Genomic DNA, 41,593 nt, shown 5'->3' on the forward strand with positions numbered 1-41,593 from the left:
GAGTACATCCACTACTACAACCATGACCGCATCAAGCTAAAGCTCAATGGCATGAGCCCTGTGAAATACAGGACTCATGCTGCTGAGGCTGCTAGCTGAAACTGTCCAACTTTTCGGGGGCAGTCCAAAATGTGGGAGCGGCGGTGCGACGATTCGACTTGCTCGCGAAGAGGCCCGAAAGACCACCACATTAATGCGCCGTTAACCCATTTTGCCTACCCTCCCGCTGCCTACTGCTAAATTTTCACCTCCTGTGTGTAAACTTGCGGCCATTGGCACAACCATCATTAGGCAAAGGGAAACGGGGATGATTGACGAAATGCGGTTAGGGCGTGAACGGCGCTTCCTGGTGTTGTTGGGGATCATCTGCCTGGCGCTGATCGGTGGCGCGCTCTATATGCAAATAGTGTTGGGCGAAGCGCCATGCCCACTGTGCATCCTGCAGCGCTATGCCTTGTTGCTGATTGCGCTCTTTGCCTTTATCGGCGCGGCGATGCGCACCCAACGCAGTGTCACGGTCTTTGAAGTGCTGGTGGTGCTCAGTGCCCTGGGGGGTGTCGCTGCCGCCGGGCACCATGTGTATACCCAGTTCTATCCGGCCATCAGTTGCGGTATCGACGTGTTGCAACCGATTGTCGATGACCTGCCCCTGGCGAAGATCTTCCCGCTGGGCTTCCAGGTCGACGGTTTCTGCAGCACGCCGTACCCGCCGGTCCTGGGCTTGTCCCTGGCTCAATGGGCGCTGGTGGCGTTCGTGTTGACGGTGATCCTGGTGCCCCTGGGCATTTACCGTAACCGCAAGCACAGCGCTTAAATCGTCCTACAAAACGCCCCGGCCCTGCTGATGCAGGCCGGGGCGTTTTTGTGTGCGGGCATTTTGTGAAAGGACCGTGACGCTGGACAAGAATGGCAGCGCGCAACGTGCGACACGTTGTCACACTGAAGGCGCCGCAGGACGTTTCCCACCCCGTGCCCCGATGCTTGATCAGCCGTTGACCAGGCGTTTTTGCCTGTCACTTTCCATCCAGGCCGACCCCGCGCACGGCGTGCGGTACAGAACTTCCAGTGAGCTGTGAATGCCTTGTTTTTAGCGGGCTTGCCTAGGGTTTACGGGGGGCAGGAGAGGGCGCTGAATGCGACAAAATGGGCAATAGCACGGCATTTTTTGTGGTTTTTGTTGAGAATCAAACGCGATACGATCCCGGACCTTTGCAACAATGGCGCAGGATTATTGCTGTAATCGATAAAAATAATTTCTTTATAAGTCATGGTTTATACATCGCTAGCTAACTACAATCGCCCGCACTGAATGTCCGGTGCTGCTCAACCCTGAGCAAATAGGGCGGTCGAGAGGCGAAAACATTGCTTCATGCGACCCCAGGTGCCGGCAGCCTTTCAACTATCCGCACCAAATGGAATTGGTCTGTAACAAGGCCTTTGACCAACGAAATCGAATAAGAATTCACCGCCAGACCTGGACGTGTCGATCAGCGCATGAAGCGCCGGGCAGGCCCTTATTCAATCGAAGAGAAATGCCAACCCTTGGCAGGGTGAAGTGTTGGCGATCAAAACCCAACTGCATTGCGCAAGCTGCTTTAGAGGTCGTGAGATGAGTAAAAACAGGTACACCCGATTACTAGGCATAGTGCCGCTTTTCGGCATGTTATTGCTGGGAGGCTGCAACTGGACGCTGCTCGACCCTGTGGGTCAGGTCGGCGTGGAGCAACGTAACCTGATCATCACCGCTACGCTGCTGATGCTGTTGGTCGTGGTGCCGGTGATCGTGATGACCTTCGCGTTCGCCTGGAAATACCGCGCGTCCAACACCAAGGCGACCTACGCGCCGAAGTGGTCGCACTCCACCAAGATCGAGATCGCGGTGTGGCTGGTACCTGTACTCATCATCATCGCCCTGGGTTACATCACCTATAAGTCGACCCACGAGCTGGACCCTTACCGTCCGCTGGAATCCGACGTGCCGCCAATCACTATCGAAGTGGTCGCGCTGGACTGGAAGTGGCTGTTCATCTATCCCGAGCAAGGGATCGCCACCGTCAACAAGATCGTGTTCCCGGCTAACACCCCGATCAACTTCAAAGTGACTTCTGACTCGGTGATGAATTCGTTCTTCATTCCGGGCCTGGGTGGCCAGATCTACGCAATGGCGGGCATGCAGACCAAGCTGCACCTGATTGCCAACCAGAACGCCGAGCTCGACGGTATCTCCGCCAACTACAGTGGCGCGGGCTTTACCGGTATGAAATTCAAAGCAATCGCCACCACTCAGGAAGATTTCAATGCCTGGGTACAAGAAGCCAAGAGCTCACCAAAACAGCTGGAAAAAGCTGAATACGAAGCCCTTGCCAAGCCAAGCCAGAACAACCCTGTAGAGCTGTACTCCTCGTACACGCCGGACCTGTTTGACAAAATCATCGATAAGTATGAAGCGATGAAGCCAGGCAAGCCGGTCAAGCACGAGAAGAAAGAAGTGGCTGCTGTGGAAGGGACGGACGCAAATTCGCATTCAGCTGCCGGGGCAGAGGAGTAAACGATGTTTGGTAAATTAAGTTGGGAAGCGGTGCCGTTCCACGAGCCGATCGTGATGGTGACCATCGCCATGATCGCGCTGGGTGGTCTGGGGCTGTTTGCGGCAATCACCTACTTCAAGAAGTGGACCTACCTGTGGACCGAGTGGTTGACGTCGGTCGACCACAAGAAAATCGGCGTGATGTACATCATCGTCGCCATGGTCATGCTGCTGCGTGGTTTTGCCGACGCCATCATGATGCGGACCCAGTTGGCCATGGCCACCGAGGGTTCGCCTGGCTACTTGCCGCCTGAACACTATGACCAGATCTTCACCGCCCACGGTGTGATCATGATCATCTTCATGGCGATGCCTTTCTTCACCGGCCTGATGAACCTGGCAGTGCCGCTGCAGATCGGTGCGCGTGACGTTGCGTTCCCGTTCCTCAACTCCCTGAGCTTCTGGCTGCTGGTTTCCGGCGTCGTGCTGATCAACCTGTCCCTGGGCGTCGGCGAATTCGCCAAGACCGGTTGGGTTGCCTATCCGCCGTTGTCGGGGCTGCAATACAGTCCGGGCGTGGGGATGGATTACTACATCTGGGCGCTACAGCTATCCGGGTTGGGTACGACACTGACGGGGGTCAACTTCCTGGCCACCGTGCTGAAAATGCGTACCCCAGGCATGAAACTGATGGACATGCCGATCTTCACCTGGACCTGCACCTGGGCCAACGTCCTGATCGTGGCTTCGTTCCCGATCCTGACCGCTACCCTGGCACTGCTGACGCTTGACCGTTACATGGATTTCCACATTTTCACCAATGAACTTGGTGGCAATCCAATGATGTACGTGAACCTGTTCTGGGCATGGGGTCACCCTGAGGTGTACATCCTGATCCTGCCAGCGTTCGGTATCTTCTCCGAAGTGATCTCGACCTTTACCGGCAAGCGCCTGTTCGGTCACCACTCGATGGTCTACGCATCGGGCGCGATCTCTGTACTGGGCTTCATGGTCTGGCTGCACCACTTCTTCACCATGGGTTCGGGGGCCAGCGTCAACGCCTTCTTCGGCCTGGCGACGATGCTGATTTCGATCCCGACGGGGGTGAAGCTATTCAACTGGCTGTTCACCATCTACCACGGCCGTCTGCGCTTCACCAGCCAGGTTCTGTGGACCCTGGGCTTTATGGTGACCTTCGCTATCGGCGGCATGACCGGCGTACTGCTGGCCATCCCGGGTGCTGACTTCGTACTGCACAACAGCCTGTTCGTGATCGCTCACTTCCACAACGTGATCATCGGCGGTGCGGTATTCGGCTACATCGCAGGTTTCAGCTTCTACTTCCCGAAAGCGTTCGGCTTCAAGCTGCACGAAGGCTGGGGCAAGGCTGCATTCTGGTTCTGGATCACCGGCTTCTTCGTCGCGTTCATGCCGCTCTATGCACTGGGCTTCATGGGCATGACCCGTCGTCTGAACGCCAGCACCAACCCTGAGTGGGTGCCGTACCTGTACGTCGCCATGTTCGGTGCGGTGATGATCGCTGTGGGTATCGCCTGCCAGTTGATCCAGCTGTACGTGAGTATCCGTGACCGCAAGCAGAACGCCTGCGACTCCGGCGACCCATGGAATGCACACACCCTGGAATGGTCGACCTCGTCGCCACCGCCGTTCTACAACTTTGCCGTGCTGCCTAAGGCCGAGACGATCGATCCGTTCACCGAAGCCAAGGAAAACGGTACTGCGTACCAGCGACCTGTGCGCTACTCGCCGATCCACATGCCGAACAACACCGCCACTGGCGTGGTGATGGGCGCGCTGTTGACGGTATTCGGTTTCGCGATGATCTGGCACATCTGGTGGCTGGCCATCGCTAGCCTGGCTGGCACCGTGATCTATTTCGTGATCCACGCGGCTCGTGATGATCAAGGCTACATGGTGCCGGTCGACGTGATCGAACGCATCGAAGCCGAGCAGCACGCTCGCCTGGTTGCCGAGAAGAAGATTCCGGCCAACCGTGTTGAAACCTCGTTGGAACAGGCTTAAACCATGTCGAACTTAGTGACCAATGCTGGACACGCCCATGTCGATGACCATGGGCACGATGACCACCACGACGCGGGCGAGATGACCGTCTACGGTTTCTGGCTCTACCTGATGACCGACTGCATCCTGTTTGCGTCGATCTTCGCGGTGTACGCGGTACTGGTAAACAACGTTGCGGGTGGCCCGTCGGGCCACGACATCTTCGAGTTGAATTACGTACTGGGCGAAACCGCCTTGCTGCTGTTCAGTTCGATCACCTACGGCTTCGCCATGCTGGCGTTCTTCCGTGGCAACAAGGCAGGCGTGCTGAAGTGGCTGGGCCTGACCTTCCTGCTCGGCCTCGGCTTTATCGCCATGGAGATCAACGAGTTCCACCTGCTGATCTCCGAAGGCTACGGCCCTAGCCGCAGCGGCTTCCTGTCGGCGTTCTTCACCCTGGTCGGTACCCACGGTCTGCACGTAACCGCCGGTCTGATCTGGATGGCGATCATGATGTACCAGGTCAACAAGCATGGCCTGACGTCGACCAACAAGACCCGCCTGAGCTGCCTGAGCCTGTTCTGGCACTTCCTGGACGTGGTCTGGATCTGCGTCTTCACCGTTGTCTACTTGATGGGGACTCTGTAATGGCTAACGCACACTCCCATGACAGCCATGATGCGAGCCACGGCAGCGTAAAGTCGTACGCCATTGGCTTCATCCTGTCGGTGATCCTGACTGTCATCCCGTTCGGCCTGGTGATGTACCCAACCTTGCCGAAGGCCACGACACTGGCCATCGTGCTGTTGTTCGCGGTGATCCAGGTGGTTGTTCACCTGTATTACTTCCTGCACCTGGATCGCTCCCAGGCCCAGCGCAACAACGTGGTTGCGTTTGTGTTCACGGCCATTGTGATCGTGCTGCTGGTTGGCCTGTCGTTGTGGATCATGTTCAGCATCCACACCTACATGATGGCGAAGTGAGGTAAGACCCGATGTCGCTTAAGCACTTTATCCAAATCACCAAACCGGGGATCATTTTCGGTAACGTGCTTTCTGTGGCAGGCGGTTTCTTCCTGGCCTCCAAGGGGCATGTCGATCTGGCCATCTTCCTGGCGGCAATGATCGGCACTTCCCTTGTTGTGGCGTCCGGTTGCGTGTTCAACAACTGCATTGACCGTGACATCGATATCAAGATGGAGCGCACCAAGAATCGCGTGCTGGTCCAGGGCCTCATCTCCCTGAAACTGGCACTGATTTTCGCGACCGTCCTCGGTGTTGCCGGCGTTGCGTTGCTGTACACGGTGGCCAACCCGCTGGCGGCGTTGTTTGCCGTGATCGGTTTTGTCATCTACGTCGGCCTCTACAGCCTGTACCTCAAGCGCAAGTCGGTTCACGGCACGCTGGTGGGCAGTCTGTCGGGGGCGATGCCGCCGGTGATTGGTTATGTGGCTGTGACCAATAGCTTCGACATGGCTGCGCTGGTGCTACTGGTGATGTTCAGCCTGTGGCAGATGCCGCACTCTTACGCCATTGCGATCTTCCGTTTCAACGACTACCTGGCGGCTTCGATTCCGGTACTGCCGGTCAAGCGTGGCATCCAGGTGGCGAAGAAACACATCCTGCTCTACATCCTGGCCTTCCTTGTGGCGACCTTGATGTTGACCTTCAGTGGCTACGCCGGCATGAGCTACCTCGCCGTGGCCGCAGCCATGGGCATGTACTGGTTGTACATGGCCTGGACTGGCTACAAGGCGGTGGATGACACCGTCTGGGCGCGCAAGTTGTTCGTCTTCTCGATCTTCACCATCACCGCCTTGAGCGTGATGATGTCCCTGGATTTCCAGGTGCCGAAAGAGTTGCTGCTGACTTACGCCCACTGAGTTGGGATGCAATGAAAAGCCCCGCCTTCGAGAGAAGAGCGGGGCTTTTTTGTGGGGTGTTGGGGATGGTTTGGTATGAGTACATATCCATTTTTGCGGTCACGGCGGCTATTGGTTCCGCTCTTACAGCGGGTCACTTTTGGAGGGACCCAAAAGTAACCAAAAGGTCCTCGCCCCACCACTCGGTGCCTCGCCTAGGCTCGGCATGCCCACAGTCAGGCATTGCTCCGTGGGCCCGCCGCGATCGGCCATCCATGGCCGTGTCGCGGCTACCCCGGCATCCATGCCGGGGTGCCCACTGCGCAATACCTGCCTGCGGCCATCGTGGTTTAACGGGGCGCCTAAGATCAAAGGCAAGATCAAGATCAAGATCAAAAGCAGAGCAACAGCAAAACCAGAGCGCGGAGCTGCTTACCTGTGGGAGCGGGCTTGCTCGCGAAAGCGGTGTATCAATCAGCAAATAAAGTGACTGACACTGCGCATTCGCGAGCAAGCCCGCTCCCACATTTAGAGGTGGGGTAGGGCTTATTGCTGGGCGATGCTGTAACCGTCAAACGCCGTCTGCTGCTGCAACGCGGTAACGATGCTCTTGCGCGTCAACGGCTGCTCGGCACCGGCGTTATCCACAAAGGTCTCGCTCTCAAGCTCGGCCTCATCGCCTTCACCCACAAAGCTGAAACCGAGGAATTCCAGCGCCTCGCGGTCAACATTGAGTTTGGAGCGCGGTGTGCGCAAGGGCAGGGTGACGCTGATGCCATCCTTGCTGATCACAAACACTTCCACTTCCTTCTTCGCCCGTGCAGCCTTGCCTTTGCCGGCGCTCGGATTGCTGATGGCCTGGTGGGTCTGGTTCAGCACCTTGAGGGCCAGGCCGTAGACCAGTTCCTGGAACTCTGGGTCGTCCTTGAAGCTGGAAAGGATGCGGCTGATCGAGAACTTGCTGCTCAAGTCTTCGAGGGCGGCGTTGTCGGCGGCTTCGGCGTCCTTGAGCTGCTTGAGCTGGCCCATCAGGTCGTAGGCCTGGTCATCGTCAAAGGCGTCGTGGGCCTGGCGGATGGCGATGCGCAATTCGCGGATCTGGTCGCTTTCCTTGGAGGTATGGAAGGCGTCCAGCACCATTTCACTGATGTTCTTGGCCGCTGGCACATGCTGTGAAAGATTGATGGCGTTTTCGTATTCAGCTTTGGATTGCAAGGTGACTACGGATTCTTCGGTGCGGGAATCGGACATTGAAATTTCACTACTTCTGTAAGCGGGGAGACGAAAAAAGCGTCGGGCATTTTCAAGGGCCAGGGTAGCAAGGTCAAGGCGGCACTCTGCCTTCATCGTCATCCGCGTCTACAGGCCCTGCATCTCCTGCAGTTGCGCTTCCAGCGCTGCCCGCAAGCCACTGCCGCGTCGGGCGATAAACACCAGTTGCGCCGAGTTCTGCGCATGTTCGCCGCTGGCCAGGGTGAACTGGCTGCGATTGCCCACGTGTTGTAGCCAGAACGGTTGCTCGTTGCCCTGCAAATGCACCAGGCCTTTTAGGCGGAACACGTCCTTGGGCAGTTGCCCCAGCCAATCGCGCAGGGTCTTGGCCGGTAGGGCCTGGGTGCCTTGCCAGGTCCAGCTTTCAAACAATTCATGGTGCGGCGCGGGCACGGGAGTGAAGCCGTTGCGCGGGCTGCGTTCGCCCAGCAGCAGGGTGTCGGGGATCTGCGCCTGAACGGTGCTGATCACCCGCGTGCGCGCGCCGATAGTTGCACGCAGGCTTTGCAGTTCGGCGGCGCTGACCAGATCGGCCTTGTTCAGCAGCACCAGGTCGGCGCAGGCCACCTGGGCGCGGGACAGCCGGGCGAACTCGCCTTCCAGGTGGCTATAACCGCTGGCGTCCACCAGGGTGATCACGGTATCCAGGTGCAGGTGCGCCTTGAGCTGTGGATAACCCAGGGTCTGCACAATGCGCTGCGGGTCGGAGACACCGCTGCATTCGATCACGATGCGATCCAGGCGTGGGTGCAGCTGGCTCAGGCTCACCAGTTGCGCCAGCAGATCCTCCTGCACCGTGCAGCAGATGCAGCCGTTCTGCAGGCTGAATACCGCATCGGTGACTTCGGCGATGATTGCCGCATCGATATTCAGCTCGCCAAAGTCATTGACGATCACCGCCATCCGTCCGTGTTGCGGCTGCTGCGCGATGCGGTTGAGCAGGGTGGTCTTGCCTGCGCCGAGAAAGCCCGAGACCAGCGTGACGGCAATGCTGTCGTTATTCATTCGATCACCGGCGGCAGGCCTTGCCACACGGCTTGCAACGCCGTATCTGCAAACGCGTTGAGACGGTCGTAGACCGGACGGCCATCGACAAAGGTCAGCAGCACCTGGGTCTGGTGGATGTAGTTGCGCGCCGGCTGGGCGAACAGGTCGCGGTCGATCACGATCAGGTCGGCGCACTTGCCCACTTCCAGGCTGCCGGTGGAATGCTCCAGGCCCATGGCGTGGGCGCCGTTGAGGGTCGCCACTTGCAGTGCCTGCTCCAGGGTGATCGGTTCGCCGAAGCAGTCCGGTTCCTGGTTCCACGGGTTCTGCCGGGTGACCATGGTTTCCAGGGCCAGCCATGGGTCAATCGAGGCCACCGGCCAATCGGTGCCCATCACCGCCAGGCCGCCTTCGGCCAGTACGCCTTTGAAATCATAGATGCGCTTGAGGCGCTCGGCGCCATAACCGGAACGGGCGCCGCTGGCAAACGGTGTCGGGTACCAGGCCGCCGGGGAAAACTCGGCGATCACATTCAGCGCCTTGAAGCGCTTGAGGTTGCCCGGATGCAGCAGCGTGCTGTGGGCGCACTGGTGCCGGATGCCGCTGTCGCCATTGACCCGCCGCGCCTCGGCCACCGCATCGAGGAATACATCGGAGGCGCCGTCGCCGGTGCAGTGGGCGATCACCCGCAGGCCGCGACGGTCCATGTCTACCACCATGTCGGTGATGTGTTCCGGGGTCAGGTTGAGCTTGCCGCGCCAGGTGGAATCCGCTGCCCATGGGGTCATCAGGTACGAAGACTTGGGCTCCACGGTGCCGTCGAAGTGGAATTTCACCGCGTTGGCATTCAGCCGCGCGCTGCGATAGTAGTGACGTTCGCCGCCGAGCAGTTCCCAGCGCCGGCGCACTGGGAAGATATCGTCCTGCCAACTGATCGCCGCTTCTACACGTACGCTCAATTCGCCGGCGTCGTCCAGTTCCTTGAGGGCGTCCAGGCGCCGTTCGCAGACGTGTACGTACTTGGTCGCGGTGACACCGCGCGAACTCTGGAAATGCACGCCGTCGCGATAGGCCCGGCGCAGCACTGCCACCGGGGTCGGCGGCATGGCTGCATGGATCAGTGCGTAGGCGCCGTCGATCAGCAGGCCGTTGGGCTCGCCGCTGAGTTCGTCGCGCTCCATATAGCCGTTGCGCGGGTCGGCGGTGTGGCGGTCGATGCCGGCCAGTTGCAGGGCCTTGGAGTTGACCATCATGGTGCCCCACATCCGGTCCAGCAGCGCCACCGGGCGGTCGGGCATGATGCTGTCGAGCCATTCGCGACCTGGGGTCAGGCCATCTTCGCGGAAGGTGTAGCGCACCCAATATTGGCCGTAGATCCAGCCATCACCGGGGTGGGCGTCGGCATAGGCGTGGATCGCCGCCGCCAGTTGTTCGGGGGTGGGGTCTTCGATACCCACATCCAGGTCATCGCTGTAGCGCGGGGCCAGGGCGAGGTCGGGGTGGGTGTGCATGTCGTGCAGGCCGGGCATGCAAAATGCACCTTGCAGATCATGTTGGCGGGTCTGCGGGCCGATCAGGTGTTGCAGGTCGGCGAACGTGCCCACCGCGATAAAACGTCCCCCGCGAATCGCCACCGCTTCGGCCCACGGCTGGGCCGGGTCGAGGGTGTAGAGGCGGCCGTTGTGCAGCACCAGGTCAGCGTGCTCGCCGACAACGGAGTGGGTGGAAGTGAATTGGTCGGAAGCGGTCACGGGGGAAACCTCAATATTCAAGACGAACAAAGATCAAATGTGGGAGCAGGCAAGCCAGCTCCCACATCAATCCCAGTGTTCACATAATCAGCGGTTGGCTCTCAGGCCCTCGACAAACCCGGCAATGCGCTGGCAGGCGTCTTTGAGGGTGTCGTCGGCGACGGTAAAGGAGATGCGCACAAAGCCCTCGGCACTGGCGCCAAACGCCTGGGCATCGAGTACCGAGACGCCGGTGGCACGGAACAGTTGCCAGGCAAAGTCCATGCTCGACAGCCCCGTGCGGCGCACGTCTACCAGCATGAACATCCCGGCTTGCGGCACCCGGCAATCGAGGTCGGTAATACCACCGAGGCCCGCTACCACCAGGTCACGCCGACGGCGATACACCGTGCGCGCATCGCTGACCACTTCGTCATCCAGTTCCAGGGCCTTGACCGCCGCTTCCTGGATAAACCCGGGCAAGCCATAGAGCATGCACAGCAGCAGGTTATCCAGGTGGCCCACCAATGCGGTTGGCGCTACTACCCAACCCACGCGCCAGCCGGTCATGGCGTGGGTTTTCGATAGGCTGTTGAGCACCACGGTACGCTCGGCCATGCCCGGCAGCGAGGCGATGCTCAGGTGTGGCTGGTCGTACGTGATTTGCCCGTAGACCTCATCGGAAATCACCCACAGGTCATGCTCACGGGCGACTTCGGCCACCAGCTCCAGCTCTTCGCGGCTGTAGACATTGCCGGTGGGGTTACACGGCGTGGCCAGGGCAATGCCCCGGGTCTTGGCGGTAATGGCTTTTTCCAGCGCCGCGCGGGTCAGGCGAAAACCGTTGGCCGCCGGTTGCTCGATGGTTGCGATGCGTGCACCGGAAGCGTGGATGCACGCTTCGTACGTCAGGTACATCGGTTCCGGCACCAGCACTTCGTCGCCCTGGCTGAACAGGCACAGCGAGGTGGCGAACAGGCCGTTTTGCGCGCCGGCCACCAGGGCCACGTTATTGGCGTGTACGGCAATCCCTTGCAGGCGGCTTTGCTTGGCGGCAATCGCTTCGCGCAGGGCCGGTCGGCCGAGGACGTGGGTGTAGTGAGTGTCGCCGGCGCGCAGGGCGTCGACGGCGGTTTCGCAAATGGCGCTGGCGGTGGCGAAGTCTGGATCGCCCACGCTCAACACAATCACATCTTCGCCACGACCACGGGCTTCGACGGCCGCGTAGTGAATATCCCAGGCGCTGACGGACTCGCCACTAATGCGCTCGACAAACGGTGAATAACGCATCCTTGTTCTCCTAAAATTGATTCAAGCCTGGCGCTGCGGGACTTTGCCCCAGCGCGAGAAGACGTGTTCGATCACGAACGCCAGGACAATGTAGATCACCGCCACGGCCAGCAGGGGTTCGTACACCCGCAGCGTCTGCGCCCGCACCAGGTTGGCGGCGCCGAGCAAGTCGGTGACGGCCACGGTGGAGGCCAGCGCGGTGGCCTTGAGCAGCAACACGGTCTCGCCGACCAATGTCGGCTTCACCAGCTCCAGGGCCCGTGGCAGCCAGACCCGGCGCAGCACCATCAGGCGCTTCATGCCAAAGGCCCGCGCAGCTTCGAGTTCGCCCCGTGGCACGGCCCGCAGCGCGCCGCGCAGCACTTCGCCGACATAGGCGCCGACACACAGAATCAGGGCCAGGGCCACGTACCAGAAACCTTCACGCAGGTACGGCCAGAGAAAACTGCCGCGAATCAGCGGGTAACTGGCAAACACACTGCCCACGCCGTAGTACAGGATGTAGATCTGCACCAGTAGCGGCGTGCCCCGGAATACCGCGGTGTAGGCGCGCAGCGGCGCACTGATCAGTGGGTTGGACGACAAGCGCCCCAACGCCACCAGCACCGCCAGCAAGAAGCCGAACACCCCGGACAAGGCCAGCAACTTCAGGGTGATACCCAGGCCGTGCAGCAGCTCGTTGGCAAAACTGTTGATCCATGAAAAGTCCATCAGCTGCGCTCCTTAGTGCTGCGGCATCCAGCGGTTGATCCGGCGTTCGAACACCCGGAAGGCGCCGTTGGAAACCAGGGTGATGATGAAATACACCGCTGCCACTGCCAGGTAGAACACCAGGTAATGCTTGGTAGAGCCGGCAGCCTGCTTGCCCACCGAGAGCAACTCGCTGTAGCCGACGATGCTGATCAACGCGCTGTCCTTGACCAACACCAGCCACAGGTTCGACAGGCCGGCCATGGCAAACGGCAGCATGCACGGCAGCAGCACCCGGCGCACCAGCAGCCAGCGCTCGATGCCAAAGGCCCGCGCGGCTTCCAGTTGGCCGACGGGAATGGCCTGGATCGCGCCACGAATGATTTCCGCCGAATAGGCGCCCTGGACGATGCCCAACACCAGCACCGCAGCGATAAAGCCGTTGACGGTCACGCTGTCGCGGCCCATCGCCGCCATCGCCATGTTCAGCAGGTCGGTGCCGGCGTAATACAGCAGCAAAATCAGCAGCAACTCCGGCACCGCGCGGTACAGCGTGGTGTAGAGGTTGGCCAGGCGTACCAGCCAGCGCGGGCCCTTGAGTTTGATCATGGCCACCAGCAGGCCGATGCCCAGGCCCAGCACAAAAGCCCCGGCGGAGATCTGCAAGGTCACCACCGCCCCTTGGAGCAGGGCGTTGAGCCAGCCGTCGGCGACGAACAGCTGGGTGAGTTCGGACAAAGAAATCATGGCGCTTTCCGTTGGACGTTATTGCGCGGAAATATCGACGCTGAAATAGCGGCTGCGAATTTTGTCGTAGGTGCCATCGGCCTTGATTGCCGCCAGCGCCGTGTTGAGCTGCTCGCGCAACGGGGTGTCACCCTTGCGCACGGCGGCCCCGATGCCCGACCCGAACAGCGGGTCTTTCGGCGCCAGGCCCTTGTCGGCCAGGCCGCTGCCGGCGGCGGACTTGAAGATCGGTTCGATGGTCAGGGCGTCGGCCAGCATCACGTCGATCCGCCCGCTTTGCAGGTCGGCGGTCATGTCGTCCTGGGTGTTGTAGTAGCGCAAGGTCGAACCCTTGGCGTAGTAGGCCTTGAGGTAGGTGGCGTTGGAGGTCGAGCCCTGCACGCCGATCAGCTTGCCTTTGAGGCCCTCGGGCGTGGTGACCAGCTCCAGGCTCTTGTCGGCGACCCACATGGCCGGGGTCTGGTAGTAAGGCGCGGTGAAGTCGATGACCTTTTCGCGCTCCTCGGTGATGCTCAGGGAGTTGAGGATCACGTCGATCTGGCTCGATTGCAGGGCGGGAATCAAGCCGTCCCAGGACACTTCCTTGAGCGGGCATTGGGCCTGCATGCGCTCGCACAGGGCCTTGATCAGGTCCGGCTCGAAACCGCTCCAGGCGCCATTGCCGGCTTTTTCGGAGAATGGCGGGTAGGGTTCCAGGGCGATGCCGAAGACGATTTTGTCGGCGGCAACGGCACTGTGGGACAGCACGGCGAGCACGCAGCCGGCGGCGAGGGATTTCAGAGAGTTGTGCATGGCTTGACCCTTTCGAAGTTATTGTTTTGAAGGATGGAAGCGGCAGTTCAAACGCGATTGTCCTGGGCCATGACGAACTGGCGGCAACGCTCGCTGGTGGGGTTCTGGAAGACTTGCTGTGGCGTGCCTTCTTCTTCAACCAATCCTTGGTGTAGAAACATGACTTTGCTCGATACGTCGCGGGCAAACGCCATTTCGTGGGTGACGAGGATCATGGTGCGGCCTTCTTCGGCGATGCCCTGGATCACCTTCAGTACTTCGCCGACCAGTTCCGGGTCGAGGGCCGAGGTGGGCTCATCCATCAGCAAGACGCGCGGGCGCATGGCCAGGGCGCGGGCGATGGCCACGCGCTGTTGCTGGCCGCCGGACAGGAAGGCGGGGAAGGCATCGCGCTTGCTGGCCAGGCCGACTTTTTCCAGCAGGTGTTCGGCGTGGGCGATGGCGTCCTTGCGGTCTTCACCCAGCACATAGACCGGTGCTTCGATGACATTTTCCAGCACGGTGCGGTGGGGCCACAGGTTGAAGCTCTGGAACACCATGCCCAGTTGCGTGCGCAGACGAGCGACTTGATCCGGGTCGGCAATCAGCGGGTTGCCGGCGCGGTCCTTTTTCAGGCGCACTTCTTCGCCGTTGATGCGCAGGCTGCCGCTGCACGGGATTTCCAACAGGTTGATGCAACGCAGCAGGGTGCTTTTGCCCGAGCCGCTGGAACCGATCAACGACACCACATCGCCTTCGTTGGCGCGCAGGGAAATGCCTTTGAGAACATGGTGCGCGGCGTAGCTCTTGTGCAGAGCATCAATGGCGACCACCGGGGTGACTGGGTTCAAGGGTTATCCCTCTTTATTTTTGTAAATTGATCAACCTGGACACCGCCCCCTGTAGGAGCTGGCTTGCCAGCGAAAAACGCAAGAACACCACGTTTATCCAGCGTGCCCACGTCATCGTTGACTACCCGCGCCGGCAAGTTTGGGAGTGCCGTGCTGAAGATCGAGAATAGCCACTGGCCATTTGAGGTCAATCGAGCATTTTTCCGTCGATCTTGAAATTTAATTCAACTGTCCGCTTTACGAGTGGCTATGTCTGACGGTCGATTACGGCTATGGTGCGGGTAACTTTGAGCAGGTGAACACCCATGCGTTACCCCTCCATGACCGCCTTGCGGGCGCTGGACGCGGTGGCCCGGCTGGGCAGCGTGTCCGAGGCTGCCACCGAGCTGAACCTCACCCCCAGTGCCATCAGCCACCAGATCAAGAGCCTGGAGCAGACCCTGGGTTTTGCCCTGACCGAGCGCACCGGGCGCAATATCCGCATCACCTGGCAGGGCGAGCGCTATGCCCGTGATATCCATGGGCTGCTGGCCAATATCCTTGAGGCCGGGCAGCGGTTCGATGGCCAGCAGGTCAGCGGGCGCCTGTGTATCAGCAGCCCGGCGGGGTTTGCCACTTATTGGTTGTGTACCCATATCGCCGACTTCCAGGCGCTTTATCCACAGGTCGAATTGCACCTGATTTCACCGCGCACGCCAGATGACACCAGCGACCACGGCGCCGACCTGTTTATTGCCTACGGTATGGGCGACTGGCCCAACCAGCATGTGCAGAAGATCGTTTCGCTGCGTTATTTTCCGGTGTGCAGCCCGCGCCTGGTCAACACCATGGGCGGCCTGAAGACCCCGGAACACCTGGCGGGCGCGCCGTTGCTGCACATGATCGACTACTCCGACTGGCGCGTGTGGCTGGCCGCCGCCGGGGCGCCGAATGTCGATGTGCAGCGCGGCATCGTGTTTGCCGATGCGCATTTTGTGCAGTCGGCGTGCATCGCCAGCCAAGGCATCGCCATGGGCGACAACTTGATCAGTGGCGAGGCCCTGGCCAGGGGCTTGCTGGTGCGGCCGTTCGAAACCGAGATCGAATCCAATCGCGGTTATTACCTGGTGGCCGATCATCAGAAAGTCGAGCGCCCGGTGGTGCAGGCGTTTGGTGAGTGGGTGAAGTCGCAGTTGGGCGGCGGGCTTTAGTTTCAGGCAATCCGTGAATTTTTTTTGCCAATGGCCGGTAAAATTTTTGCTTGTCCGCCCTCGGAGTGCCGCCTAAGGTCTGGCCAATCGACACAGAACAATAAGAAGGAAATGAGCAATGACCACCTGCGCCCAGTCCCTGGTTCGCCTGCTGGAAGGTTATGGGGTAGATACCGTCTTCGGTATCCCCGGCGTGCATACCGTCGAGCTCTATCGCGGCCTGCATGGCAGCCGCCTGCGCCATATCAGCCCGCGCCATGAACAGGGCGCCGGCTTTATGGCCGACGGTTATGCCCGCGCCAGCGGCAAGCCGGGCGTCTGTTTCATCATTACCGGCCCGGGCATGACCAATATTCTTACCGCGATGGGCCAGGCTTATGCCGACTCGGTGCCGATGCTGGTGATTTCCACCACCAACCGCCGTGAGCATCTGCGCCTGGGCCACGGGCATTTGCACGAGTTGCCCGATCAGCGCGCGATGGTCGCGGGGGTGTGTGCGTTCAGCCACACGTTGCAATCGCCTGAGCAATTGCCCGAGCTGCTGGCCCGCGCTTTCGCCGTGTTCAAATGTGCGCGCCCGCGCCCGGTGCATCTGGAAATTCCTCTGGATGTGCTCGACATGCCGGCCATCGATCTCAACCTGATGCCCCGCAGCCTGCCAGGCGCACCGGCCCCGGCCCCGGCTTCGCTGGGGGCAGCGCTGAAGCTGCTCAATGAAGCACGGCGGCCGCTGATCCTCGCCGGTGGTGGTGCCCGCGATTGTGCCGAGGTGTTGCAGCAACTGGCCGAGCGCCTGCAAGCGCCGGTGGCCCTGACCACCAATGCCCGTGGCTTGTTGCCGATGGGGCACCCGTTGTTGCTGGACGGTGTGCAGTCGTCGCGCCATGGCCGCTCGTTGTTTGACGAAGCCGATGTGATCCTCGCCGTGGGTACGGAGCTGGGGGAAACCGACTACGACTTCTTCGGCCTCGGACCACTGAAATTCAAGGCGCCGCTGATTCGCCTGGACATCGACCCCATGCAAGTCATGGGCGTGCAGCGCGCCCATGTCGGGCTGGTGGGCGACGCCCGCGAAGGGTTGCAGGCGCTGCTGGATGCAGTCAACCCACCCGCTCCGAGCGGGCGTTGGGCACTGGACAGCGTACAGCGGGTCAACCGTCTGGAGCGCGAGAGCTGGACTGCCAAGCAACAAGGTCTGCAAGGTCTGCTGGACCTGCTGCGCGACAGCCTGGTCGCCCCGCTGATCGTCGGTGACTCGACCCAGCCGGTGTACCAGGGCGCGGTGGGTTACCAGGCGCCGGCGGCCAACAGTTGGTTCAACGCCGGCACTGGCTACGGCACCCTCGGCTACGGGTTGCCGGCCGCTATCGGCTCCAAGCTGGCCAAGCCCGAGCGACCGGTGGTGGCGCTGGTCGGCGATGGCGGCTTGCAGTTTGCCAGCAACGAATTGATCGCGGCCCGTGAGGCAGGCGTCGGCGTGATCCTGGTGGTGTGGAACAACCAGTGCTACGGCGAGATCCGTGACTATATGCAGGCCCGTGAAATCGCCCCGCTGGGCGTGGATATCATGACCCCGGATTTTGCCGCCATGGCCCGCAGTTTCCATGTCGCCCACCATCGGGTCGACACACCGCGGGACTTGCACGCCTTGCTGCACACCCTGGGTGACATTCGCCAACCGGTGATGATTGAACTCGACGCCGCGCAATACCTGCAAAACGCCTGAACCTCCCCCGGCCCTGATCCATATCAACGGGCCACCTCTGAAAATCCGCTACAACAAAACCGGGGCTTACAAAGCCCCGGTTATCCGCCTGATGACCTCATAAAAACGTAAATAAACCTGTACCCAGGGGCCAACCCCCAGGCCAGGTGATTAAAGGAATAATGCGATGGCCCTTTCTCTGTCACGTCTGGCCTTGATGGGGGCGACGCTGTGTCTGGCGCTTCCCCTGCACGCCAACGAACCCGTCAAACCGGATACCGAACTGATCGCCCAGGGCAAATACGTGGCCCAGCTCGGTGACTGCATCGCCTGCCACACCGCCAAGCAAGGCCCACAGATGGCCGGCGGCCTGGAACTGAGCACGCCCATGGGCACCATCTATTCCAGCAACATCACCCCGGACCGCGAGACCGGGATGGGTGCCTACACCTTTGAACAGTTCGACCGCGTGATGCGCGAAGGTGTCACGCCGGCCGGTATGAACCTTTACCCGGCCATGCCGTATCCGTCCTACGCGAAGATGAGCGAAGAGGACATGCGTGCCTTGTTCGCCTACCTGATGCATGAGGTCAAACCGGTCAGCCAGGCCAACCTCGAAGCCGACATGGGCTTCCCATTCAACCAGCGCTGGGGCCTGGCGTTGTGGAACTTCATGTTCCTCGACAAACAACCGTTCCAGGCCGACCCGGCCCGCGATGCAGTGCTCAACCGTGGCGCCTATCTGGTCCAGGGCCTCGGCCATTGCGGTTCGTGTCACACCCCGCGCGGGATCGCCTTCCAGGAAAAAGCCATGAGCGACGCCGGCAGTGGCGGCGAGCACTACCTGGGCGGGGAAACCGTCGAACACTGGCGTGCCTTGAGCCTGCGCAACCTATGGACGGTGCAAGACACCGTGCAACTGCTCAAGACCGGGCAGAACCGTTTTGCCACGGTGTCGGGCAACATGGTGGACGTGATCCGTCACAGTACCCAGCACTTCACGGATGCCGACCTGACGGCCATTGCGACGTATCTCAAATCCCTGCCACCGGGCAAGGACGACCTGCCAATGCCGGCTGTCGCCAAAGGTCCTGCCGAGTTGCCCAAGGACTTGTTCACCAGCCGTGGCGGCCTGGGTTATATGCAGTTCTGCAGCGATTGCCACCGCAGCGACGGCGCAGGTGTGAAAGGGCTGTTCCCGGCATTGGCCGGCAACGCCGGCGTGGTTGCCAGCAACCCGACCTCGTTGCTGCACATCACCCTTACCGGTTGGGAAACCGCCGAGACCGCAGCCCATCCACGGGTCTACACCATGCCGGGCTTTGCACGCCTGGGGAACAACGAAGTGGCGGAAATCCTCACCTTTGTGCGCACGCGCTGGGGCAACGAGGGCTCGCCGATTAGCACCGCCCAGGTGAAGAAAATGCGTGACCAGCTCAACCCGGTCAGCACTGATTCCTCGGCCTTCGAAACGCCGCGCCTGGCCAACCTGCTGGCGGCGTCGAATACCGATCAAGTGGTGCGCGGCATGCGCTTGCACCTGCAAACCAAGGAACTGCTGCCTGATAACGTCGGCAACTCGCTGAACTGCACCAGTTGCCATCTCAACGCCGGCACCGTGGCCGATGGCTCGCCGTTTGTGGGCGTCTCGGCGTTCTTCCCCAGCTACGCCCCGCGTGCTGGCAAGGTGGTGAGCCTGGAAGAGCGCATCAACGGTTGCTTCCGCCGTTCGATGAATGGCAAACCAGTGCCGCCACAATCGGCGGACATGCAGGCGATGGTGGCGTACTTCGACTGGATGAAAAACAACACCAAGCCCGAGGACAAAGTCCCCGGCCGTGGCGTCGGCAAGATCGACCCGGCCATCAAGCCGGACATGGCCAATGGCGAGCAGGTCTACGCCAAGCAATGCGCGGTGTGCCACGGCAATGATGGCGAGGGCCTGGCCCGTGCTGACGGCACCCTGGTGTACCCGCCGCTGTGGGGCGAACAGTCCTTCAACATCGGCGCCGGCATGGCCCGCACCTACACGGCTGCTGCGTTCGTCAAACGCAACATGCCGATCGGTTTCCACGAGAAGTTCCCGCTGGGCCAGGGCGGCTTGTCGGACCAGGAAGCGGTGGACGTTGCCGCCTACTTCTCGCAAAAACCACGCCCGGACTTCCCGGACAAGGTGAAGGACTGGCCGAACGGCGGTAAGCCGGTGGATGCACGCTACTGACCCCCGCCCTGTAGGAGCCGGCAAGCCGGTTCCTACAACGCCAGTCGGAACGCCCGGCTCATACGTTCCTGTTCTTGACGGGATATGCCCATGGCGTTGGCCAGTGTCGGCCATTGGCGAACTACACCCTTGAACGCCTCGATAAGCCTATCCGCCTCATTGAGAGGTACCCTGAAATAGCCCGCCACCGAACGTGCCAGTTCCAGTTCCAGGGCGTTGTCATGCTCACTGATGTTGAGCTTCAGGCCTTGCCCGTAGTGATCCGGGTTCATATCGTAGGCCGGGGAAAGATGCCAGCCGCGACCGGGTTCTAACAGGAAGCCATGGTTACGCAGGTGATCGTCGGTATTGGAAACCAACAGGTTGAATACGATTCTGCACCACAGTTCCCGTAGGTCAGCCTGGGTGCTGGCGCCCTGGTTGATCAGCACCCGGGCCAATTCCAGGTAGCTGACGCCAGTCGAGCCGTCCTCTCCGTCGGTATGGCCAGTCAACGTCATCGCGCTGGCAAAGTGAATGCGTTGCCCTTGAGCGGTTCGATCAAAGCGCTTGACCCTGAAGCAGTGATGTTCACTGGCGTAGCGTTCAGCTTCCATGGCGGCGACACGCAGTCCGCATCCTTCGGCGAGCGATCCGATGATGTACTCCCAGGCACCGACATTGTGTTCATCGCGAAGGCTGGGGAACTTGGCGATCCACAGGTGACCGTCGGGGTCGACCACGCTGGCTTTTGGACGTGCGCCGCCCAATGAACCGCCCGGAGCAATCAGCATGCGTAACCACTCGACGCCTTCGATGGCGGTATTGTCGTGATCGTTTTCCAGTGCCCGACTTGCAGCCTCCAGTTGACGCAGTTGCACCAGCGGGGGAGCCGCCAACCCTTCGCGTTCATCAAGGAACGGACCCAGGTCATCCCGCTTGAAGCGCAGGGCGCCCACACGAAAGGCATCGTGAACGCCCAGCAAGTAGTCCGATTCAAAGAGGCGGGTATGAGAGGGGACCCGTGCTGCTCGCTTGTCGCGATCCAGTCGACGGTTCATCAACATACGCCCCCATCGGTCCGGGCTGGAGTCGCTGAAAACACCGAAGGTATCCCGGCCTTGCGCGGGGTATTGAGGGCCGTCAAACAGACCTATACGAGGATCGATCGGAGCCAGGGCCAGCAGTGGGTCGGCCAGTGCCGCCTGCTCATACTCAAACTCAAACAGCTCGCCGGCACCTCCCCGGCGAGCATGCAAAAAGCCCAGGCGGCGTGCTGTGCCAAGTTGCGCCCAGTCGGCATACACAGCAATCCGGGTCATGGTTTGGAGCTCTTGTTGACGGGGTTGACGATTAACCCGGAAAGTTTGGAGGCCGCTGTCACTGGCTCATGAGGTTGGAGGTAGGGGGGCGCGTCAGGCGCGGCGACGATGCCGAAGGATGATTTGGGTGTTCTGCGTGTTTTGTTCAGTAGCTGCGAGTCTTGCAGATGCCGGCCCAATTTGTCGCTTTCGGCAATTAGGGCAATATCCTGTTCCAAGCCCAATACCTGCAGCACGGACAGGTAGGCGCCGATGGTGACACCGGCAGCGCCACGCTCCAGTGCCCGCAGGGTCATCTGCGACATGCCGGCCCGTTCCGCCACTTGTTTGGCAGTCAGCTTGCGTCGCAAGCGGGCCAGGCGCAGGCGCTCACCGAGATCCACCAGCAGTTGCTGGGTCATTGGAAGGAGCGGAGCAGTTTTGTTGGCCATGAGTGCAATTATTCCAGCGCTTTAATCTTAAAGATGAAGGAATACTAGCACTTCAATCTGAGTGCAATTATTTTAGTGTTTTAAATTGTTTTTTCGCCAGAATAATTGCACTTTATTGTTCTTGCCTGGCTTTTAGTCGAGTTGTGCCAGGCATGCTTCAAAAATATCCAACCCTTGCTCCAGCACCACCGGCTCGATGGTCAGCGGTGCCAACAGGCGGATGATGTGTCGGGCCTTGCCGCTGGGCATCAGTAGCAGGCCGGCATCGCGGGCCAGGTTCAATAGTTGGTTGAGTTGCGCGGTGGCTGGGGTGCCGTCGGGTTTTATCAGCTCGATTCCCCGCATGGCGCCGACCCCGGTCAGGCGGCCGAGGTAGGGCGAGCGTTTTTTCGCCTGCCAGGCGGCATGGCGCCTGGTGATTGCGGCCTCCTGTTGTTCGCCCCACGCTTGCAGGTTTACATCGCTCATTGCATCCAGGGTGGCCAGTGCGGCTGCGCAGGCAATGGGGTTGCCCGAGTAGGTGCCGCCCAGTCCGCCTTTGGGCAGGTTGTCCAGCAAGGCCTTGCGCCCGACCACGGCGCCCAGTGGCACGCCGCCAGCGATGCTTTTGCCCAGCAGGATCAGGTCGGGTTCGATGCCCAGGCGCGAGAAGGCGAAACGCTGGCCAGTGCGGCCAAAGCCGGATTGGATTTCGTCGGCGATCAGCAGGATGCCGTGTTCATCGCACAGGTGGCGCAGGGCTTTGGCAAATGGGGGGTCGAGGGCGAGGAACCCGGCTTCGCCCTGTACTGGCTCGATGATGAAACAGGCGACGTCGGCGATGTCGATTTCGACGCTGAACAAGCGCTCCATGGCCTTTAGCGCATCACCTGTGGTCACCCCATTGTCTGCGCTGGGGTAGGGCAGGTGGTAGACCGGGCCGGGCAGGATCCCGACTTTTTGCTTGTAGGGCGCCACCTTGCCATTGAGGTTGAGGGTGGCCAGGGTGCGCCCGTGGAAGCCGCCGTCAAAGGCAATCACTGCAGTACGGCCGGTGACGCCACGTGCGATTTTCAGCGCATTTTCGCAAGCTTCGGCGCCGCTGTTGGTCAGCATGCCGCTGACCGGGTAACTCACCGGGATAAAGGCGCTGAGCCGCTCCATCAACTCGATATAAGGCGCGTGCGGCGCGGCGTTGAACGCGTAATGGGTGAGTCGGGTGGCTTGTTCGCGAATGGCTTCCACCACGCCGGGGTGGCAATGGCCGAGGTTGAGCACACCAATGCCGCCGACAAAGTCTATATAGCGCTTGCCCGCGGTGTCCCAGACCTCGGCATTGCGCCCGTGGCTCAGGCAGATGGGGTGGACGATGGCAATCGACTGGCTGATGCTTGCGTGGCTCATGGATCACGGGCTCGGAAAGGGCGGTGTGCGCCTATCTAAGCTGCGTGCCCCATGGCCCCGCAAACGAAATAAAGTCGCCGGGTCATTCGCAAAAATCGGGATGTGCCAATGCATTGCAAGCCATGACACAGATCCAATGTGCGGGCTTGCACATTCAGGTCTTGGCGGTCTGCTGCGCCATGTACTCCACGATCCACTGCAAAAATGCCTTCACCTTGGGGATCTCCCCGGCATGTTCGGCATGGGCGATAAAGTGTGCGCCGCTGCTGGGCATCGCGTAGTCCCATGGCACCACCAGACTGCCCTGGGCCAGTTCGTCGGCCACCAGGTAGTGCGGCACCAATGCCACGCCGTAGCCGGATTGCGCTGCACGAATGCACATGTAGAACGTGTCGAAGCGCGGCCCGTGATAGCTGTTCTGTGAGTGCAGGCCCTGTCCCAGGAACCACTCGTGCCAGGCCTCGGGTCGTGAGGTGCATTGCAACAGGGTGTGGCTCGATGAAGCATCACTGCCCTGGGCGACAAATCCCGGCGCACACACCGGCACCACTGCTTCGCGAAACAGCTCGATGCAGGTGGCGCCCGGCCAGGAGCCCTGGCCGAAGAAGAAGGCGATGTCGGCCTTGGCCTGCAGCACGTCGAAGGGTTCCAGCTCGTTGCGGATATCCAGATGGATGTTCGGGTGGCGGGCAGCAAAGTCCTTGAGCTTGGGCACCAGCCAACGATCGCCGAAAGTCGGTTGAGTGGCGATGCGCAGCACTTCGGTCTCGCCGCCGTAGGTGAGGATGTAACGGCTGGAAATGTCCACCTGGGTCAGGATCTTGTGTACTTCCGCCAGGTACAACGAGCCCGCCGGCGACAGGTACAGACGCTGGCGCACCCGCTCGAACAGCTTGTGGCAGAGCATTTCCTCCAGTTGCGCCACTTGCTTGCTCACCGCACTTTGGGTCAGGTGCAGTTCCTCGGCGGCACGGGTGAAGCTCAGGTGACGGGCCGCAGCGTCGAAGCATTGCAGGGCTGTCATCGAAGGGGTCAAGCGTTTTGAAATCATGGGAGTTCATTCCAAACAGGAAGGAGCCTTTGCCTAAACGTCGTTTGTGACCCAGGTGTAAAGCCGTTGATACTGACCGGCGACACTATAAATAAACTGGCCCGGGTTTGCGGCGCCAAATAAGAACGACCGACACGGAGAGCCTTGCATGAAGCATCTTAAATCCACCCTGGCGGCACTCACCGCTGCTGCCGTCATGAGCTTGGCCGGCGTAGCTCATGCGGGCGCGACCCTGGACGCGATCCAGAAAAAGGGCTTTATCCAATGTGGCGTCAGCGATGGTTTGCCAGGCTTCGGCGTGCCGGACGCCCAGGGCAAGATGACCGGCATCGACGTTGATGTGTGCCACGCCGTCGCCGCAGCCGTGTTCGGCGATGCCTCGAAGGTGAAATTCACCCAACTGACTGCCAAGGAGCGTTTCACTGCGTTGCAGTCAGGGGAAATCGACCTGATATCGCGCAACACCACCTGGACCAGCTCCCGGGATTCCGGAATGGGGTTGGTGTTTACCGGCGTGACCTATTACGACGGCATCGGTTTTCTGGTGAACACCAAGCTGGGGGTGGCCCATGCCAAGGAACTGGATGGCGCGACCATCTGCATCCAGGCCGGCACCACCACCGAGCTGAACGTCTCTGATTACTTTCGCGCCAATGGCATGAAATACACCCCGATCACCTTCGACACCGCCGATGAAAGCGCCAAGGGCCTGGAAGCCGGACGCTGCGATGTGCTGACCACTGACCAGTCGGGCTTGTACGCCCAGCGGATCAAGATGGCGCATCCGGCTGAGTTTATCGTGCTGCCGGAAGTGATCTCCAAGGAACCCCTGGGCCCGTTGGTGCGCAAGGGCGACGATGACTGGTTCAGCATCGTCAAGTGGACGCTGTTTGCCATGCTCAATGCCGAAGAGATGGGCATCACTGCGCAAAACGTCGAAGAACAGGCCAAGACCACCAGAAACCCGGATATCGCCCGTCTGTTGGGTGCCGACGGTGAGTACGGCAAGGACTTGAAGTTGCGCAAGGACTGGGTGGTGCAGATCGTCAAGCAAGTGGGCAATTATGGCGAGGTGTTCGAGCGCAATATCGGCCAGGGCAGCGTGCTGAAGATCCCGCGCGGCCTCAACGCCCTGTGGAACAACGGTGGCATCCAGTACGCGCCACCGGTGCGCTAGCGGTCATGGTGACACCCGGTTCTTGCCCGCGGCCTTGGACCGGTACAGCGCCTGGTCTGCCCTGGCCATCAGGTTGGTGGGTGTCTCGTCATTGAGGCGCTGTACCACGCCCAGACTCAAGGTCACCTTGAACTCGCCCACGCTGGGTAAGTCGAGGATGGCCAGGCGGATGCGCTCGGCCAGGATCCTGGCGGTCTCCACCGTGCTTTTGGGCAGGATCACCATAAATTCATCGCCGCCCCAGCGCGCCAGGAGGTCGCCCTGGCGCACGCACTGTTCCAGGCGCTCGACTACCTGTAACAGGGTGCTGTCGCCTACGGCGTGTCCGTGCTGGTCGTTGATCGACTTGAAGTCATCGACATCCATGGCAATCACCGCCAATGGCAGGCGAAACCGCTGGGCGCGCTCACATTCTTCCAGTAGGGCTTTTTCCAGGCGGTAGCGGTTGGCGATACGGGTCAAGGTATCGCGCTCGGCCAGGGAGCGGTTTTCGTCCAGTTGCAACCGCAATTGTTGGTTGACCCGCGACAGTTCGCGAGTGCGTTCGGCCACCAGTGCTTCAAGGGATTGATTGCGCCGCTCAAGCTGTTCCATGGAACGTTTGCGCTCATGAATACTGCGGTGGGCGCCGACCATGCGCCACACCGAGCCGTCGGCATTGCGGGCGATCACGTAGCCACGGTCTTCGATCCACAGCCAGGTGCCGTTCTTCTTGCGGCAGCGGTATTCGGCTTGATAGTGGGTGGTGCGGCTGCAGATGTAGTCGTCGAAGACTTTCATCACATGGGGATAATCGTCGGGGTGGATCACGCTTTCCCAGGTGAAGACCGTGTTTTCCAGGGAGTGGTGGTCGTAGCCGAGCATCTCGTACCAGCCGGGGTTGCGATAGACGAACCCAGTGTTGGCATTCCAGTCCCAAACGCCATCGCTGACCAGTTCCATGATGGCATGGGCCAAGTCAGCATTGACGTCGAAAAGCTCATTCTTCAACGGATCCATATCGACCATCTGCGCGCTCCCTGCGAGGATGCTGGCTCATTCTGGCCAGTCAGGTGTTAACGCCGATACTCCGTGGCTGGACGTACTGTACAACGAGGTTTGGCCGCATAGAAAGAGCCTACAGGCTTGTGGCTAAAAGCCACTATTTCCGGGGGCTCAAGGCTATTGCGGCTCCATCATGCGGGTGGGTGGCAAGCCATTGGCATTGTGCTGGTAGATTGCCTCGGGCTGCCCTTGCTCGTTGAAGAATACCTGGCCGATGCCCGCACTGTTCCAGAGCCGTTCGCCGGCTTCGGCGTGTGCCGGGATATACGGCACCACTTGCATGCGGCGGCGCCGAGTCAGCCAGTTCAAGGGCGAGCGTGGCGAGTAGAGCCAGCGGTTGAGGCGGTCAAACCACTCCAGCAGGCGGGGTGGGAATTGGTTCTTGATGCCACTGCTGGTGATCTGCCAGATCTGCGGCCCGGCATTGCGATGGCGGATCAGCACTTTGTAGACGAACGAGTAATGCACATCCCCCGACAAGATCACGTAGTTACCCGGGGTGCGTGAGTGGCGGAAGATATTCAGGATCACTTGCGCGGCGCCACGGTGAGCCATCCAGTTTTCCGCATCGACCAACAGCGGGTAGCCGCACCAGCTGAAGACTTTCTGCACCGTCTCGATCAGCTTGACGCCGAAGATCGGCGCGGGCGAAACGATGATGGCTGACGGATGGTCGAGCAGTTCCTGTTGCAGTTCGCTCAAGGCTTCCCAGTCCAGCAGGCCGGACGGTTGTTTGAGGGTGAACTCACTGCGCCAGCGCCGCGTGCGGGTGTCGATGACGACCAGCGCGGGAGTGGTGGGCAGCACGTAGTGCCATTGCTGGAACTGCAGCAGATCTTCCAGCAATTGGTCCTGGGTGGGTGCGTGCAGGTGATTGTCGTGGTCCTGGACCGTCGCGGCCAGGGCCAGGGTTTTTTCCACCAGTTGAGCGAAGGCATCGGGGTTGTTGCCCCAGCCCTGGCAGAGCATGTAGGCCAGCAAGGCGTTGCCGATGATGCGCTTGGAGAATGGGTTGCCGTAGGCGGTCTGTTCCCACTGGGCGCTGAGGTTCCAGTCATCGGTGATGTCATGATCATCGAAGATCATCAGGCACGGAACGTGGGCGAACACCCGGGCGACACCGGCCAGGCCGTCGCGAAACTTATCCACAGGCACCTGCTCGCGGGCGTAGCGGGCCTGTTCCTCAGGTGCTAGCCGTGCGGGCGGTTGCGGGGTGATCAGGGTCCAGGGTGTCGGCGACCAGGCCAGCAGGTACATCGCCATGACTTCGGCGAAGGTCACCAGGTGGTTGTCGGCGGTGCTGCTGGTGAAGATCGGTTTCTTCACCCCGCCAAAAAAGCGTTCGCGCAAGGTCTCGTTGCTTTCCAGGGCCGGCAACAGATCGGCGCGATGGTAGTAGCTGGCGGGGTGATCGTAGAGCCTGGTGCTGTCGTCCACCACCGCGCCATCGAGGTGTTCATCGAACAGACCCAGACGGGCAATCAGCCCATGAATGGCACGCAGCATCGGCCCGGCTACGTCGTCGGCATACACCTGGTCGCCACTCATCATCAACAGGGCGGGACGCTGTTCCAGGCTGCGGTCTTCGGCCAACAGGCGATCCGCGCACAGCAGGCCTTCATCGGCGTAATGGTGGGGTTTGCGGCAAGAACCGTGCAGCAACTGGCGAATACGGCTGTGCAGGATGAAATCCGGGCACCGGGCATTGGCATACAGCAGGTGCGGCGCCCATTGGGCGATGCCGGTTCCATCGTTGAGCAGCAAGTCATAGCTGATGGGCACGTCCTGGGGGAGCGGCGTGGCCAGCGGTACATCGATCAGGTGGATAAAGGCTGCGCGGCCCACGGGAATGACCCGGCAGCGGGTGGCGTCGAGATCGATCTCCAGGGACTGCTGGCACTCGTCCTGGCGAAACTGCAGCCGCAAGGTCAAGGCCAGTGCCCGGCTGCCCACCAGCCACAACACCAGGCGCCCCGGCTCCAGGCGACGCAGCAAGGGGCCGGCGAGGACGGCGGGTAGTGAAGCGGCTTGCAACATGAAGAACACGGCTCTATGCGGGAAAGGATGGCAGAGGATAGCGCAATGGATGTCGGCGTTTTGTCAAAGTAACAGGGGCGGGCAGCCTTGATCACTACAGCATGTTTGCCCGCTCTAGGCTGCTGACCGACGACTCTCCCTGGGCAATCAGCCAGCGCAGCACATCGCTCACCGCCACGCGGTGTTGGCGTTCGATCCAGCGTACGCCTTGTGGGGTGTACTGTTCCACATACCGGCTGAGCACCAGTTGATGTTGGTCGGCAGACAATTGCAAACGGGTTTCCCGACAAATCAGCGCGCGATCACCCCGTTTGTGTATCTTCTGCTGCAGGAGCATGGAGCTGGCATCAGAAATCATCGCCTGGGCCTTGTGTGCATGAGGTTGCGGTGGGTGTTGTCGCCCCTTCCTTGCCTTCCAGCACATAGGCTGCGCGGTGTTCAGCCACGACGTTACGCAATGCGCTGTAGTAATCGGGCAACTGTTGCAGGCTGTCGGTCAGTGGCAGCAGGGCTGCCCGGGTGTCTACGGTGTCGCCGACCAGGCTGATGGTGCCCAGGGTTTGCACCGTGTCGCTGTCGCCCAGTGGCGCCACCAGGAAACTCAGCACTTTACCGGCAGCATCTCGACTGTTGCCGGTACCCAGTAACGGCAGTTCGACGATTGGCCCGTTACCGATGCCCCATACACCGAATGTCTGGCCGAAGTCGGCCGTGTGGCGGGGAATGCCCAGCGAGTCGGAGACATTCAACAGGCCCACCAGACCCACGGTGGTGTTGACCGCGAATCGTCCCAGCGTGTTGACGGAGCGCTGTGGGTTGCCTTGCAGCAGGTCGTTGATAAACACCTTGGGTTCACTGAAGTTGCTGGAGAAGTTATGCACACCCTGCTGGAAAAAATCCGGCAGGTGTTGATAGCCACGGGCGACAGGTGCCAAGGCATAGTCATCGACGGTCCGGTTGAACGCAAAGACCCCGCGATTGAACGGCTCGACGGGGTCGTACACCGGGTAATCAACCTGCGCACAGCGCACGTTCGCCTGTGGCGCGGGGCTGGCACAGCCTGTCAGGTACGAAACAGTCATCAACAGTGCAGCCTGGCGAGCCAGGTGGCGGGGATACGTCAGCGCACGCATAAACACAGTCTCCGAAAAAGGGAGGCCGATGCTGGCATTCGCAGCTTGCCTGAAGATGTCTGCTTTATGACTGCGATGACGCTTTGTTGCAGGATTGAAATATGTGACGAGTCGCTGCGAATGGTTTTGAATGTCGCCTCGACCAAGCCAAGTGATGCCAGCCGGTGAGCAACCTTTTAATCGTGGACGATGACCTTGAGGTCCTCGCACTGCTGAAGAAATTTTTCCTGCAACATGGCTACGCGGTACGGACCGCAGCCAATGGCACAGCACTGTGGGCGGCCATGGAACAGCAGGTTGCAGACCTGATCATCCTCGACCTGATGCTGCCGGGCGACAACGGCCTGTTACTGTGCCAGCGCCTGCGCCAGCAATACGCCACGCCGGTGATCATGCTGACCGCCATGGGCGAACTCAGCGACCGGGTGGTGGGCCTGGAAATGGGCGCTGATGACTACCTGAGCAAACCCTTCGATGCGCGTGAGTTGCTGGCCCGGGTGCGCGCAGTGTTGCGCCGTGCCGGTGAAAGCCGGGGCCCCTCGGGCGACAGTTCACGGCCGTTGATTCGCTTCGCCGGCTGGCAACTGGACCTTACCCGGCGCGAATTGCGCTCGCCGGACCAGGTGATGATCCCCTTGTCGTCCGGGGAGTTCGACCTGCTGTTGGTGTTCGTCGAGCATCCTCAGCGGGTGTTGTCGCGCGAGCAGCTGTTGAACCTGGCCCGTGGCCACAGCCACGATGCGTTTGATCGCAGTATCGACGTGCAGGTCAGCCGTCTGCGGCGCAAGCTGGAGTTCGATACCAAACGCCCGGCGATGATTCGCACGGTGCGCAATGGCGGCTATCAATTTACCGCCAGTGTGAGTCGCTCATGAAGCGTCCTCGCGACACGGTGGCCCGCTGGATTGCCCTGACCATCCTGATCGCCATGTTCACCGCCCTGGCGCTCAATACTCTGTTTTCGCTACTCGCCGGCGTCTGGGCCCGACCACCCTTGAGTGAAACCGGCCTGCTGGACAAGGTGGCGGTGATTGTCCGGATGATCGAGACGGCGGATCCTGCCCAGCGCCCCAGCCTGGCCCGCTCGGCAGGCGACAGTATGTTCAGCGTGCATTGGGCGGTGGATGCCAAGCGTTTCGGCTTGCCCCAGGTCAAGAACGATGATTACAGCACGGGAAAAGAGCTGTTCGTGAATGCGCTGGCCTGGCCAGAGCGCCGGGCCGAGGGCTTTGAGCCGGCTGACTGGGCAGGTCCCGGTGGGCACTATGCGTTGCTGGTGGAACTGACCGATCACTCGTGGCTGATGTTCAGCGCCGCGTCGCGCAGTTGGGGGCTTGCCGAAGGACCGCGTAGCGTCATCGTGTTGGTGCTGGTGCTGATTTCCACCGCGCTGGTGACCCTGATTGCCACCCGGCGCCTGGCGAGGCCCTTGCAACATTTCGCCCTGGGTGTCCGGCGTTTTGGTGCCGACTTCCGGGCGCCGCCGATCGAGCCGGTGGGCCCGGAGGAAATTCGCCAGGCGATCCTGGCATTCAACGGCATGCAGGCGCAGTTGCAGCACTTTATCCAGGACCGCACCCAGATGCTCGCGGCCATTTCCCATGACCTGCGCGCGCCCTTGACGCGGCTGCGGCTGCGGGGTGAATTCATTGAGGACCGCGATCAGCAGCAGAAACTGTTTCGCGATGTCGATGAAATGCAGGCGATGATCAATACCGCCCTGGAGTTCTTTCGCGACGATGCACGCCTGGAGCAGGCCACGGCGCTGGACTTGTCCGAGTTGCTGCAAACCCTGGTGGATGATTATCGTGACCAGTCCATCGATATCGCCTTCAGCGGTCCGCCGCGCCTGGTGTATTTCGGCCGGCCCCTGGGGCTCAAACGGGTGATGACCAACCTGGTGGACAATGCGATCCACTACGGCCACGCGCCCGAAATCCAATTGCAGCAACAGCCGGGGCAAGTGGTGATTCGTGTGCTGGACCGTGGGCCGGGGATTCCCAGCGGACTTCACGAACAGGTCTTCCTGCCGTTTTTCCGCCTGGAAGGTTCACGCAACAAAAGTACGGGGGGTGTCGGTCTGGGGCTTTCCAGCGCCCGGGCGATTGTCCTGGAGCATGGCGGCACCCTGACCCTGCGGGACCGCCTGGGCGGCGGGTTGGAGGCGGTGGTGATACTGCCGGTGTAGTGAGGAGGGTGATCCATTGCAGATGTGAGCCGTATTCAATGCAGGGATGAATCCGGCCCCAAGGCTTGTTGTACACAGTCGAGCAAACGCTCAGTGCTCCATGGCTTGGGCAGGAATCTCACGGTGCTGCCCAATTGCGCCGCCATCGCTGTGTTGCCCGAGGTCAGGACCACGGGCAATGAAGGCCAACGGTGCGCCACTACTCGGCTCAGGTCATACCCGTTGAGCAGTCCAGGCATCTGGATATCACTGACAATCAAGTCCACCGGATCACTGGAGCGTTCTAGAAAAATCATCCCCTCATCCGCCGATGGAAACGAAATGACCTGTGCGCCGAATTCTTCCAGCACATCCACCATGAGTGAGCGAATGATTTCGTCGTCTTCCAATACCAATATCGATGGCTGAGCCATGATCACTACTCCACCATCAGAGGTCAGTAAGGTGGAGTGGGCGATGAATGGATAGGTTCGATTGGATATTTTATATTCGATGGGTGGTCATTTGGCTGGTTTTCCCCCTCAGAAGCGCTCATCCAGCAGGGCTGGCAAGGTCAGTTCCTTGACGAAGCTGGCCGATGACAGGCTCAAGGCCATACGCACCACCTGCACCACATCGTGTACCGGGATCAACTGCCCGTCGCCGCGTTGTTCGGCCTCTTGCCTGGATGTGCTCAACGGATCTTCGGTATTCAGGTAGCCCAGGTTCAGGCAGGTCACACCCAGGCGCTGGTGCCGATAACCTTCGCGCAGAGCATCGGCCATGCCACGCAAGGCGAATTTCGATGCGCCGAACGTGACTTCCGGACGACCGCTCTGGGGCAGGCCCGAGGTCGAGCCGGTAAGGATGATGCGTGGGTTCGGGCTCTTCAGCAGCACGGGCAGCAGGCGCTTGATCAGCAGCAGCGGCGCGGTGACGTTGCAACTGACAATGGCTTCCAGCTGCGTATCCTCGTCCTTGAGAAAACTGTAGGCCTCGTCGAACGCCCGTTCTTCCCAGATGCCCAGGTTATAGATCAGCGTGTCCAGGCCGTCCTGCACCACCGCTTGTTCGATGAGTTGCGCGGCCTGTGCTGGCTGGCCAAGGTCGGCTTCCACCCACAGCACTTCGGCGCCGGTCGCGGATACCAGGTTGGCAGGACGGCTGCGCGAGACACCGACCACGGTATCCCCCACACCACCCAGACCTTCCATAAATGCCCTGCCCAAACCCTTGCTTGCACCGACCACCATGGTTCTCATCGATCTCTCCTGAACTGACGTGCTGATGGGAGGGCGCATGCAAACAGAGGGGGCGAGTGATGGCAATTGAATGGCTGTATCCAAATGTTTTGCCGGGGCAGGGCGCGATCTGCCTCCGATTGATTTAGAGTGATGGCCTTTTGATATTTATCCGGCTGTAGCCAAGGACGAAAAATGAAACGGATCGAACGCGACTTCATCACCCTGTTCAATTGCCTGTGGTACCAGGACTTTCCGGTGGAGGTCGATGCCGTCACCAACCGTGCAGGCTGGACGATTCATGTGGGGGTGGTGATGCGCCAGTGTGCCAAGCTGCTCGGTGCGCGTGCCTATTTCGAACAGAGCGGGCGCACCGATGCCGTTTTGAGATTCCCTGACAAAAGTGTCCTGTCCCATGTCGAATGGGAGTGGGATGAGCCCCATAACGAAAAGGTGAAGGAAATCACCAAGCTGTTAAAACAATCTGAACCTGCGGTGTTCTCCACCTTCGTGTCCTACAGCACCAACAGCCATTTGCCTGCTGCCATCGAGAGAGCTTCCCGGCTCTGGGCTGATGCCAGCAAGCCGCTGATTTTCTTTATCGTGACCTTCAAGCAGGTTGGGCGCGACCGACATTTTCTGGAGCTGCATACATACGTTTTCAGCCGCGGCAAATACAAGAAAATCCGTATACAGCCTGCCCTGCCTTGGCAGATCGACCGGGCACGCTTCAACAACCTGGACGAGGACAAGTAAACAGTAGGCATAATTGCCGCCTTTGCCGCCTGAAGCCCCCGATCTGGAGCCCCCGATGAAACTCGTTGCCTTGCTGCCCCTTTTACTCACGGCCACGCTCTTCAACACTTCGGCGACGGCAGCGGGTGATGCCGAGGCGGGTGGCAGGTTGTTCACCAAGACGTGTGGCGGTTGCCACAGTGTCGGGCTGAACGCCCGTGGCGGCTTCGGGCCGCAGCTCAATGGGGTGATCGGGCGGCTGGCGGGCGCTACGGCGGACTATCAGTATTCCGACGCGATGAAAAACTCAGGCGTGGTGTGGACGCGGGAAACACTCGCGGCCTATATCGAGAACCCGAAGAAAGTGGTGAGTGGTACCCGCATGATTTTCTGGGGGATCAGCGATCAGGAGAAGATCGAGAATCTGCTGGCGTATCTTGAGACCTTTCAGGCGCAATAGCCGCATTGCAGGAGCCGGCTTGCCGGCTCCTGCAGGATAGGCACTGATTTCAACTGCCCTGTGGTGTTTCCCCGCGTGCCAGCCGCGCATTGATGTCGTCGATCACCGCCGGCAGGTCGACGATGGTATCGATCAGGTAGTGCGGGCGTGAACCCTCAAACATCTGGGTAATGCGCTCGCGCTCCTGCGCCAGTTCCTCGGCCGGCAGCGCCTTGAATTGCGCGTAGGTAAGGCCCAGCGCGTTGCCGGAGCAGGTCAGTGCCACCGTCCACATCCCGGCACTGCGTCCTTCCAGAATCCCCGGCCAGGTGTCATCGACCTTGACGCACGCCGCCACATCGCTGATGCCCAGGGCTATCACATTGGCCAGGGCCTGGGCCGGATGCGGGCGCCCGTTGGGCACTTCATCAGTCGCCACCACATGATCGGCCACGTAGCCGTTTTGTCGCGCCAGCTCGACCACCTTGGCCATTACCACGGCCGGATAGCCCGAGCAGGAGCCGATCTTCAAGCCCTTGCCACGCAGGGTTTCAATCGCCTCCAGCGCACCGGGAATCACCGCCGAGTGCAGGGCGATTTTCTCGATCTGCAACGGCATGAAACGCTCATACAGGGCGGTGACGTCCTCGTCGCTCGGCTGGCGGTTGAATACGGCGCGATAACGTTCGGCAATCTGCGGCTGATTACACAGGGTGCGGATGTGATCCCACTTGCCCATGCCCATCGGTCCGCGCGCTTCCTCCAGGGAAACGGCGACGCCGAACTCGGCAAAGGCCTCGACGAAAATCTGCGTGGGTGCGAAGGAGCCGAAGTCGACGACGGTGCCGGCCCAGTCCAGGACCACGGCTTGCAGCTTGGAAGGTGGTTGGTAGTTCATGGTCAATCTCCATTTTCGGGTATGAGCAGGCCGTCCCTCGATAAATGAGGTAAGCCGGTTGAGTGCAAAAGGGTGAAGCGAATCAGGTAGCCGGTATGGGGCTGGCCTCGAACAGTTCGGCGATCATCGGGCGGTTGCGCCGGATGCCCAGGCAACACAGGTGGTAGTCGATGGAAAACGGGTGGTCGACAAAAGTGATCGGCGTGGTGCCCGGTGTTTCGGCGTATTCCACCGCCGACACAAAACCAATGCCGATACCCTTGGCGATGGCATGCACGATTGCCTCGCGACTATTGAGCTGCATCACGCAGTTCAGGTCCACACTCAGGCGCTTGCAGCTCTCTTCCACCAGTTGGCGGGTGCGTGAGCTGCGTTCGCGCATGACCCAGCGCTCCTGGCTGATCTGTTCGACGTGGACCTCTTTCTGCGCCGCCCAGGGATGGTCATCGCGCACCACCGCGATGATCGGGTAACGCCGATACAGCTGCGTATCGAAGCGTTGGTCAAACTCCGAGAGGGCCAGGATTGCCACATCGATATCAAAGTTGAACAGGCGGTCGAGGGTTTCCTTCTCCGGGGAAAACGAGGTCTCCAGCTCGATATCCGGGTGGCGTTGCATCAGCTCGTACGTCAGGTTCATTGCAATCGGCGGCGACACCGCGCCCAGGCGCAGCATCCCGGTCTTGCGCTGCTTGAAGCTGTGCAGCAATTGCATGGCTTCATCCTCCTGGCCGAACAGGCCCTGGGTGATCCCGTAGAGCGCGTGCCCGGCCGAACTCATCTCGATAAAGCGCCCACGACGGTGGAACAACTCCACCGAGAACTGCTTTTCCAGGGCGTTCACCTGCTCGCTGACCGTTGGCTGGCCGACGCTCAAGTACTCGGCGGCGAGGGTGAAGCTGCCGGTCTTCGCCACCGCATGAAAGGAACGCAGCCACTTGTGGTACTGGTACATAACCCATCCTGTTCCAGGGCTCAGCCGAGCCGGTTGATCAACGGCGGATAAACAGGGCTACCACTGCGCTGCACAGGCAGGCCGAGGTGACGACGATGAAGATCAGCGACGTATTGCCGGTACTGTCGAGCATACTGCCGATCAGCGGTTCCGCCAGGCCAGCAAACAGATAAGACGAGAAGTTCATCACACCCGTGGCCGTGCCTGCGCGCTTGGCGCCTACCAAGTCCGGGCACAGGGCCCAGAAGCTGGATGCCGGGCCGTAGACAAAGAACCCGCACAGAAACAGCGCGACCAGGCCGACCGCGCTGTGGGGCGGCAGGCTCCACATCCACAGGCTGGTGGCGGCGCCGAGGAACATATAGAGCATGATCGCCAGGTAGCGCTTGGAGCCGAACAGCTTGTCGGACACCCAGCCATTGCTCAGGGCGCCGACGGCCATGCCGACGGGCAGGGCGACGGTGATCCACTTGGGATCGATCATGCTGTCGCCGCTTTTCCAGTTGGCGCCGAGGAAATGCACCGGGACCCACACGATCAAACCGTAGCGCGCCGCGTTCTGGAAGCCCAGGGACACGGCAGCGATGATCAGGCGCGCGTTTTTCAACACGGCCTTGTAGCGCTGCGCCGAGGTTTCTTCTGTGCCATGGGCCACTTCATGGCCCTTGTCTTCGGCGTTGGCCACACCGGTATCGGCCAGGGGCTCGAAGCCCAGGTCCTGCGGGCGCTCACGGGCCACCAGATAAAACAGGATGCCCCCGGCCAACATCAGCAGGACCGGCAGACGGAAGATCCAGCGCCATTCCAGATGCAGCACCTCCAGCACCACGATGGAGGTCACATAGGACAGCACCGACGCACAGCCGGCGGCGAATACATAGAAGCCATAGACCCTGCCACGCTCGCTGGCGCTCCACCAATTGGAGATCAAGCGGCTGCCCGGCGCCCAGCCCAAGGCCTGGAAGTAGCCGTTGATACCCCACGGCAGGATCAACCCGGCAAAGCCACTGGCAAAACTGGTGACCCAGTTGGCGCCACAGGACAGCACCGCGCCCAGGGTCATGATGCGCCGGCCACCGAACTTGTCGGCCAGGTTGCCGTTGATTGCCTGGCCAATGGCATAGGCCCAGAGCATGGCGGCCGAGATCCAGCCCAGCACCTCCTTGGTCAGGCCGAACTCGGCCTGTATCCCCGGGATGGCGAAGCCGAAGGTCTGGCGTCCGGTGTAGAAAAACAGGTAACAAAACATCGCCGCCAGCAGCATGCGCCACTGGGCAACACGGAACGATGCCGAGCGAACGGCAGGGACAGGCAGGGTGTGTGCACGATTCATGATGTTTTCCTTATTGTTATTCGCCCCCGAAACCGCAGCTACGGGGTGGCACGCTTTACAGGTGCAAGAGGAAAGACTGAATTGCGTTGGGCCTAGGCGGCCCTGGAACCGATAAAGTTCTTGCCGCGCGCACCTTGCAGGGCGAAGCGGATCATTGCGGCGGCCTCGGTGGGCGTGACGCCGTAGTCGGTAAATTCGGTTTTTACGTCCAGGCTATGCAGGAACGTGCGCAGTTGGGCCTGGGCTTTGTCCAGGTCATCGCCAAACACCCGCTGCAATGTGCGATCGCGCGCGGCGTCATGCCCCCACGCCAACCCCAGCACCAACGGCAAGGTAAAGGAGCAGGCGATGCCATGGGGCAGGCCGTGGTGCAAGGTCATCTCATAGGAAATGGAGTGAGCCAGGGCCGTCTTGGTATTGGAAAAGGCCAGGCCGGCCTTGAGCGCTGCCAGTGCCATGCGCGAGCGTAACTCCGGATTGCCAAGGTCGCGCCGCAGCTGCGGCAGGCATTCCAGGATGTCCTCGATGGCCGACACCGCAAAAGTGTCAGAAACCGGGTTGGCGTTGATATTCCAGATCGACTCCAGGGCGTGGGATAAAGCATCGAGCCCTGTCGACACGGTGACCCCGGCTGGCACCGTGAGCATCAACTGTGGATCAACAATCGCTACCTTCGGCCAGGTGCAGTCCAGGTGCAGGGAATACTTCTTGTGGCTGGCTGAATCCCAGATCGTCGCCCAGGGCGTCACCTCGCTGCCGGTACCCGCGGTGGTCGGCGCCGCGATCAACGTCTTGCAATGGGCCGGCACAAACGGTTGGCCGGTCGCCAGCAACGCCAGCAACTCATCGAACTGCCCGGACTCGGTGCCGACAATCAATGCCTTGGCTGTATCAATCGCACTACCGCCACCGACGGCCAGCACCACATCACAGCTCCCGGCTTGTTGCCAGAAACGCTCGTAGGTGCCACGCAATTGCGCAACATCGGGATTGGGCTGCACATCCTCGACCACATATACCAGACGCTCGCCCAGCAGTGCCTGGATCCGCTCCACCAAGCCCAGCGCACGGGCTTCCGGAAAGGTGACGAGCGTGACGGTCTGCTGCGCGGTGATACTGGCCAGGTCTTGCAGGCAACCCCAGCCGAAGCGGGTGTCTACCGGGTTGTGGAATCGGGCGGTCATGGCGGGTTCCTGGTTTTTGTTGTTGGAAGTGGCGCCAATAGTCGGGGAGGGTGGGGAAGAGCTCAAATCGATAGATTGGGGGGTTGGATTGGTTGGGCCGATAGTGGGGGTAAGACGGTTTGCTTGGGCGAGCTTGCATCTACGTGTGACAGGTGTGTCCTATTTGCCCTGCACTCAGAACCTACACGTGAGTAGGGTTTTTCTGGTTTTTATGTAGACCCATCTTTAGGCGCAGTGCGTTTGCTAAGTTCGCGTGAAAAATCTGCGATGGAAGCGCTGAGTTCAATACCCTATGGAAAAATCACCCGCAAATTTTCGGAGATGCAGCACCTTGCAGAACTAACGGTGCCAAGAACTTTAGTGATCAATGCGCAATCAATCTCGGTGTTGCACTGCGTAGGTCGGGCGTAGATCTCAGCAGGTTAAGGGGGATGCGCTATTGTTGGCAGCATCCTAAAAGTGAGGGGCATGTACTGGCAGCAGAAGAAATGGCCAAGGCGTTGAGCAACGCGAATGTTCCCGGCTTGCAACGGATGAAGAAAGTATCCCCTGAAGACTTTGAGGATGTGTTAGACGGGCAGCGAGGCATCATTTTCTTCAAAGACTTTTGGCGCCGGGGGAACGAGACGTTTGGCAATCGCAGTGGTGATCACATCGACCTGTGGAATGGGTGGCGATTGACGGATTGGTTGAGCTATCCGCGTATTCAACTGGGTTTCTCGATTGAAGGATCATTCTCGGATTATCACGAGTCCAGGGAGATTTGGTTTTGGAAGGTTTTATGAAGGCTTTTAAGGGCGCGCTATTTGTGGTTTTGGTGGTTGCGGTGACGGTGGGGGTGTTCAACGGCGTGGTTGTGGCGGTTTCGGCTTACTTTGGGCCTTTTTATGAGGGGGATGCGCAGCAGAGTCGCAACTTTGGGATTTGGTTGTTGGGGAATGGAGTAGTGGTTGTTGCTTCAGCGTTCGTTGGCGTTGTTTGGTATCGCAGGTATTTGCGTCGAGGGTAGGTAGCCGTTCTGGCATTTTATTGCGCACACCCATTGAATCAGTAATGCATGCAGTAAAAAGACCTTGGTGTTCCAAGGTCTTTTTGCCTGCCAATCATCCCAGCAGGTGTTTGGAAATCAGCCTGGAGATTTCGACAATCGAGGTCTTGCCGGTGAACTCGAATTTCACTTTGCCCAGCGATGAAAAGTAGATCTCCAACTCCGAATCCAGGTCGAACGTACCAGAGGTTTCCACCGAGTACGCGACGATGTTCTTGTAGGGCAGGGAGGTGAAGTCTTTCTTGCTGCCGGTGATGCCTTGCACGTTCACGGCGATGATGCGCTTGGTGGTGAACACTACGCCGTCGCGCATGGCTTTGTAGGCATCGACTACTTGTTCGTCATCGAGCAACAGCGAGGCAACGCGTTCGGCATACTCGTTGTTTTGCTTGAGTTTGAAGAAGCCTTTGTTGTTGAAGTCGATCATTGGACGGTCCTTGTGTGTCTGGGAGGGGGCTACAGGATTGCCTTGAGGTAGTCCTTGAGTGCTTCGAGTGGGAGCTTCAGTTCCTCTAGTGTCGAGGCTTGCTGGACGTCAGTCATAAGCTTTTGCAGCTCGCGGCCCAACACCGTGTTGGCACCACCCAAGGTCGCCAGGGCCAGCTTGGTGCATTCATCTACCTTGCGCCGGATGGTTGGCAGGTCGCCACTGCGCACCAGCAACCCAAATACCTCCCGCTCATACCCGTCCATGACCAGATCATCGCGCAGAATCGGGCTGCCATCTTCGGTCTCATGTACCAGTTTGAGGGCGAATAGAGCAACGGCTTCGAGCGTCAATTCCATGGTCCTGGGTCCTCTTCTATCGGGCGCGGCGGGGGGGATCATTTTTCTGCAGGCGAAAAAAAGACCTTGAGTTTCAAGGTCTTTCTTTAAAGCATTAATGGCTTGATTTGTATAGATTAAATTGGATATCGCGGTAGGTGGGTGTCGTGTTATTGCAGCGGTACATATATATCAGTCTGCCATTGATCCTGCGGGGTCTCGGGATAAACGCTCAGATAATCGAAGAACAGGGGGTGGTCCCGCAGTTCCTCGCCGCTGGTGGGTAGCCAATCGCGGTAGATCGGGTAGATCGTCTCGCCAATGTGGTCCGTCGAGCCCACGTGGCGCACGACAACGCAACGTCCTCCTGGGATAACGCGCTCGGTTACGCCGAACTCATTTGTGGCCACGGCCTCGTTAATTTCGCCGCAGAGTGCAAACCGGAATGCTTCGGGCGGGGTTGTATCGGGGTTGCCGAAAGGAATACCAAAGCTGCGACTTGATTGCACGGGCGACTGTCCGCTCTGTCTGCGCCACTCGGAAAACTTGCGCACACTCTCGCTGACGAGCCCTGGAGCGCCACAGTGTTCGAGTGCTGCCACTCTGACGGGGTGAAACTCTACGATTCGTACGTGCATGATGATGCTCCTTGAGAAGTGAGGGATGGTGAACACCGAACTCCAGACCTGCCAACTGGGCTGCTTCCTGAACGCACTCGGTGCCATACCGAACGCTCGCCTGAATGCCCTGGAAAAAGCCTCGGGGCTTTCGAAACCTGCACCGAACGCTGTTTCCAGTACCGAATAACCCCGGGTGGAGGCCAGGCAATGCGCCGCGCGTCGTAGCCGCATTAACTGCACATAGCGTGAAACAGGTACGCCGACGAAGGCGGTGAATTGCCGATGGAAGTGAAATGCCGAAAAATTCGCCACTTGGCTCAACGCCTTCACGGACAGGTCACCTTCTAGATTGGCTTCTATATAGGTGAGGACTGCATTGAAGCGTTGTGTGTACGCGGCGTTGCTCGACAAGTCAGGCACTGGATGGAGGCTCCTGGGATTTCGGTAGGCATCAGAGTCAGCCATCCCGGCTTGCCTGCGCCTAGCCGTGCTTGCTGAGGTAGTGATGGGGTTGTCTTGGACGTTTCATAATGGCAACCCAGGCGCTTTGGAAAGAATTTTCAGGCGGGGGTTGACCACGTATTTTAATCCTGTACTATTCGCCTCCCGCTGACGAGAGATCTGAAGCGCAAGTGGTTGAAGTTGTTAAGGATTCCTTGAAAACTTCTGAAAATAATCACTTGACAGCAAATGAGGCTGCTGTAGAATGCGCGCCTCGGTTGAGACGAAAGATCTTAACCAACCGCTCTTTAACAACTGAATCAAGCAATTCGTGTGGGTGCTTGTG

Annotated in this window: 42 protein-coding genes and 1 pseudogene; 17 read left to right on the forward strand and 26 right to left on the reverse strand. The window is 60.1% G+C overall.

Features of this window, described 5'->3' with window-relative positions:
* Both FJD34_RS27420 and FJD34_RS27425 read left to right on the forward strand, forming a co-directional pair.
* A partial coding sequence (locus FJD34_RS27420; RefSeq protein WP_146552254.1) for an IS3 family transposase occupies positions 1-99 on the forward strand: 99 nt, incomplete at its 5' end.
* A 208-nt stretch (positions 100-307) separates the two neighbouring features.
* Positions 308-814 (forward strand): disulfide bond formation protein B, encoded by a 507-nt coding sequence (locus FJD34_RS27425; RefSeq protein ID WP_032857633.1) that lies wholly within the window; start codon positions 308-310, stop codon positions 812-814.
* A 553-nt stretch (positions 815-1,367) separates the two neighbouring features.
* Here FJD34_RS27425 and FJD34_RS28745 read toward each other — a convergent pair.
* Positions 1,368-1,582 (reverse strand): annotated as a pseudogene (locus FJD34_RS28745) (hypothetical protein).
* 27 nt (positions 1,583-1,609) lie between these two features.
* On the opposite strand from FJD34_RS28745, the gene cyoA reads away from it, so the two are divergent.
* From cyoA to cyoE, 5 genes are read left to right on the forward strand one after another with little or no spacing between them, the layout of a single operon-like run.
* Positions 1,610-2,548, forward strand: a complete 939-nt coding sequence (gene cyoA / locus FJD34_RS27435; protein WP_032857631.1) for a ubiquinol oxidase subunit II — start codon at positions 1,610-1,612, stop codon at positions 2,546-2,548.
* A gap of 3 nt (positions 2,549-2,551) precedes the next feature.
* Entirely contained in the window at positions 2,552-4,570 is a 2,019-nt protein-coding gene (gene cyoB, locus FJD34_RS27440) for a cytochrome o ubiquinol oxidase subunit I (protein WP_032857630.1), read from the forward strand.
* A 3-nt stretch (positions 4,571-4,573) separates the two neighbouring features.
* The gene (gene cyoC / locus FJD34_RS27445; protein WP_029300213.1) at positions 4,574-5,197 is read left to right on the forward strand and encodes a cytochrome o ubiquinol oxidase subunit III; all 624 of its coding nucleotides are present in this window, start codon (positions 4,574-4,576) and stop codon (positions 5,195-5,197) included.
* On the forward strand, positions 5,197-5,532 hold the full coding sequence (gene cyoD / locus FJD34_RS27450) for a cytochrome o ubiquinol oxidase subunit IV (RefSeq protein WP_032857627.1): 336 nt from the start codon (positions 5,197-5,199) through the stop codon (positions 5,530-5,532). The genes cyoC and cyoD overlap by 1 nt, the downstream gene beginning before the upstream one ends.
* Positions 5,533-5,543: 11 nt before the next feature.
* On the forward strand, positions 5,544-6,431 hold the full coding sequence (cyoE, locus tag FJD34_RS27455) for a heme o synthase (RefSeq protein WP_029300217.1): 888 nt from the start codon (positions 5,544-5,546) through the stop codon (positions 6,429-6,431).
* A 525-nt stretch (positions 6,432-6,956) separates the two neighbouring features.
* On the opposite strand, the gene FJD34_RS27460 is transcribed toward cyoE, so the two are convergent.
* From FJD34_RS27460 to FJD34_RS27495, 8 genes are all read right to left on the reverse strand, one after another.
* On the reverse strand, positions 6,957-7,661 hold the full coding sequence (locus tag FJD34_RS27460) for a hypothetical protein (RefSeq protein WP_065944270.1): 705 nt from the start codon (positions 7,659-7,661) through the stop codon (positions 6,957-6,959).
* 108 nt (positions 7,662-7,769) lie between these two features.
* A complete protein-coding gene (locus FJD34_RS27465) occupies positions 7,770-8,687 on the reverse strand; it encodes a CobW family GTP-binding protein (RefSeq protein WP_090293039.1) in 918 nt (305 codons plus the stop codon).
* Entirely contained in the window at positions 8,684-10,420 is a 1,737-nt protein-coding gene (locus FJD34_RS27470; protein WP_032857623.1) for an amidohydrolase, read from the reverse strand. Before FJD34_RS27470 ends, FJD34_RS27465 begins: the two co-directional genes overlap by 4 nt.
* An 87-nt stretch (positions 10,421-10,507) precedes the next feature.
* Positions 10,508-11,689 (reverse strand): pyridoxal phosphate-dependent aminotransferase, encoded by a 1,182-nt coding sequence (locus FJD34_RS27475; protein WP_032857621.1) that lies wholly within the window; start codon positions 11,687-11,689, stop codon positions 10,508-10,510.
* Between the two features lie 21 nt (positions 11,690-11,710).
* Positions 11,711-12,400, reverse strand: a complete 690-nt coding sequence (locus FJD34_RS27480; RefSeq protein WP_032857620.1) for an ABC transporter permease — start codon at positions 12,398-12,400, stop codon at positions 11,711-11,713.
* Between the two features lie 12 nt (positions 12,401-12,412).
* Complete coding sequence (locus tag FJD34_RS27485) at positions 12,413-13,126, reverse strand: ABC transporter permease (RefSeq protein ID WP_090293042.1); 714 nt, start codon at positions 13,124-13,126, stop codon at positions 12,413-12,415.
* Between the two features lie 18 nt (positions 13,127-13,144).
* Positions 13,145-13,918, reverse strand: coding sequence for a transporter substrate-binding domain-containing protein (locus FJD34_RS27490; protein WP_032857617.1), 774 nt, complete (start codon positions 13,916-13,918; stop codon positions 13,145-13,147).
* A gap of 47 nt (positions 13,919-13,965) precedes the next feature.
* The gene (locus FJD34_RS27495; protein WP_029300232.1) at positions 13,966-14,748 is read right to left on the reverse strand and encodes an ABC transporter ATP-binding protein; all 783 of its coding nucleotides are present in this window, start codon (positions 14,746-14,748) and stop codon (positions 13,966-13,968) included.
* Positions 14,749-15,053: 305 nt separating this feature from the next.
* Here FJD34_RS27495 and FJD34_RS27505 point away from each other — a divergent pair, with 305 nt between their 5' ends.
* The 3 genes from FJD34_RS27505 to FJD34_RS27515 all read left to right on the forward strand — a co-directional run bounded on the left by FJD34_RS27505 (position 15,054) and on the right by FJD34_RS27515 (position 19,864).
* Positions 15,054-15,938 carry a LysR substrate-binding domain-containing protein gene (locus tag FJD34_RS27505; protein ID WP_032857614.1) on the forward strand — a complete coding sequence of 295 codons (885 nt, stop codon included), beginning with the start codon at positions 15,054-15,056 and terminating at the stop codon, positions 15,936-15,938.
* A 118-nt stretch (positions 15,939-16,056) separates the two neighbouring features.
* Positions 16,057-17,664 carry a 5-guanidino-2-oxopentanoate decarboxylase gene (locus tag FJD34_RS27510; protein ID WP_090293043.1) on the forward strand — a complete coding sequence of 536 codons (1,608 nt, stop codon included), beginning with the start codon at positions 16,057-16,059 and terminating at the stop codon, positions 17,662-17,664.
* Positions 17,665-17,830: 166 nt separating this feature from the next.
* Positions 17,831-19,864 carry a c-type cytochrome gene (locus tag FJD34_RS27515; protein ID WP_090293045.1) on the forward strand — a complete coding sequence of 678 codons (2,034 nt, stop codon included), beginning with the start codon at positions 17,831-17,833 and terminating at the stop codon, positions 19,862-19,864.
* Between the two features lie 32 nt (positions 19,865-19,896).
* Here FJD34_RS27515 and FJD34_RS27520 read toward each other — a convergent pair whose 3' ends face one another.
* The 4 genes from FJD34_RS27520 to FJD34_RS27535 all read right to left on the reverse strand — a co-directional run bounded on the left by FJD34_RS27520 (position 19,897) and on the right by FJD34_RS27535 (position 24,030).
* Positions 19,897-21,165, reverse strand: coding sequence for a type II toxin-antitoxin system HipA family toxin (locus tag FJD34_RS27520; protein WP_032857608.1), 1,269 nt, complete (start codon positions 21,163-21,165; stop codon positions 19,897-19,899).
* The gene (locus FJD34_RS27525; RefSeq protein ID WP_083204913.1) at positions 21,162-21,596 is read right to left on the reverse strand and encodes a helix-turn-helix domain-containing protein; all 435 of its coding nucleotides are present in this window, start codon (positions 21,594-21,596) and stop codon (positions 21,162-21,164) included. Before FJD34_RS27525 ends, FJD34_RS27520 begins: the two co-directional genes overlap by 4 nt.
* A 132-nt stretch (positions 21,597-21,728) precedes the next feature.
* Positions 21,729-22,979: a 2-aminoadipate transaminase gene (locus tag FJD34_RS27530; RefSeq protein ID WP_090293047.1), complete on the reverse strand. Its 1,251-nt coding sequence runs from the start codon at positions 22,977-22,979 to the stop codon at positions 21,729-21,731.
* A 154-nt stretch (positions 22,980-23,133) separates the two neighbouring features.
* Entirely contained in the window at positions 23,134-24,030 is an 897-nt protein-coding gene (locus FJD34_RS27535) for a LysR substrate-binding domain-containing protein (RefSeq protein ID WP_032857605.1), read from the reverse strand.
* A gap of 148 nt (positions 24,031-24,178) precedes the next feature.
* Between FJD34_RS27535 and FJD34_RS27540 the strand changes: the two genes are divergently transcribed.
* Positions 24,179-25,207, forward strand: a complete 1,029-nt coding sequence (locus tag FJD34_RS27540) for an amino acid ABC transporter substrate-binding protein (protein WP_090293048.1) — start codon at positions 24,179-24,181, stop codon at positions 25,205-25,207.
* Between the two features lie 3 nt (positions 25,208-25,210).
* On the opposite strand, the gene FJD34_RS27545 is transcribed toward FJD34_RS27540, so the two are convergent.
* From FJD34_RS27545 to FJD34_RS27560, 4 genes are all read right to left on the reverse strand, one after another.
* Positions 25,211-26,215 (reverse strand): diguanylate cyclase domain-containing protein, encoded by a 1,005-nt coding sequence (locus tag FJD34_RS27545; RefSeq protein WP_032857603.1) that lies wholly within the window; start codon positions 26,213-26,215, stop codon positions 25,211-25,213.
* Between the two features lie 153 nt (positions 26,216-26,368).
* The gene (locus FJD34_RS27550) at positions 26,369-28,288 is read right to left on the reverse strand and encodes an alkaline phosphatase D family protein (RefSeq protein ID WP_090293050.1); all 1,920 of its coding nucleotides are present in this window, start codon (positions 28,286-28,288) and stop codon (positions 26,369-26,371) included.
* Positions 28,289-28,382: 94 nt separating this feature from the next.
* Positions 28,383-28,646 (reverse strand): hypothetical protein, encoded by a 264-nt coding sequence (locus FJD34_RS27555; RefSeq protein ID WP_032857601.1) that lies wholly within the window; start codon positions 28,644-28,646, stop codon positions 28,383-28,385.
* Complete coding sequence (locus FJD34_RS27560; protein WP_032857600.1) at positions 28,636-29,421, reverse strand: MlaA family lipoprotein; 786 nt, start codon at positions 29,419-29,421, stop codon at positions 28,636-28,638. Before FJD34_RS27560 ends, FJD34_RS27555 begins: the two co-directional genes overlap by 11 nt.
* Positions 29,422-29,585: 164 nt before the next feature.
* On the opposite strand from FJD34_RS27560, the gene FJD34_RS27565 reads away from it, so the two are divergent.
* Entirely contained in the window at positions 29,586-30,296 is a 711-nt protein-coding gene (locus tag FJD34_RS27565; protein ID WP_032857599.1) for a response regulator, read from the forward strand.
* Complete coding sequence (locus tag FJD34_RS27570; RefSeq protein ID WP_090293051.1) at positions 30,293-31,609, forward strand: ATP-binding protein; 1,317 nt, start codon at positions 30,293-30,295, stop codon at positions 31,607-31,609. Before FJD34_RS27565 ends, FJD34_RS27570 begins: the two co-directional genes overlap by 4 nt.
* Before the next feature lie 35 nt (positions 31,610-31,644).
* On the opposite strand, the gene FJD34_RS27575 is transcribed toward FJD34_RS27570, so the two are convergent.
* Together FJD34_RS27575 and FJD34_RS27580 are read right to left on the reverse strand one after the other, a co-directional pair.
* Entirely contained in the window at positions 31,645-32,022 is a 378-nt protein-coding gene (locus FJD34_RS27575; RefSeq protein WP_032857597.1) for a response regulator, read from the reverse strand.
* Between the two features lie 108 nt (positions 32,023-32,130).
* Positions 32,131-32,850: an SDR family oxidoreductase gene (locus tag FJD34_RS27580; RefSeq protein WP_032857596.1), complete on the reverse strand. Its 720-nt coding sequence runs from the start codon at positions 32,848-32,850 to the stop codon at positions 32,131-32,133.
* A 174-nt stretch (positions 32,851-33,024) separates the two neighbouring features.
* On the opposite strand from FJD34_RS27580, the gene FJD34_RS27585 reads away from it, so the two are divergent.
* Positions 33,025-33,585, forward strand: a complete 561-nt coding sequence (locus FJD34_RS27585; protein WP_174553300.1) for a hypothetical protein — start codon at positions 33,025-33,027, stop codon at positions 33,583-33,585.
* A 55-nt stretch (positions 33,586-33,640) separates the two neighbouring features.
* Positions 33,641-34,024 carry a c-type cytochrome gene (locus tag FJD34_RS27590; protein ID WP_032857595.1) on the forward strand — a complete coding sequence of 128 codons (384 nt, stop codon included), beginning with the start codon at positions 33,641-33,643 and terminating at the stop codon, positions 34,022-34,024.
* Between the two features lie 49 nt (positions 34,025-34,073).
* Here the strand turns inward: FJD34_RS27590 and phnX are convergent, their stop codons facing one another.
* From phnX to psrA, 4 genes are all read right to left on the reverse strand, one after another.
* The gene (gene phnX / locus FJD34_RS27595) at positions 34,074-34,901 is read right to left on the reverse strand and encodes a phosphonoacetaldehyde hydrolase (protein WP_065944259.1); all 828 of its coding nucleotides are present in this window, start codon (positions 34,899-34,901) and stop codon (positions 34,074-34,076) included.
* 82 nt (positions 34,902-34,983) lie between these two features.
* Entirely contained in the window at positions 34,984-35,856 is an 873-nt protein-coding gene (locus FJD34_RS27600) for a LysR substrate-binding domain-containing protein (protein WP_065944258.1), read from the reverse strand.
* A gap of 37 nt (positions 35,857-35,893) precedes the next feature.
* Positions 35,894-37,189: an MFS transporter gene (locus tag FJD34_RS27605; protein WP_065944257.1), complete on the reverse strand. Its 1,296-nt coding sequence runs from the start codon at positions 37,187-37,189 to the stop codon at positions 35,894-35,896.
* Positions 37,190-37,281: 92 nt separating this feature from the next.
* Positions 37,282-38,373, reverse strand: coding sequence for an iron-containing alcohol dehydrogenase PsrA (gene psrA / locus FJD34_RS27610; protein ID WP_032857585.1), 1,092 nt, complete (start codon positions 38,371-38,373; stop codon positions 37,282-37,284).
* 392 nt (positions 38,374-38,765) lie between these two features.
* On the opposite strand from psrA, the gene FJD34_RS27615 reads away from it, so the two are divergent.
* On the forward strand, positions 38,766-39,158 hold the full coding sequence (locus FJD34_RS27615; protein WP_229689216.1) for a T6SS effector amidase Tae4 family protein: 393 nt from the start codon (positions 38,766-38,768) through the stop codon (positions 39,156-39,158).
* Positions 39,155-39,382 carry a hypothetical protein gene (locus FJD34_RS27620; protein ID WP_032857580.1) on the forward strand — a complete coding sequence of 76 codons (228 nt, stop codon included), beginning with the start codon at positions 39,155-39,157 and terminating at the stop codon, positions 39,380-39,382. The genes FJD34_RS27615 and FJD34_RS27620 overlap by 4 nt, the downstream gene beginning before the upstream one ends.
* A 94-nt stretch (positions 39,383-39,476) precedes the next feature.
* On the opposite strand, the gene FJD34_RS27625 is transcribed toward FJD34_RS27620, so the two are convergent.
* The 3 genes from FJD34_RS27625 to FJD34_RS27635 form a co-directional block, all read right to left on the reverse strand.
* On the reverse strand, positions 39,477-39,848 hold the full coding sequence (locus FJD34_RS27625) for a PH domain-containing protein (protein WP_029300265.1): 372 nt from the start codon (positions 39,846-39,848) through the stop codon (positions 39,477-39,479).
* Positions 39,849-39,877: 29 nt separating this feature from the next.
* Positions 39,878-40,207: a hypothetical protein gene (locus FJD34_RS27630; protein WP_090293055.1), complete on the reverse strand. Its 330-nt coding sequence runs from the start codon at positions 40,205-40,207 to the stop codon at positions 39,878-39,880.
* A 149-nt stretch (positions 40,208-40,356) separates the two neighbouring features.
* Positions 40,357-41,226 carry an AraC family transcriptional regulator gene (locus FJD34_RS27635; RefSeq protein WP_090293056.1) on the reverse strand — a complete coding sequence of 290 codons (870 nt, stop codon included), beginning with the start codon at positions 41,224-41,226 and terminating at the stop codon, positions 40,357-40,359.
* Positions 41,227-41,593 lie beyond the last annotated feature (367 nt).

Origin of the sequence: Pseudomonas brenneri (assembly GCF_007858285.1) — a bacterium.
Classification (GTDB): domain Bacteria; phylum Pseudomonadota; class Gammaproteobacteria; order Pseudomonadales; family Pseudomonadaceae; genus Aquipseudomonas; species Aquipseudomonas brenneri.

Excerpts from the sequence above, each read along its gene's own strand:
- cyoE (WP_029300217.1), top strand. The coding sequence starts at position 5,544 with ATGTCGCTTAAGCACTTTATCCAAATCACCAAACCGGGGATCATTTTC.
- FJD34_RS27570 (WP_090293051.1), top strand. The coding sequence starts at position 30,293 with ATGAAGCGTCCTCGCGACACGGTGGCCCGCTGGATTGCCCTGACCATC.
- cyoC (WP_029300213.1), top strand. The coding sequence starts at position 4,574 with ATGTCGAACTTAGTGACCAATGCTGGACACGCCCATGTCGATGACCAT.
- FJD34_RS27460 (WP_065944270.1), bottom strand. The coding sequence starts at position 7,661 with ATGTCCGATTCCCGCACCGAAGAATCCGTAGTCACCTTGCAATCCAAA.
- FJD34_RS27540 (WP_090293048.1), top strand. The coding sequence starts at position 24,179 with ATGAAGCATCTTAAATCCACCCTGGCGGCACTCACCGCTGCTGCCGTC.
- FJD34_RS27620 (WP_032857580.1), top strand. The coding sequence starts at position 39,155 with ATGAAGGCTTTTAAGGGCGCGCTATTTGTGGTTTTGGTGGTTGCGGTG.
- FJD34_RS27600 (WP_065944258.1), bottom strand. The coding sequence starts at position 35,856 with ATGTACCAGTACCACAAGTGGCTGCGTTCCTTTCATGCGGTGGCGAAG.
- FJD34_RS27630 (WP_090293055.1), bottom strand. The coding sequence starts at position 40,207 with ATGGAATTGACGCTCGAAGCCGTTGCTCTATTCGCCCTCAAACTGGTA.
- FJD34_RS27525 (WP_083204913.1), bottom strand. The coding sequence starts at position 21,596 with ATGGCCAACAAAACTGCTCCGCTCCTTCCAATGACCCAGCAACTGCTG.
- FJD34_RS27550 (WP_090293050.1), bottom strand. The coding sequence starts at position 28,288 with ATGTTGCAAGCCGCTTCACTACCCGCCGTCCTCGCCGGCCCCTTGCTG.
- FJD34_RS27485 (WP_090293042.1), bottom strand. The coding sequence starts at position 13,126 with ATGATTTCTTTGTCCGAACTCACCCAGCTGTTCGTCGCCGACGGCTGG.
- FJD34_RS27530 (WP_090293047.1), bottom strand. The coding sequence starts at position 22,979 with ATGAGCCACGCAAGCATCAGCCAGTCGATTGCCATCGTCCACCCCATC.
- FJD34_RS27505 (WP_032857614.1), top strand. The coding sequence starts at position 15,054 with ATGCGTTACCCCTCCATGACCGCCTTGCGGGCGCTGGACGCGGTGGCC.
- FJD34_RS27625 (WP_029300265.1), bottom strand. The coding sequence starts at position 39,848 with ATGATCGACTTCAACAACAAAGGCTTCTTCAAACTCAAGCAAAACAAC.
- FJD34_RS27510 (WP_090293043.1), top strand. The coding sequence starts at position 16,057 with ATGACCACCTGCGCCCAGTCCCTGGTTCGCCTGCTGGAAGGTTATGGG.
- cyoA (WP_032857631.1), top strand. The coding sequence starts at position 1,610 with ATGAGTAAAAACAGGTACACCCGATTACTAGGCATAGTGCCGCTTTTC.
- psrA (WP_032857585.1), bottom strand. The coding sequence starts at position 38,373 with ATGACCGCCCGATTCCACAACCCGGTAGACACCCGCTTCGGCTGGGGT.
- FJD34_RS27575 (WP_032857597.1), bottom strand. The coding sequence starts at position 32,022 with ATGGCTCAGCCATCGATATTGGTATTGGAAGACGACGAAATCATTCGC.
- cyoD (WP_032857627.1), top strand. The coding sequence starts at position 5,197 with ATGGCTAACGCACACTCCCATGACAGCCATGATGCGAGCCACGGCAGC.
- FJD34_RS27545 (WP_032857603.1), bottom strand. The coding sequence starts at position 26,215 with ATGGTCGATATGGATCCGTTGAAGAATGAGCTTTTCGACGTCAATGCT.
- FJD34_RS27480 (WP_032857620.1), bottom strand. The coding sequence starts at position 12,400 with ATGGACTTTTCATGGATCAACAGTTTTGCCAACGAGCTGCTGCACGGC.
- FJD34_RS27515 (WP_090293045.1), top strand. The coding sequence starts at position 17,831 with ATGGCCCTTTCTCTGTCACGTCTGGCCTTGATGGGGGCGACGCTGTGT.
- phnX (WP_065944259.1), bottom strand. The coding sequence starts at position 34,901 with ATGAACTACCAACCACCTTCCAAGCTGCAAGCCGTGGTCCTGGACTGG.
- FJD34_RS27580 (WP_032857596.1), bottom strand. The coding sequence starts at position 32,850 with ATGAGAACCATGGTGGTCGGTGCAAGCAAGGGTTTGGGCAGGGCATTT.
- FJD34_RS27560 (WP_032857600.1), bottom strand. The coding sequence starts at position 29,421 with ATGCGTGCGCTGACGTATCCCCGCCACCTGGCTCGCCAGGCTGCACTG.
- FJD34_RS27585 (WP_174553300.1), top strand. The coding sequence starts at position 33,025 with ATGAAACGGATCGAACGCGACTTCATCACCCTGTTCAATTGCCTGTGG.
- FJD34_RS27605 (WP_065944257.1), bottom strand. The coding sequence starts at position 37,189 with ATGAATCGTGCACACACCCTGCCTGTCCCTGCCGTTCGCTCGGCATCG.
- FJD34_RS27425 (WP_032857633.1), top strand. The coding sequence starts at position 308 with ATGATTGACGAAATGCGGTTAGGGCGTGAACGGCGCTTCCTGGTGTTG.
- FJD34_RS27475 (WP_032857621.1), bottom strand. The coding sequence starts at position 11,689 with ATGCGTTATTCACCGTTTGTCGAGCGCATTAGTGGCGAGTCCGTCAGC.
- FJD34_RS27590 (WP_032857595.1), top strand. The coding sequence starts at position 33,641 with ATGAAACTCGTTGCCTTGCTGCCCCTTTTACTCACGGCCACGCTCTTC.
- FJD34_RS27535 (WP_032857605.1), bottom strand. The coding sequence starts at position 24,030 with ATGATTTCAAAACGCTTGACCCCTTCGATGACAGCCCTGCAATGCTTC.
- FJD34_RS27555 (WP_032857601.1), bottom strand. The coding sequence starts at position 28,646 with ATGATTTCTGATGCCAGCTCCATGCTCCTGCAGCAGAAGATACACAAA.
- FJD34_RS27520 (WP_032857608.1), bottom strand. The coding sequence starts at position 21,165 with ATGACCCGGATTGCTGTGTATGCCGACTGGGCGCAACTTGGCACAGCA.
- FJD34_RS27465 (WP_090293039.1), bottom strand. The coding sequence starts at position 8,687 with ATGAATAACGACAGCATTGCCGTCACGCTGGTCTCGGGCTTTCTCGGC.
- cyoB (WP_032857630.1), top strand. The coding sequence starts at position 2,552 with ATGTTTGGTAAATTAAGTTGGGAAGCGGTGCCGTTCCACGAGCCGATC.
- FJD34_RS27490 (WP_032857617.1), bottom strand. The coding sequence starts at position 13,918 with ATGCACAACTCTCTGAAATCCCTCGCCGCCGGCTGCGTGCTCGCCGTG.